The organism is Clostridium sp. HCS.1 (genome assembly GCF_047900555.1).
Classification (GTDB): domain Bacteria; phylum Bacillota; class Clostridia; order Clostridiales; family Clostridiaceae; genus Clostridium.
The window spans coordinates 999,729-1,057,399 of record NZ_CP170704.1 but is presented as its reverse complement, the minus strand read 5'-3'; the positions used below and the strand labels follow the sequence as shown (position 1 = coordinate 1,057,399).

Sequence of the window (57,671 nt, the reverse complement as noted above, 5' to 3'; positions counted from 1 at the left end):
AAATATCAATAAGCTTTTTACTTTCTACTTCAGTTAAACCAAGCTTTTTGGTTACTTGTAATAATCTTTCATATAATTCCTCTACTTCAATTGCTCCTCTTAAATAATTGCTTATATCATTACTAATTTCTAATATTATTTGAAGAGCTTCTATTCTGTCCTCATTATTTAATTCATTATTTTCTATTAATCTGTATAATACATATCCACATACAGAACATAGTTCAACATAATCAATAACAATATTGTCAGATATTTTGCTTAACATATATTCTATTTCTACAGATGAATATTTGTTATAGATATCATTATTTATATTAAAGTGAACTGATGCATTTATAAATTCATCCTTAAGATCACTAGTAACTTTTTTATTTAAGTAGTCTAAAATTATATTATATATAATAGTGTCCATCTCTGTCTCCCCCTACTTTAATCCTCTACCTATAATTTATCACAATATTCAAAACTTTTAAATTATATTTGAGAAATAAAAAAATATATTTTTTATTTCTATTTAATGCACTACTAAAATATGAAAAAATTCAGAATTTTTTCTAGATTTTATTTACTTTATAAAATTAAAGGACTATAATTAATATATAAAAGTAATTAATTTAATATCGCGGGATGGAGCAGTTGGTAGCTCGTCGGGCTCATAACCCGAAGGTCGTAGGTTCAAGTCCTTCTCCCGCAACCAAAAAAAAGCCATATTTTTAATATGGCTTTTTTATTATTATACTCTTTTTAAGTATTTCGCTGTAATTGTATTTGAACTCTCCACCATCTCCTTTGGAGTTCCTTCAAATACAACTTCACCTCCATTTGTTCCACCATCTGGTCCTATATCTATAATATAATCTCCTTGTTTCATAACATCTAAATTATGTTCTATTACAATAACGGTATTTCCTTTATTTACAAAACTATCTAATAGCTTCATTATCTTTTTTATATCGGCAGCATGTAACCCTGTAGTTGGTTCATCAAGAATATATATATTTCCTTTTTTATCCATATATTTTGCTAGTTTTAAACGTTGCCTTTCCCCTCCTGATAAGGTTGATAGTGGTTGTCCTAATGATAAATATGATAGTCCAACTTCATTTAAAGCTTTTATATGTTTATAAATTTTTCTATTATCCTTAAAGAAATCCATTGCTTCTTCAGCAGTCATATTTAAAATTTCAATTATATTTTTTCCATTATACTTATATGATATTGATTCTTCATTAAATCTCTTTTCATTACATTTTTCACAGACAGTTGTTACTGGATCCATAAATACTAATTCAGTTACTATTACTCCTTTTCCCTTACATTCATGGCATGCCCCATCACTATTAAAAGAAAATAGTCCTGGTTTTACATTATTTATCTTTGCCATTTCCTTTCTTATTTCGTCAAAGAAGCCTAAAAATGTTGCTGGAGTTGAACGTCCTGTTGCTGTTATTGGAGATTGGTCTACAAGAATAACCCTATCCTCATATTCCTTTGCAAATACATCTCTAATTAATGAGCTTTTACCTGAACCTGCAACACCAGTTATTACTGTTAAAACATTTAATGGAATATTAACTGATACATTTTTTAAATTATGAATACTTGCATTTTTTATCGGTAAATATTCCCTTGGAATCCTTGGATTTTTCTTTATTTCTATGTTTTCCTTCATTGCTTTTCCTGTTAAAGTATTAGAAACTAACAAATCTTCATAGCTTCCTTGGAATAATATTTCTCCACCATTTTTCCCTGCTAATGGTCCTACATCTATTATTTCATCTGCAATGCTAATAATATCTTTATCATGCTCCACAACAAGGACAGTGTTTCCCTTATCTCTAAGGCTTTGTAATAGTTTAATCATACGATATACATCTCTTGGATGCATTCCAGTACTTGGTTCGTCAAAAATATATGTCATTCCAGTTAAAGAACTTCCCATATATCTAACTAGTTTTAATCTTTGTGCCTCACCGCCAGACAATGATGATGACTCTCTGCTCATACTTAAATAAGGAAGTCCTATGTCTATCATTCTTGTTAATGAAGCCTCTAAAGATTCTATTATTGTAGCAACTCTATCATCCTTAATATCTCTTAAAAACTTTCTTAATTGAATAAATTCCATATCACAGACTTCAGCAATATTAACACCATTTATTTTGCACTTTAAAACATCCTCATTTAATCTTTTTCCATTACATATTGGACATTCTTTTTGAGATATTAACTTTTCTAAACGTTTTGTAGAATACTCCCCCATACTAGAAGTATCTCTTTTTAAAACAAGTCTTGATAAATGATTATATAGTCCTTCTACCTTCTTATTTACTCTTTCTCCATCCTTTTCATAGGAACCATAAAGTAATAAATTTCTTTCCTTCTCTGAATAATCTTTTAATTTTTTATCTGGATCAAACAACTTAGATTCTACATATTGTTTAAAGTACCAATTACCTGGATGGAAAGCTGGCAAATCAACCATATCTTCATTCCATGATTTTTCTTCATCTAGTATTTTATAAACATCTAATTCCATTACATTTCCAAGGCCTGAACAATTCATACACATTCCCTTTGGATCATTAAAGGAAAAGTAAGAAGCAGTGCCTACATAGGGTGTTCCAATTCTAGAATATAGCAAACGAACTGCTGAATATAAATCGCTTATTGTTCCAACTGTTGATCTTGCATTTCCTCCTAATCTTGATTGATCAATAATAACTGATGCTGATAAGTTATCTATGTAATCAACCTTTGGTTTCTCATATTTAGGAAGTCTTCCTCTAACAAAAGCATTATAAGTTTCATTCATTTGACGTTGACTTTCTGCAGCAATAGTATCAAAAACTATACTTGATTTTCCAGAACCTGATACCCCTGTAAATACTACTATTTTTTCTTTTGGTATCTCTAGGGATATATTTTTCAAATTGTTTTGATGTAACCCCTTAATTATTATGTTATTTCTCATTTCTCTCTCCTTTTAAAATATTTTACTTATTTATATCAATATAATCTTCTTTTAACATTCCGTATAAATAATAATCACAATAAGTATTTACCATTTTCCCATTACGGATAAGCCCCTCACGTTTAAAACCTACTTTTTCAAGAGTTTTATATGATGGGATATTTAATATATGCACATCTGACCATAATCTCTGTAATTCTGTTTTTTCAAAGCAGAACTCAACAATAGAGGATAATGCTTCTGCCATAAGCCCCTTTCCCTGATATTCAGGTGACAACCTAAAAGCCACCTTTGCCATCTTATCATTTTCAATTAAATATACCCATAGTTCACCAATAACCTTATTATCCTCTTTATGCACAATTCCTAAGTGAAAGCTTTTTGTTTTTCTTTCTTTTTTCTCAAATATAAGTTCAGGATTTAAATCACTTTTACTTGGTCTTTTTCCCCAGTACTTATATATTGATTTATTTGGTAGCCATTCTTTTAAATCATTAACATCAGTAGGCTTTAATACTCTAAGCATAAGCCTTTTTGTTTCAAGAACTGGTTTCTCATTAATATAATCTTTTAACCTCATATTAATTCTCCCCTTATAAATTTAGTATCTTCTATACCTATAATTATACAAGGTGCTTTTTATACTTCAACCTATTCATATATAGCCATTGGACTATATGATATTATTTTAAATACAATATACAATCACTACTTTAATAGTATATATTGGATAATATCCCAAATAGTGATAATATTGTATTAAGGATATTATTTATAAAAAATGAGGTGAATAAATTGAAAACTCTTATTGTTTATTCAAGTAAGTATGGTTGTACTGAAAAATGTGCAGATTTTTTAGCTAAGGAACTTAAGGATAAACCAGATATTATAAATTTAAAAAACTATAAGGATGTAAATTTATCCTTATACAATAAAGTTATTATTGGTGGATCAATATATATTGGTAAAATCCAAAAGGAAGTATCAGATTTTTGTTCAAAATACTTAGGAGAACTAAAAGAAAAAGAGGTTGGTTTATTTATTTGTGGAATGCAAGAAGGTGATTCAATTAATACGGAAATTAATCAAAACTTCCCAAAAGAGTTAATAGAAATGGCAACTGTAATAAAACATTTTGGAGGAGAATTTGATTTTAGTAAAATGAGTTTTTTTGAAAAATTGATAGTTAAAATCGTAGCAAAAACCTCTTCTAATAAATCAAATATATTAAATGATAATATTAAAAGCTTTGCTAAAACAATGAATTCTATTTAAAAGTAATAAGATCATCTGAATTTTTAATAATATAATTCAGATGATCACTTTTTTATTATAATTCATGATAAGTAGGTTTCATATTTTCAAAGGTACAATAATATTGAAATCCTAATTTCTTCAATTCTAATTTAGTTTCTTCTATATATGCACCTAAATCTTCCTTCACGTGACTATCACTACCTATTGTAATAATTTTTCCACCTAATTCCTTATAAATTTTTAATATTTCTCGTGATGGTGTTAGATCATCAAGTCCATATCTATTGGAAGAAGTGTTTACTTCTATACCTTTACCATCCTGAATAATACATTTAAGAATTTGAATTACCTTATCCCTGTTATTAGAAAATTCAAAGCCATCATTTTCATCATATCTTCTCATTAAATCCATATGTCCAATAACACTATAATCATGATAATTTTGTACTAAATTATACATTTCTTCATAGTATAAATCATAATATTCTTTTTCTGTCTTTCCTTTTTGAAATTCTCTAGTCCAGAATTCTTGGTTATTAATTTGATGAATAGATAAAATGACGAAGTCCATAGGATATAAATCAAATGTTCTTTTAAAATCTTTAATTGTATGTATTTGCATGCCAAATTCCAGGCCTTTTTTGATTTTAATTTCATTATAATATTTTTCTTGCAATCTTTCTATTTCCTTAAAATATAAAGGATAATTCACATTAGAAATAGGTCTATTTTCATCATACTTAATATTTTTATAGTTGTCCCAATCTAATTTAATTCCATAATCCACATGGTCAGTAAAACAAATTTCTTTTATCCCTATTTTTATTGCATCTTTGATGACATCTTCCATTACATATTTAGAATCATCACTAAAATTTGTATGAACATGATAATCGCAAATCATAAATATACTCCTTTTCTTTGCTAGTATGTTTTCCTCTTTTTTAGACCTATTTTCTATTTTAAATACTATAAATATTTAATCCAATAATAAATAACATACAACCAACTCATTAATCCATGAACAATAGCCCACGGAATAGACTTCCATGCTGTATAAGAAATAACCATTGCTAAGCAAGACCCAAAAGAAATCCCATTTTTAACTGTGGTTTTTACAGTTTTGTTATAATTATTAGATTCATTATTTTTACAACCCATTATTACGCCCCCTATATAATAAATATTTTTCAGTCTGTTATAAATTTATAATATATTACAATATTATTATATTCTTAAATTATAAATGTTAGAATTTATCTATTTCTTATAAACATCAATAATAACCCTTTTCATATCTCAAGTTCATTATATAAACTTATTTATGAATAATTCTAAGTATTTCTTATATAATCATCAATGTAATATGGCAGCATTTCCTCAATGCTACTTCCATCTAAAGAAAACCAAGTAATTTTATCAATAACATCATATAAACTCTTACCATTAAATACTTTATCATTTAGAATATTTTCTAAGTTATCATATTCATATGTTTGTAAGCCATCTGGTACTAATCCATACCAGTATAATTCCCTACCTATATTATTATCTGGCATTTTTCCAAGCCAACAATCTTTATATTCTATATCATTATCAATACAAAAGTTTATTTCAATACATGAATTACATTTTACTACATCCCTATTTAATATTATTATTAAATCCTGCAAATTAAGTTTGGCCATTGTTGTCCCCCCTTAAAATATATTTTCTGTGTCTATTAGAATATTCTACAATTAGATATAATATCTTTTAAATTTAGAGATATGATTGTAATAACTTCTTCAATTCATTATTTTCTCCATATTTAATTACATAATCAAAAACATTACTTCTATTAACAACTTTTCTTATAAACTCTACATCCATTTTTGGAATAACATCTTTCAGTTCTCTCTTAGTAATAGAATTCATATATTTTAATATTTCAGTATCCTTTTGCTTTCTTTTTGCATCTTCTTTCGGATATCCTACTCCAATGGGATCACTAAATAATTTTTCTAATGTACATTGTAAATTAATTTCAGCAGCCCATCCAAAGTTCAATCCAAGAGGTATTGAAATTGCATTACCATTGTTAATTCTTCCAAATAAATATGCATCAGATGGATTTTCAACATACCCACATATTATTGATGGTAAACTATTGCATGCAAGCATCATACCTTGTCCAGATGAACATCTAGTTACTACAAAATCCACAGCTTTACTTTCTAATAAAATTCTTATTAACATTGCAGTTTCAATATATGAGTACTCAACCTCTTCATCTTGAAATACTCCAAAATTAATAACTTCATAATCTTTATCTTTTAATATATTCATTAATGAATTATAAATTAATTCATTTTTATCCTTTTGTGAAGTTCCTTGAACAACTGCTACCTTCATAAATTTCCCTCTTCACTTTAATCATAACTTTACCCAATCTAACCAATGCTAATTTAAAAATCACATTAAATTTGTTTAAAAAACTTTCCCTTATAAAAATTCTCATTTCCAAGCTTCTTTGCTGTAAGCCTAAATATAACACAACCATCTGGGCATACAATATCCTTGCTATATTTGTCATTACCTCCGATGTTCTCTAAATCTCCGCCACTTCTAACCGCCTCCATAATTGGAAACATAATCATCATTACTTTAGAACAAATCCCTTGTCCATCTTTATTTACAGGGCAGCCATAAGTACAAGTATACTTATCTCCAACTTCCTCACCATTTCTGCAATAATGTTCTGTATGGTCACTTCTCAGAAATCCTATTACCTCAATATTAAATTCATATTCCTCATCATACCATTTTTTCATGATACACCTCCAAATTCTAATTTATAAAAATTCTTGCCTAATACATATTAAAAAAATCATAATTCCAGTTAGTATAAGCCATTTTATCTTTATCTTTTTAATATTCTTCATTATATTCTTCAACTCTTCCTTTAAAAATAGCTTCATCAATATCATTAAACAATATATATTCATTAGCCCTTAAGTTATATCCTGAATTTTTAAATATCCTGTCAAATTTTAATTCTTCATCTATAGTTACGGTTCTATTTTCTTTTGCATCCATTATTATTTCTTTATTTAATGTTATATAGTCTTTTTTTATATCATCCTTTGCTAAATATGGTGTCTTTATTTTTATATAAAACTTTTGTGTAGAATTACTACAATTTTTTATATTTATATTTCCATTTACAGTTACTTTATCTTCATTACCATTAAAACTTACCACGCTATTTTCCCTATCAAAATATATTGAATTTAAATCTTTAGAAAATCCCTTGTAAAATTTAATACAATAACCCCACATTGCTGGAAAAATCACTATTATTAATATTAAAGTTACAACAATTCTTTTGAATCTTGTCTTTATAAAAGATTTTTCTTTAACTTCATTAAGATATTTTAAAGAATAATATATTCCTAATATAATTATTAATCCAGAATAGTATATTGTCCAACTATCTCCTTTAATGGGTTTAAATATTTTATTTATAAATAAGCTGGGATCATTATTACTATTTCCCATTAATAAAAAGATTACTATTAATGCTAAATAACAAATCACTGTTTGCTGTTTCTTAGATAGCTTTTTCATTATTACCTCCCAGTTATATATGTTTCCACTTATATAAGTCACTATTATTTTTAATAATCTCTAGTGAATATTTCAGTATCTCCTAATATAATAATTTCTTCATTATCTGAAATTACTCCACCACTATTTGTAATTGCATATATTTTTTCTTTTTTCTCTTTAAGTACCTTCTTTATGTGTGTATTTTGTACATCTGTTCCTTCATAATGAACTTCAATACCAAAATTATTAATTATATTTAATCCTAAATTGTATGAAAAAGTACTATAATCTCCATCTGGAGTAATATGATACTCTGCTATTTGAATCATAGCTCCTGCACTGCTTCCAATAATAACACCTTTAAAATTTTCAATATCATTAGTTAAATCAAACTCAATTAAACGTGCCATCATTTTCTCTGGAAATCCTCCAGTAAAAAATATAATATTACTATTCTTAATTATCTCTTTAGCATTTTCTTTACTATCTTTAAAATAATTTACCCATTTTATATTTTCCTCTTCAATTCCAAAACTCTTAAAGGGTCTAACAACATCTTCATACCATTTACCCTTTTTACTATATAAATTTTGAAAATCTTCATCATTACTTATTTCATTACCAAAAGAAAAGGGAATTATAACAACCTTATCCTCTGAATTTATATATTTTCCTACTATATCCTTAGCCCAAGCTTCATGAAAATTATATAAACTAAATAACATATTAACCATAAAACTTTCTCCTTTTATTTCCTTGTAATATATAATTATTATAACATTTTTTACCATAAAAATTATATTTAATCTTCATATTCTATATATTTATCTGCCTATTAATAAAAGTAGTAAGATATTATATTGTGATGACTTGAAATGAAGCAACGGAATAAACAACATAAATTTAAAAAGACACCGCCTAAACTTGGCCCTGTCAAGTAGACAATAGGAAAAAGACTCTTTATGCGGCATGAGACTTATATTGAATAGGACTCATGCCATATTTTAGTTGTATTCGTTCATTGTTATAAAACCAAATATATTCATTGATTTCATTTATTATATTTTCCGCTCCTTGTGTTTTACTTAAGTATATTAATTCTGATTTTAAATGACCGAAGAATATTTCAATAGGAGCATTATCCCAACAGTTTCCACGACGAGACATGGACTGAGTAATACAATGCCTTTTTAAATCATCGCAATAAGCTTTTCTTGTATATTGAAATCCTTGATCTGTATGCAATATACATCCTTCTTTCAATTGTAGATCATATAGCTGCTCTAATGTATCATTAACTAGTTTTACATCATTTCGAGTACTCATGTTATAAGCAATAATTTGATTATTATATAAATCTTTTACTGCACTTAAATATAAAAATCGACGACTAGATTTATCTAGAGGAATATATGTTATATCCATGCATAACTTCGTTAACGGTCTAATTGCTGCAAAGTCTCTATTCAATATATTCTTCGCTACTGATGCAGGTTTAAACTTATGCTTATATACTTTTTTACGTATAACAGCTTTTATATTCATTTCATTCATTAGTCTATATACACGCTTATGATTGATTTCAATTCCTAATATATTATTAAGATAAATGCATATTCTCTTTCTTCCATAAGTTCCTCTGTATTTATTATGTATATCTAGTATATGGCTCTTAATTATTCTATCTTGGATATCCTTTTCTGTAACTATATCCTTACGTTTAAGCCACTTATAATAGGAGCTACGCGCTACTTTTGCCAATAGGCAAAGGCGAGAAATACAATATCGCTCTGATAATAAAAATATAATTTTGTAGATATTAATTCGCTTTATTCTTTTATCAGAGCTTGCAATTTTTTTAGGAATTCATTCTCCATTCTTAAATACTCAACTTCTTCTTCTATTGATGAAAATTTAGTCTTTGGTCGCCCTTTCCGTGAGCCATTAGCTTGAATTTTAGATTTTTTACCTCTATTTTCAATATCGAAAGCTTTATCACCTTCAGCTTGATATTTTTTTACCCAATCATAAACCCTCTTTTTTTCACTTAAACCTAATTCCTTTGCAATTGTATTTGCTCCTATATGTTTATTTAAATACATATCAACTGCTTTTAATTTAGTTTCTTTTGTATATTTTTTTTGAACCTTACTCATAAAAAATCCCCTCCATAGTAAACAAATATTTAACCTAATTATAAAGGTCTTTTTATATTTGTCTACCATAAGGGGATTATACTAGCCAGGTGTCTTTTTTCCTTTAGCATGGAATTGGGACATATCCTATTGCGATGACTTGGAGTTTACGACGGAATAAGCAATAGTATATGTCCCAATTCTACCTTGTGAATAAATAATCTATCTTTGATAATTTTATTATTTCATTTCCACTTATATTTTTAATTTCATCTTCTAAGTATTTCATAAAACTTATATCTTCACTATAAATCAAATTCTTTTGTTCAGCTTTTTTTTCACTTACTGCCATAGTCATAATAGCAACTAAGACGCTTATAAACCTTTCTTCAGTACTACTTGCAGATGCAACACCTACAGAAATTAGTCCACTTAGCATAGCTTCAACATCTAATGATTTATTTTCCTCATTTATATTTCTATTTATAAAAAATTCACTAAATCCATCAGTTAAATAATAATCATCACTTTTAATTACTAAAATAGTATTATTCATTTTTGAAAACTTTCTTAAACTAATTCTAAAGGAATTATCTTCTCTTAATTTATTATTAAACTTATTTTCTTCAATTAAAGTTTTATCTTCTAATACTAGAACCTTAAATTCTTCAACCCTTCCTGTAACAACATTGATATTATATCTATTTATAAATCTTAATGCCATTTCCCTTATTGTAAAAGAAATGTTTGCTCCTAGTATATCCAAAACTATAGGTATTCCTTTTCTTCTTGCAATTCTTATTGATTTTTCTATTGCTTCAATTTTATCTTCATTTAAATCCTCAAGATATATTAATAAGGAGTTCGCTTTAGAAGTTAATTCTAAATATTCTTTTAATGAATTAGCAAATATAGGCTTACCATTATAGCTTATAATACCTTTTTTTAACTTTTCTGAAGAACTATTAATACAGTGTATAAGAGGTTGCTTTATTCTCTGCAAGTTTAAGCTCTCGTCTAATGCTCTTATACCAATTTGCATTATTGTTTCCTCTCTTACATCCTGAAATATGAAATATATTGATGTCAATATAAATAGTATTAATACATATTATTCGACAGTATTTTTATATGTGCCTTATTTTTCTCAATAGTCATTTCATAAATATTGGTATATAATGATAATTAAATATTTTAATACAAAGGAGATTATTATGAATTGGATTGATGAAATTAAAGAATACACCCCATATACTGAACAAGAAGCTGCTGATAAAGAAGCTATTTTATATGCTATAAATAATTTTGATAATTTACTTACTAGAGAAAATCCATTAGCTCACATAACTAGCTCTGGATATATAGTAAATAAAGATAAGACTAAAGTTCTTATGATTTACCATAACATATATAATTCTTGGTCATGGACTGGTGGTCATGCAGATGGTGACGAAGATTTATTATATGTAGCCATTAAAGAAGCTAAGGAAGAAACAGGAGTAAAACATATTAAGGCTTTAGATGAGAAAATATTTTCTTTAGATGTACTTCCTGTACCTGCTCATATTAAAAAAGGTAAAAACATAGCTTCACATCTCCACTTGTCAGTAGCTTATCTTTTAGAAGCAGATGAAAATGATGATCTTATTATTAAAGAAGATGAAAATAGCGGAGTAAAATGGATTCCAATAGATGAGGTTTCTAAATACTCCACTGAAGAAGATATGATAGTACTTTACGAAAAATTCAATAAAAAGATAAAAGAAATGTACTAAAAAAGAAGATAAATATTATGTTCCTTGTGACCTCACAAGCTCCAAGTCACCGTCATATAATATTTATCTCCTTCTACACTGAAGGTAATAATTCTTCATTTCATTCAGAATTATGAAATGAATTATAAAATTCAATTTAAGTGGTAATATTTGTATTAATATTACCATTTTTACATTATAATATTTATATTAAATACATTTATCAAGGAGTATTGTGTATGAAATTTAAAGATCTTCTCTTTATCCCAATTTATATAATTATATTTTATATGGCATTTATAAGTAAAAATCATTTATTAACTATTATTGGTATTAGCATCATACTTATAGGTTTCATATATACTCTTATTTCTAGCACATTAAAATGGAGCAAAAACAAAAAAGAAATTAATAGTGAATATACTAAATTAAAAGTTGAAAGCTCTCTAATTGAGCTACTTGCACTATTTAATATATATTTAAAAATGAAAAGACAGTATAAAAGTAGAGCTTTTTATCTAGAATATTTTCATAATGAAAAAGTTATAATAAATAATTTCAAAGATTTTATAAATACTTTTGATATAATTGGAAAAATATTAATTTATCTTATAATTGTATTCTCAATAGTATTTATTATTTCAATTATAAAAAAGATAATATGTAGAGGAAGGATTTCCTGTGATAAAGTTTTACTTAGTGATGGTGAATTAATAAATCTAAAATATATTAAAGATATTAAAATCGAAAATAGCTTTTGGGAATTTTCAAAGAAAATTTCCTTTGAATTAGATAAAGTGAGTAAAATCATTTATATTAAAAATACTCCCTTTACCAAAATTGAAGAAAGCTTAAACGCTCTAGTTAACGATAAATAAAAAAACTCAGGCCCCTGAGTTTTTTATTTCCTTAATTCTTACTTATTTACTATTACTTCTTACTTACTTTCTATAACTTAATAGTGTTTCCACTTCTATTCATCAAATCAATAATTTGATACATATTTCCTATTTCTCCAACCTTAAGCTCATCCTTTAAATTATAAAAATCTAAGCAAGCACCACAGCTTATTATGTTTACTCCCTTTTCCTTCATTGAATTTAAACTATCTAATACATCTGAACCTGTACAAGTTAGTTTAACTCCTCCATTTATAAACATTAGGTTTTCTGGAAGAATTTCTGATTCAGCTAGGGTATTTATATATACCTTCATTAAGGTTTCTCCTAATCTATCATCACCATTTCCTAAAAGATTAGTAGCTACTAATATAGTTGGTGCTGAAGGAACAGAAATATTATCTACTGCTTCTCCAGTTACTTGAGGTACTTGTACACCACTAATATCTCCTTTTGAAAGTTGAATCTTATATAATCCTTCTTCTTCAATAAAGCTGCTATTTAAATTTATTCCTTTTGCAAGTCTTAATATATTGTTTTTAGCTACTTCATTATCTACTATTACTAAAGCTTCTTTTGAATCTTCTAAATCAAAATACTTTTTTGTTTTTATTACTGGCATAGGGCAAGCTAATCCTTTGCAATCAATAATATTCATAATACCACCTCTATTTAAATTCTTTATATTAATTATCCCAAACTCTTTTTACTTCATTTTTATGTTTTAAGGAACCATTGTTTTTTATAAGTAAAATTTCACTAAGTATCCCTAAAGCAATTTCTTCTGGTAAACTAGATGCAATATCTAAGCCCATTGGAGCATATACTTTTCTTAAATCTTCTTCAGGAATTCCCTCTTCAATTAAATCTTTCATTATTCCTTTAACCTTTTTTAAACTTCCTATCATTCCTGTATAGAAAGTATTTGCCTTAATAACTGACCTTAAGGCTTCTTTATCAGTTAAATGTCCCCTAGTTACTATTACAACATAATCTTCTTTATTAAAATTAAAGCTATTAAGATTTTCTTCTATATTTCCTATTATAAGTTCATCTGCTGATTTAAGTCTTTCTTCATCTTTATACTCTAATCTATCATCAAATATAACTGTATAAAAATTTAATAATTTTGCTATATTATTAAGTTTTTCTCCTATATGGCCTCCTCCAACAATAATAAGTCTATTCTTAGGAGTAAAGACCTTTATATATCCCTTTACAGCTCCACCACAGGCCATTCCTAGTCCTGATTCATTCAAGACATAATCAAAGGATATGCTTTCATTCTTAGTTATTGCTTCCTTTGCTTTTTCTATTATAGTTAATTCAACCTTTCCTCCTCCAACTGAACCTAATATTCTTCCATTACTAAAAACAGCCATTGAAGATCCCTTTTTTCTTGGAGATGAACCACTATCATCAGTTAGTATTGCAAGTGCAGCACTTTCCCCATTTTTTATTGCCTCATAAATCTCGAATAAAATTTGCTCATCCATTTTATTTACCCTCTCATAAATTCTTAATATTTTTCATAATCAAAAGAGCCTCTAAAACTCCTCCACCAATATTTCTAGCTTTATCTGATATAGTTGTGTAATTTTCAACTTCTTTAAGTCTAGGATCTACATCTCCTATTTTTAATCCCTTATATACCATTGTCCCATCTTTAATTAATCCTCTTAATAGCCCACTAATAGGTGATTTAACTTCAGTTTCACCAATATAAGCTAGGACATCATTCTTATTTACAATATCTCCGATTTTACTTACATTTTTTATTAATCCATCAGCTTCACTATAAATTACTCTTTCCTTTGAGTAACCTCCAATTTCGCCTGGAACTCCAGTATTAGGCATAGCATATCCTTCAAAAATTAATCGTCCTAAATTATGTCCTCTCATGGTTTCAATAACAATATCTACATCTACCCCTGCATTAAAGCCTGGTCCTAGAGCTATAGTTATTGGTGCCATAGACTTATTTGTTCCTAAATTTTTCTTTGCTAGTATAGCATCTATAACTGCTAAAGGCTTAATTTCATCTATTATTTTTCCTTCTGGATCAATTAATATTGGTATAAAATCATTATTATGAGCTTCTCTTATTTCTTCTATATTATTAACCTTTATAGCTATAATTCCTTCTACTGATGTTTCTCCATTATAAATTGCATCACTAAAAGCTACATTTCTTCTTATAGCTGTTGGCTTATCCACTTCTAGTATTATCAACTTAAAACCACTTCTATATAACTTTTGTATACTTCCAGAGGCTATATCGCCTCCCCCTCTTACAACAACATATTCCATTCTCATATACCTTAACATTTTTATTACAGCTTAATAGAATCTAAATATTTATCTTTTAAACTTCCATATATAATTTTATTTATAAGTCTTAACTCATTATTTTTCTCTATTATTTTATTAATTAATAAATTTAAGACATTTTCATTAACTATATCAGCTGCATTTAAAAACAGTATCCTCTCTCCCTTTGAATTTTTAAATAACCCATTTTCACCAAATATAATACTTATTAATATATCAAAACTAACCTTTTCATTTAATTTGCTATTAGTTAAATATATAAATTCTTTTAGTCTATGAATATTTTCATCATTTATTGTCATCCCAAAAGCATTTAAGCTCAAAACTCCTATAGTTTTATTAGTATTTTCATAAATAACTGGTTCATACTCATTCCAAGCCTTTAAAGATTTATTCTTTGAGCCATCAGATTCTATTAAAATATACTTAAAGCTATCCTTTAAATAATTTAACTCCTCTAAGTCTAACCCTACTAATTTATTTTCATTATTTACATAATTACCATAAACATATATTCCATTTTCATAAGTAGCTTGTAGGTATTCATAACCATCTTTTCTTAATGCTAAATGTTTAATTTCTTCTTCCTTTGGTTTATAGATTTTAGTTGTAGTGGTAACTAAAACCTTATGATTTTTTAATTCATTTGCTAATTGAAACATTAGTGTAGTTTTACCACCTGCACCTACTATTGAAACTATATCCTTTTCTTTAAGCTCTAATAATTCATAAATCAACACAAAATTTCTCCTAAATTATATTTATAGGCTTATTGTCTTCATTTACTTCAATTACTCTTCCAATAATTTCTGCTTTAATTTCACTTCTGCTATTAATATTATTCAATAACTCTTCTGCCTTATTTTCTTCTACTGATATTAATAAACCACCAGAAGTTTGTGGATCAAAAAATGTTAATCGTGTTGCATCATCAATATTATCCATAAATTTTACCCATTTTTCAAAATGCTTTTCATTTGTATATGCACCACTTGGTAAACAATATTCTTTAACTAATTCTTTTACCTTTTTCATAACAGGAATCTTTGTGCTATCTATTTCTAAAGCTACTCCACTTCCTGCTGCCATTTCATAAGAATGTCCAATAAATCCAAAGCCAGTAATATCAGTACAAGAATTTACACCTATCTTTTGCATTTCTTCTGATGCAATTTTATTTAAAGTTGACATTACCTTTTCTGCTTCTTTAAATTCTTCATCTGTAATAAAATCTATTTTTAGTGCTGTAGTTAATACTCCAGAACCTAAAGGCTTTGTTAATATAAGCTTATCTCCTACCTTTGCACCAGAATTAGATATAATCTTATTTGGATTTATTATTCCTGTTACAGATACTCCATACTTTATTTCTTCATCAGTAATAGTATGTCCACCTGCAATAGTGGCTCCAGCTTCTCTAATTTTATCAGCTCCACCCTTTAATATTTCTGATAGTATATCTGCTCCAATAGTTGCTGAAAAACATGATAAGTTTAAAGCAGTTAAAGGTTTTCCACCCATGGCATAAACATCACTTAAAGCATTAGCTGCTGCAATTTGTCCATAAGTATAAGGATCATTAGAAACTGGTGTAAAGAAATCTACAGTTTGCACTAAAGCTAAATCATCTGATATTTTATATACTCCTGCATCATCTGATTTATCAAAGCCTACTAATAAATTAGGATCTCTTTCATCTTCTTTAACTTCTATATGTTTTAATACTTTAGCTAAATCATCTGGAGTAAATTTTCCTGCACATCCACATCTAGTTGATAATTGCATAAGTTTCTTTTTATTATTTTCCATTTTATCACCTAATTTGTATTACCCTTCATTAATTTACTTAACACTTAAATTATAACACTATTCTTAGTAAAATATAGAAAAAATATAATGCAGTTGTTCCGTCGCAAGCTCCAAGTCACACTAGCATTATATTTTTTCCTCTATTAATACTGTTTTACATTAATACTGATGGTAATAATTCCTCTTAAAATCGGAATTATGAAATGTTTTATTCTTAGAAATCAACATTTTTATCCAATACATATATAAACTTTTCACCATTTTCAACTGTTTTTTTCATGTGAGGATTTTCATATCCTATTAATTCTAAAACTAAAATTTTATATTCACCATTCTTATTTATATGATACTTATATACTGCATCTCCGGCCTGTATTTTACTTCCTAATACCTTCATTTCAGAAATACCATTTTTTCCATCACTTCTGAAGGTTTCCATAGTTCCTTTTGAAATTTCTATATAATCATTTGAATTTATTTGTTTTGATATATTGGAATCAGTATTTATATCATTACCAGTATATAAATACCATTTCCCATATAACTTTGTATGTGAAGTGAAAATAACCATACCAAGTATTAAGCAACAAATTAATAATGTAATTCCAATTTTTTTAATTCTATTCATATATCTCTCCTTATATACTCAAATTTTAATTTGCCTTATAATTTAAAATTGTGTAATAAAATCATTTGTTACTTAAACAAATGTTTTTTATTTGTATCATATTCTCTATGTTCATTTGAAACTTCTTTTAACCATTCATCTATTTTCTCTTTATAAAAATATTGTTTTTCATTTACTATAAAATATGGAAACATAATTCCTGAAAAACTACCTGTTGTATCTAACTCAATTTCTTCTGTATCTATTATTCCTTGAACTTCTTCCTCTGTCATTCTAATATATTCAGCCACTTGGGATATAGTAAAAACATTACTATTAATAACAGAGTCTTGTTTTTGTATATTAGTTGATTTTTGTATTGAATATCCTAACCAAATTGAACTTAACATTATACATAATGTTAGTGTAACTATCGATATTAACAGTGATTTATTATCTTGCAAAATACATACCCCTTTTATAATTTATAATATGAGTTGGCTTGATTGCGATGTTGAGTTAAAAAAATAGCATATAAATAAGCATTTACAAGTGGTTTAAACTTGGTTAAAGTTAAATATATGCATCTCAATATCGCAATCAATTACTAGAACGAAGTCGCTAAAAGCTACCGCCCCGTATGGGGATTCAAAAATTCACGACCATGTTTTAAATTTATAATTTATATAATTGACTTAATATTCTGCTGTTCCTATTTGGAAAATTAAGGTTATATCTTATTTTAGTATATAGCATCCCCCTCCCCATAATCAAGTACTTATTTACTTTTACTTTTATTTATGGTGGGGAAGTACTTCTGGGCATGATTTTCTCTATTTTTATTAAATTTCCATTCTCACATTTACTACACTTACCTATATTTATTCCTGTTAATTTAAAAAATAGCTCCGCTGACGATAGATTCTCAAAATCTTTTGGTTTAATCCTAAAGATCTCTATGCAGCGCTTAAATTTTAGTTTTTTATTTCTATTTCCTAGAATACCATAATGTCTTATTTTTATAAATCTATCAGGTAATACATGCATTGAAAATCTTCTAATAAATTCTTCTGGTTTTAAGGTCATTACTTTTTCTTTATTTTTATCTCTATAATCTCTCCACTTAAATATAACTTTTTCTTTATCAACTTTAATAATTCTATTATCCGATATTGCTACTCTATGAGTGTATCTACCTAAATATTGCAATACATATTCTGCACTACTGAAAGGTGCTTTACTATAAACAATCCATTCTTTTTTGTATAAATTGTCTTTAAATACATTAAAGACTTCTTTAAATTGAAATTCCTTAATACTACTTGGAAATTTCAGCTTATTATTTTTATAAAGTTCATTTAGGTAAAATAAATATTTACCTCTAAATTTTCTTGAAAGCACCTTCACAGGAATAAAGAATTTCTTTTTTGATTTTATCCATTTACTGTTGTCAGTGCTTAATCCACCACCAGGAACTATGCAGTGTATATGTGGATGATACATTAAGTTTTGACCCCAAGTGTGCAAAATAGTTGTAAAACCGATATTTGCATTTAAGTATTTTTTATTCTTTGCTAATTCTAGCAAAGTTTCGGAAACAGCAGTAAAAAGAATAGAGTACATTTCTTTTTGATTAAATAAAGTTAAAGAATTTAATTGTTCTGGTATAGTAAAAACAATATGAAAATAGTGAGTTGGCAATAAAGATTTACTTCTTTCATAAATCCATATTTCTTTAGCATAAGCCTGACATTTAGGACAATGACGGTTTCTACATGAATTATATGAAATCTTTTTTTCTCCACACTCATCACACTCATATACATGGCCGCCAAGCGCAGCAGTTCTACAATCTTTAATAGAATATAATGCTTTTAGAATATTAGGTGGTAACTTTTTTGATTTAGTATAGGATTCCCCGTGTAATTCCATAATATGTTGAAGTGAATTCATGAAACTACTCCAATGTATCTAATGGACTCTTTATATTTAATGTTTTATAATCTCTTACATGTAAATATATTGAGGTTGTTTTCATATTTGAATGTCCCATTAATGCTTGAATAGTTACTAAATCAACACCATCATTCATTAGATGGGTAGCGAAAGAATGTCTTAAAGTATGCGGAGTAGCTTTTTTACTTATCCCTGCATTTTCCACAGCTTTTTCAATAGCACTTTGAACTCCACGACTAGTTAACTTTTTCTTTGTTTGTCTTGATATAAATAAGTAATCATCAGGAGAGTAATTTTTATATCCAAACTTCTTCCAATACAGCCTTAATAACTCTAAGTTTTTCTCTGATAATAAAGTATATCTTTCTTTGTTTCTTTTACCATTTCTAACTCTAATTTTCATTTCAGCACTTATAATATCAGAGATTCTTAAGTTTATAACTTCGCTAACGCGTAAGCCGGCAGAATACATAGTTGAAAATATTACTTTATGCTTTAAATAAGTGGTGGATTCCAATAAATGTTTTAACTCTTCCTTAGTTAAATATTGGGGTAAGGTTTTATCATATCTAAGTTTAGGAATTCTTAAATCACTCCATGATCTTTCAAGTGTTACGACATAAAAGAATTTTAGAGTACTATTAATATAATTTACAGTTCCTCTGCATAATTTTCTATCATTAATGCAATAATTTAGATATTGTATAATTTCTGTTTCACCCAATGTTTCGGGTGCTTGATTATAGTATCTAGAAAATCTGTTCATAGCACAAACCATATTTTTGATAGTATCTTTGCTACGACCACGAAGTTCTAGATCCTTAATCATTTTTTCAATTTTTTTATACATTTTATCACTCCTTAAAAAGTGCATAAAATGTGAGAAGTGAAGCTTCCTTGAGAAAGAAACTTCACTTCTTATTTTTTCCATATATAATTAAGTTTAATCACTAACCCCAGCCGTCGCTTTTAGCGATTTAGTTCTAAAATACTATTACTCACTTCCTATAAAATAATTAATTCGTAATAGTTTAAGATTATTCGTTACTTTTCATAGTATAAACACCATTTGGATTATTTAATATACACTTTTCAATTTTATCTATTTCTGTAATTGCATCTTCCATTGTTGGATACATACCTAATAAAACTCTATTGGAGGAAGAAAATATGCTATCTGCCGCAAATCGCCCCCATAAAATTACTTTGTTTTTTTGTCTCCATAAAGAAATGCCATTTCAACTGTAATTTCAAATTTAATTACATCAACCAATTCTTTTTTATTTTGAGTTCTAATCCACATAAAAATATCTCCCCTAATTTTTATCATATATTTGCATATTATAATACAATTGCCTAGTAATTTACATTCTTATTATACATTAATATTGGAATATAATTCCATAATTAATATAAATAATATACCCTGCTTTTAAAAAAATAATTAATTATAAAAATTCAAATAAAAAATATTCTTAACTATAATTTTAAGGTAGTAATCTGGAGCAAATTACTACCTTAATTCTTCATTTTTTCATTCTTTCATTTTTTCATTTAATGTTATCTTTGATAACATTACTTGTTTCCCCTTTCTTCTTCAGTTATATTTCTTATGGATTCTAATTCTGAACAAGTAGCTTCGCAATTATTGTCTTTGTGCAAACTATCCATGCCAAAATTTAAATTTAAGAACATTAATTCCACTTCTTCTTCTTTTAATATCCTTAATATTTCTATATTAATTTCTTCCTTTAAAGCTTCGTATTTTACATATGCTATTTCATTAGTATAAAAATATATAAAAATTCCATAACCATAGGTAGATAATTCATTAAAGCTTACAATTATCAATTCATTATCTATCTTTTCATGATTATTTAGTAATTCCTTTATTTTATCTAAAGAGCTTTTTATTTTTTCAACAGGTGTTTCAAATCTTATTGTAAATTTAAAATGTATTCTTCTTAATTTTCTTTGACTCCAATTTATAATATTTTCATTAGCAAGTTTTGAATTTGGAATTGTTGCAACTGCCATAGAGAAGGTTCTAATTTTTGTACTTCTAAAAGTTATTTCTTCTACTATTCCTTCTATATTAGAGGTTTGTATCCAATCTCCTATTGCAAAGGGCCTATCCAATACTATTATTACCCCTCCAAAAAGATTTGAAAATGCGTCTTGAGCCATTAATGCAAAAGCTATACCACTTATTCCAAGTCCAGTTATAAATCCTGTAAATCCAAATTCTTTTGCAATAATACTTATTCCAATAATAACTATTCCTAATCTTATTATTATGGATATAAATGGAAAAACTATATTGTTTTTTTTCATCCTTTTATAAAGCAAGGAGTTTTCTAAAGTAAGATTATAAAAAAAATAGAATATTACTATTATTATACATATTTTATTTAATTTATCACTTTTAAAAGAATTAATATTTATTCCATCAAAATCTATTATTCTTAATGAAATATATACGCTATAAAAATTTATATATAATTTAATAGGTTTTTCTAAGGCCCTAACAAAACTATCATCAGCATAATTCTTTGTCTTTTTAACTAATCTAATTGAATAGTCAAATATTCTAGTTATTATAAATTTATTAATAATTAAAGCTCCTATAATAACTAGTACTGCCAATATATATTTACTTATACTAACCTTTAATAAAGCTTTAATAATAACCTCTATTTGTTCCATATTTACTCCTAGAGAATTTTTTAGTTTTTTATTATATCTTATCCATTTTATTTAATATTATTATCTATAAAAAAGGATATAGATATTATATTCTTTGCGACCTCGTAGACTCCAAGTCGCCAGAACATAATATCTATATCCTAGAATACTGAAGGAAAGGAATTTATAAAAAATTATTAACGGGGTAATATTTTTATAAATTCCTAAAAAATAAAAAAAGAGCTGTCGCAACAGCTCATAATTAAAAATGTATATTTATTTTATAAACTCCACATAGAATTTATTTCTTAAATTAACTTTATAATTATTAAGTATTATGCGACAGCAATTTTTTGGTTATTTTAATTCAAAAGAATCACAGTCAGTACATTGTACTTGAGTTGGATTTTGTTCATGAGTTCCAACTTGAATCATTTCTAATGTACAGTATTTTTCTTGGTTATTATTATACTTACATTGTTGTACTGAACATTTTATGCTCGGATTTTTATCCATTAAAATCACCACCTTACTAAGTTAGTATTTGTTTTTAAACACATACTATTCATAAGATATTTATTTACTTAATGGTAATTTTATGATTTATTAAAATTCTTGTGCTATACTCTTACATTCACCTATGCAAGTATTAACTATGTTATCAACATCCATTCCTATAACATCAAGATTTTCAGCTGCTATACTCTTAATATCTTTAACTCCAAAGAATGAAAGTATAGTTCTTAAATATCTTTCTCCCATTTCAAATTGTGCTCCCATTTCACTTGAATAGTCTCCGCCTCTAGCAGAAACTATTAAAGCTTTTGTAGCATTACATGTTCCTACTGGACCTTGTGCTGTATATTTAAATGTTATACCTGAAACACTTGCATAATCAAAATATGCCTTAACTATAGCTGGTACACCTAAATTCCACATTGGTGTTGCTATAACAATCTTATCAGCTTCTGCTATTTGATATGCATACTTTAATATTGGATGATTTCTACTTTCTTCTGTTTTTTCACCAAAAACAGAAGCTAAGTCTTCCGCTCTTAAGAAATCTATATTTTCCTTATATAAATCTAAAGTTGTTACTTCATCTTCAGGATTTAATCTCTTATATTCTTCAATGAATCCATCTGCTACTTTAAATGTTCTTGATTGACCTTCTGGCTTTATATTTGCTTTTATATATAATACTTTATTCATTTTATCCTCCATATAAACACTTCTGTAATGTTTACCTATTTGTTATAATATAAGTAAATCATAGTTTACAATTTATCAATTTACAAGTAGACACTTTTTTTATACATAGTATACAAATTGATACTAATTATCAATTACTCTAAATTATTCATAAGGAGATATTATATGGAAAAATTTTCAGATAAACATGAAGATTGCTATTTAAATAATAATAACAATAATAATGATAATGATATACATGAAACTTGCCCAATGATTTTAGTTCATAAACTTATTTCAGGGAAATGGAAAATTCTAATACTTTGGTATCTTGTAAATGGGCCATTAAGATTTGGTGATATAAAAAGAAGCCTACCTAATGTTACACAAAAAATGCTAACAAATCAACTTAGAAGTTTAGAATCAGACAACCTAATTTATAGAAAGGTATATCCAGTAATTCCGCCTAAAGTTGAATATGGATTAACTGAAATAGGTATGAAGATCATGCCTGTTTTAGAAGCTATGCATGCTTATGGTGAAGAATACTTAAAAGAAATGAAGAATGAATAATGTAAAATGTAGAATTTAGGAGATAATTCAGCCTAGCTGAATTAAAAAATGGAAAAATTAGAGAATTAGTGTATTAATAAATCACGGGTGCTGTCCAAATTGTGAGACAGTAGCCTTTTTTTATTATGCTTAAAAATTTACAATAATATAAGTACTTCTATTAAAAAATAATAACCATTTATAATAGTAATTAAAATTTATAATAATCTATAAATTTATGGAAATTATGTTATAATTAAACATATATTATAAATTCCTTAGCAATTGTATTATAAAACGAGTTAGTTTGCTTTTAAACTGCTTGATAAATAGGAATTTATAGAGATGTAAATTCTTATTTTTCAGTGTACGAAAAAATGAAAGGGGGCGATTGGCATGAAGAGAATAAGCCGTGATAAAACAAAAATGATATATGAGGATAACAATACGAAATAAACCGCAGCCATAAGAGCTAGCAGAAAGGTTACCATGCTAAAATTAAAATATTTGTTTGAAAATAATGAACTGGCAAAAGAATGCCTAAAATTCTATTTCTATGATGAGGATAGTGTGGATGAAATGTTAAAGTGGTTTCGAATTTCATCCAACGCAGTTTATCCCTTTTGTACTGAGGATAAGTCCAATGTCTGCTTTTTGAGATTATCTCCCGTAGAAGAAAAAAATCATGTGGATGTTGAATCCGAAATTCGGTTTATTGATTGGCTTTGTATAAACGGATACCCTGCCATGAAACCATACCCGATGAAGGACGGTAGATTATCATCTATCATCAACACAGAATGGGGAACTTATAATGTATCATGCTTCGAGGCGGTTCCCGGAGAAAATCTTGAAGACACCGAAGGAAATCTTGATCTTTCATTTGGATACGGAAAAGCATTAGGGGAGTTGCACCTTCTGTCCGAAAAATATCCTTATGCAAAAGAGCGAAGAAGCTACGAGGAATTACTGGCAGAAATTGAGGATCGGCTAGAAAGGTACCAAGCGCCTGAAACAGTGAAATCACATTTCAGGAAAGTTTCCAACCGTCTGAATAGCTTGGTAAAGGATGATAAAACCTTTGGCTTGATACATTATGATTTTGAACCTGATAATGTATTGTTTGAAGAGAAATCCAGTAAGTTCGGAGTTATTGATTTTGATGATGCCATAAGATGCTGGTACGCTCTTGACGTGGTCAGAGCACTTGACGCTATGGATGATGTGGTTTCTGAAAAAATGGTGGAGGAAGCCGTATGCTCATTTATGAAAGGATATAGAAGTATTAAAAACTTTTCGGATGATCAGTGGTATACTATGTCTCTCATGCGAGAATTAGTGCATCTGCAGGAGTATTCCACAATTTTATATGTCCTGTCAGAAAGTGTTGATGATTAGCCAGACTGGATGATTTCATTAACAGGTAGGTTAAAGGAAAAACTTGTAAGTATTGAGCAAAATATTGAGTGTTATAGATAGAAATGAAAATTGATATTTTATTTACACCATAGAACTGGACAAACTTCCAATTTAATTATTAGAGTTTTAGGAAACAATCTTATTATATTAAGAATTAATATCAGGAGGTTAGATTAGTGTATAAAGAAGGGGTTTTAAATTTAGTTCCTATTTTATATTTTATTCTTCCTATAATTTTAGGGTTAGTTACTGGTTTTTTTATTAAAAAACTTACTTTACCCAAAATAATAATATATTCACTACTGGCATCTATTTCTATAAGCATAGTTTATCTTACAATTATATTTTTTATTTTCAATTCAACTGAATCTGAATTTCAATTACTTACAATTTTATTTATATGGAATTCATTTTTAATTTTCATTTCAAATATAATTTATTTATGTTTTTATAAGCTATATACTTATATCAAAAAAGTTTAAATTAATTTTTAGTGTATCAATAACTAAAGCCTAGCAAATTTTGCTGGGCTTTTCAATTTAGTATATTATACAAGTATGTAACATATTCTTTATAATTTTATGCTCTATGTTTCTGAAGTAGACCTACCTTGCCTATTACTTATTCATTTATTAGCTCTTATCTATTACTTAAAACTAGTTGTCTCCAAAGACTTTTTTTCTAAGTTCTAAGCCAGCTTTTGTTACTGCAACTCCTCCAAGAGCTGTTTCTCTTAATGTAGGTGGTAAGCTTTTTCCTACCTTATACATCGCAGATAAGGCATCATCAAAAGGTATTTTAGATTCCACTCCTGCCATAACTAAATCTGCTGTGCATAATGCACTTATGGCTCCTGATGAATTTCTTTTTGCACATGGAATCTCAACTAAACCAGCTACTGGATCACATACAAGTCCTAATATATTTTTAAATACTATTGCCCCTGCATCTAAAGACATTTTAGGTGTTCCACCCATCATTTCAACAACTGCTGCTGATGCCATTGCTGCTGCAGAACCACATTCTGCTTGACATCCACCTTCTGCTCCTGCAAAGGTAGCATTTCTTCCGATTATCATACCTACTGCTGCTGATGCAAATAAAGCCATTACTAATTCATCATCAGTTTTTTCAAGTTTTTCCCCAGCTGTTAATATTACTGCTGGAAGTATTCCACAGGAGCCAGCTGTTGGACAAGCTACTATTCTCCCCATAGATGCATTAACTTCTGAAGATGATAAAGCCATTGCCATAGCTAAAACCATAGTCTCTCCAGTTAATGTTTTTCCCTTTTTTAAATATTGTTGAAGCTTATATGCATCTCCACCTATAAGCCCACTAACAGAATAAACTTCCTTTTCTCTTGCTTCTGTTGCTCCACTTCTCATGGCTTCTAATGTTTTATGCATTTTCTTTAAAACTTCTTCTCTTGATACTTCTCTATCTTCCATTTCTCTTCTAATAGCATATTCACTTAAAGAAATAGAGTTTTCTTCACATATTTTAATAAGCTCTTCTCCGGATCTTGCTATGTCCAAACTACTCACCATCCTCTATTTTGTTAATAAGTATAACTTTTTCTATTCCTTCTACTTTTTTAATTTCTTCAATTAAATCATTAGATATCTTGCTATCTACTTCAAAAGTCATAGTTGCATTTTTCCCTTTTTGACTTCTGCCTAAAGTTAAGAAGGCTATATTAACATCGCTATCATATAAAATATTAGTAACCTTAGCTACAGTTCCTGGGATATCCTTATGAGAAGTTATTATAGTAGAATATGTTCCAGTAAACTTAACTTCATTTCCGTTAATCTCAACTATTTCTATATTCCCTCCACCAATAGATGAACCTATAACTTCGGATTCCTTTCCATTCTTAAGCTTCATTAAAAATTTAACTGTATTAGGGTGATAATCTCCTAAATCTACATCTTTAAAAGTAATCTTTATTCCTTTTTCCTTTGCAATTTCAAGAGAATCTCTAAGCCTTTCATCTGAAGGCTCCATTCCCATTATTCCAGCAACTAAGGCTCTATCTGTTCCATGACCCTTATAGGTTTTCCCGAAAGATCCATGTAATAAAAATGTAACTTCCACTACTTCATCACCAGCTATAGTTCTGGCTACTTTTCCCAATCTTGCAGCCCCTGCAGTATGTGATGATGAAGGCCCAATCATAATTGGGCCTAATATATCAAAAACACCCATGTTACTCATGATTTTTCTCCTTTAGTATAAATTAATTTTAATACCCCCATTATATAAGGATATTTATAAAATATCTATATTATTTAAAAAGTTTAATTAAGCTTGTATTGTATATTTTAATTAAATAAGGACTTTTTCTAAAATACATATTATATTTTTTTCTATTCTTTTCAAATTCAATAATAGTTATATTATCATTTGACTTTATAAGATTAATTTTATCTATTTCCTCTTTTTTATACTTAATAGTATTTTTATATTTAATAATTTCTAGTTGATTTGTACTAATATTATATACACAACTTGATAATAACCTATTTGCATAAATAAATGATGCTATAATAACTATTGATAAAATTATTAATAAAACTATTTTAGTACTACTTTTTTGCCTTGAAATATTATTAATAATACTAGGTAAAAAACAAACATATAATAAAGTACTAAAATTTCCTCTTGAATTAATATAATCAAACAATATTTCTTCTTTACTAAGTTCTAACCGTAAAGCTTCTAATTTATTTCTTTCACTAAATAATAAAGCTACTATATTCAATGAATAAACTTTCCCACTATAAGTTAAAACTCCAAGTATATATTCATCATAAAAAACGCTTCTTATTTCTTCTCGGTTTATAGTTATTTTTTTAAATTTTCTTTTGTAAACTAATTTTTCTTCATCTAAAAGTATAATATCCTTATGATAATCATCTTTTAAAATCATAAATTCTCCATTTACTATTTTTTAATTATTTTATTTGCACTTTTATTTTAACATATTTGTATTTAATTCCCAATTAGTTATTATTACTAATAAAATAAAAAGCTACTATTTATAAAAATTAATTTCTAAATAGTAGCTTCATTGTTTAAACTTTATTTATTTTTAGTATTTATAAAAATCACTGCCACCAATAAATTCTCTTAAAATACTGTTAGTAGGAACTAAATCCTTATCTATTTCCTTAAAGAATCCTAAAAATGCCTTAAGACGACTTGCTAGTAAATAAACTTTACTATCAGGTTGTATCTTCTCTAATTCTTCTAAAGCATATTTCTTTAATACACATAACTCATAAACTAAAGTTGAATTAAACATAACATCTGCTTCCTCTTGGAAAATAAAAATATTTTTCCCTTCTCCTCTTCTAATGGATGGCCACATTTTTAAAGTTTCTTCTGCACCATATCCTCTTGATAAATAATCTCTTACTATTCTTCTCACTCTTCTTATATCAGTAGTTGCAATTCTATTATGATTATCAAGATTCAATTGTGTTAAAGCTGATATATATATCTTAAACTTTTGCTTATCTAAAATTGATTCTGTTAACATTGGATTTAAACCATGGATTCCTTCAATTAAAATTATTCCATTGTTAGGTAGTTTAAGCTTTTTCCCTAACCATTCTCTTTCTCCTAGTTTAAAATTAAAGCTTGGAATTTCTACTTCTTCACCTTTTAATAAACTACTTAAATGAGAATTAAATAACTCTAAATCTAATGAATAGATACTTTCAAAATCATATTCACCATTTTCATCCTTAGGTGTATGCTCTCTATCTACAAAATAGTCATCTAATGATATAGGAATTGGAATATATCCGTTTACTCTTAATTGTATAGATAATCTATTTGCAAAGGTAGTCTTTCCTGAAGAACTTGGTCCCGCAATTAATACCACCTTAGTTTCTTTTCTTTCATTTATCATATCTGCAATTTGAGCTATTTTTTTTTCATGAAGTGCTTCAGATACCATAATTAAGTCTCTAAGTTCATGATTTTCTACTTTATCATTTAAAGAACCAACTTCACCAACACCAATAATATTTAACCATTTTTCACTTTCCATAAAAATTTGAGAAAGCTTTCTATTTTCTTTAAACTCTGGAACCACCTCTAAATCTTCTCTCTTTGGAGACATTAATATAAAACCTGGATCATAATATATTAAATCAAAAGCTTTTATTACTCCTGTAGAAAATGCCATTTGCCCATAGAAATAATCATATCTACCATCTAATTCATATAAACTTACATTTTCAAAAGAGACATGCTTAAGTAAAGATACCTTATCTTCCATTCCATATCCTTTAAATATTTCTATAGCTTCTTCTCTCTTCTTTTTAATTTTATGAATAGGAATATCTCTATTTATAAGTTCTAACATTCTTTCTTTAATTCTTTTTAAATCCTCTTCATTTAAAGCTTCTTCCTTATGAATTTCTCCAAACACTCCTTCTCCTATGCTATGTTCTATAGTTATAGCTGAATTAGGAAATAAATCTAAAGCTGCTTTAATAAAAATAAAATTTAATGTTCTATTATATATTTTATATCCTATTGAACTTTTTACATCACAAAAATGTACAAGTTCTATGCTTCCATCCTCTGCTATAGGTTTAAAAAGCTCATAGTATTCTCCATTTAATCTACATAAGGCAATATCATAAGGATTAATTTTTAAGATATCATTTAAAAATTCTTTATAGGTAATTCCCTTATCTATTTCATATTGCTTTTCCATATAGTTTATTTTGATTTTGCTCATGTTTACCTCCGTAATACCCTTTTAAGTTGCCATTTTAAAATCTCTTATCTAATATTATATACTCATTAAGTAAAATTACTACATACTTATTTGCAGAAGTATAAAAATTATTATAAAACAAATAATACTTATGCGAGGTGTTAAAATGTTTATTGTATTGTTAAGAACAGTGTTTCTTTATGCCTTAGTTATTCTAGTTATAAGGCTAATGGGAAAAAGACAAATTGGAGAACTACAACCTTATGAATTTGTAATTACTATTATGATTTCAGATCTAGCAGCTCTACCAATGCAAGATACTAGATTACCTTTAATTTTAGGTGTTATACCAATAGTAACTTTATTATTTATAAAAACTATTTTGTCTTTATTACAACTTAAAAGTCAAAAAGCAAGAAAAATCCTTGAAGGAGAACCCTGTATTTTGATTGCTAAAGGTAAGATAAGATATGAAGCATTAAAAAAACAACAAATTAATTTAGATGAACTTATGGAAGAAATTCGCCTTGCAGGGTATTTTGATTTAAGTGAAATAGAGTATGGAATATTAGAAAATAACGGAAAGATGTCTTTTCTTACATCTAATAATAGTTCTTCCTCTAGTAATTCAAGTAGTTCTAACAGTTCAAGTAAGCAAAAGCCAAAATTACCTATAATCTATGTACTAGATGGAGAATTAAATAGAAATTCTTTAACTTCTTCTACTAAAGGCGATGAATGGATAATAAATGAATTAAAAAAACATAAGGTTAATTCAATTAAAGATGTGTTAATTGCAATGACTGATACAAATGGTAAATTTATATATCAACTTCATAAATATAAGGGAGGAAATTAATGAAAAATACTTATATATCTATTTTCCTTTTTATAACCTTAGTTGTAGGATTGTTTTTCTTAAATAATAAGTTCGTAAGTTTATGTAATGAAGTTATTATAAGATGTGATAATATTGAAGAGTTTTTAAATTCTTATGATGAAGATAATGCTTATGATTATTCTGTAGCTTTAATTGACTTAATAATTGATGAAGCTGATGTCCCTGCTATATATTTAAATCATGTGGATTATGATATGTTAAAAAATGATGCTTTGAAGTTATCTCTTTATATTAGAGGGGAAGATAGGGCTGAATCTTTAGCAACTCTTCATTCTCTCCGTTCAACAGCAGAACACTTACGAGATCTACAAACTCCAAATATAAAAAACTTGTTGTAATGAATAAATAACATAGTGCTTGTTCCGTCGCAGGCTCCAAGTCACCGCACTATGTTATTTATTCATTCTAAAAACTGAAGGAAATAATTCTTCGTTCCTCAGAATTATGAACATATCATGTTAACTTAAATATTCATTTACCTTGATATTAAGTTATAAGTATTGTGACCTTGCAAGCTCCAAGTCACCACAATACTATCTCTCTCTTTCATTAGATTTATATAAAGTGAAGGTAATAATTTCTCCTTCCTCGGAATTATGAACTTATCTTGAACTTTTGGTACTATTTATATCTATAAAAACGGTTATTTTGATTATATGTAAATCCAAACTTTTTATAGAAGTTATCGAGTCCACTTGTAGCAATCAACCCAATAATTGCACCTTCTATACAATTATTATTAATATAATTCATTATTTTTTCCATAATTAATGTTCCAATTTTTTGTTTTTGGTATGATGGATTTACCATTATATCCTGTATATAAAAAACTGTACCTCCATCTCCAATAATTCTTCCAAACCCTACTATATTACCTTTCTCTTCTGCACAAACACAATAAATTGAATTATTTAAACCTTTTTTAATTTTCTCATGTTCTAATATATTCCATCCAATAGAATTTCTTAATTTAATGTATTCTTCAACCGTTGGTTCTTTTTCAATTATAACAACCTTACTCATCTTATAACTTCCAACCTTTCACATTATGAATCTATATGTTTTACAAATATTAGCTAACTATTACACATTTTATAAATATAATATTATTTACTCTTAAAAGAGGACATCTTCTTAATTTTAATTCTATATTAATTTTAATATTCTTAAGTATAGGTGGAATACTATAATAATAATTGGATGGTGATTAATTGTGAAAAAGTTATTATTTATTTGTCTACTACTTAGTAATTTAATTATTTCTTTCCCACTCTCTACCTTTGCTATTGAACCAATTAATAATGCTAAACAAGGTCTACATTCAGAATATACTCCTAGTGAAGGTTCTGTTGAAGAGCTATACAAAGATATTATAGTAACACTTCTTGAGCCTGTAATTAGCAATGAAGTTACATCTCACTATGGAAGACCACTTCAATATGATTTATTTAGTATAGATTTTCTAAGCATAGAAAGACCTAATTATAGATCATTCACATTTGTAATAAAACTTCAAATTAGCCCCTTTGTTGGTGCCTATAATACAATAGGTATTGATGAAATCATTATAAGGATAAGTCCAGGAGAAACTAAAGTTGAAGAATTTAAACATATAAAAAGCTTTCCTATTCCCCCTTGGTTAAAAGGCTATTACAAAGACTTAAAATATTATTAATACCACTATTTAGACTATATACTCTTTATAAAAATTATCTCTAAGGGCTCATTAGGTAATAATAAACTTCCAGCGTCCTTATATCCTAATTTCCTATAAAAATGCTGTGCTTCTTCATTAGATAAGGTGGATGTCATAAGAAACTCATAACCCTTTTTCTTCATTTCATTTTCCCAAAATAAAACTAATTCTTTGCCAATGCCCTTATTTCTATAGTTTTCATTTATATAAAGCATATTCATAAAAGGAGTATTGTCCCAAAAATAACTATACCTTAGCCAGCCTATAATTTTGTTATCTTCATCACTTGCTATTATAATTTCTTTTTCCTTTAATTTATTTTCTATTAATTCCTTAGATACATGTCCATCATTATCAAGCATAAATTGAAAGTTTACTTCACTTCCATATTCAATCTTCATTATTAACACTCTCACTTCTTAATAATCAATTTTATAAGTATGTCCCTTTTAATAATTTCATTATTTTAAAAGCATTACTATAATAAATATTAATGCTATCATTACAGGTGGTATAAAGAAAAATAAAAGTATTAGTCTACCAATTTTACTTGCAAAATTAATAGTACTACCCATACCATTTCTTCTCTCAACAGATTCAGATGGATCATCTGGGTTATAATAAAATATCCCTAACTTCCAATACTTAGAATCATTATTTTTATTCATAGACTTCACCTCTATAATAAATACTAACTACCTTTTATTTTTAATATCTCTTATTTCATCTATTTTACTTTCAAGTCTATTTAATCTAGTATACAATTCTTTAATATACAGTGCCTGCTTTTCTTCCTGTTCCTTTAATTTATTAGGTATATAATATACAATGTTAAATATTATAAATATAACTAATAAAATTAATATTATTGCAAAAATATTTATATCCATTTCAACTTTCCTTTCTATTATATCTTTCATTCACATCTTCTTAATTGTAATTTTACCCTAATCTACGAAAGCAGTTATTTCATTAGGAATTTCAAAACCTTCCCGTGCTTTTATTTATTGCCTACATAATCAAGATAACAATACCTATTACTATCAAGATAACTCCTATAACATTTCTTATAAATCCTAAGAAATTATCTAATTCTGAAAAGTTATGTTTTATTATATATTCCTTATGCCAATTAGTTTTTTGCAAAAATATACATATTAATCCTACACTGATAAATAAAAATCCATACCACATATAATTCTCCTAAACAATTAAATTTTATATTTTCTAAATGATAAACATCCTATTGTTACTGCTAAAAAATCAATTACTGTTCTTAAAATTAAATCTAATATGTTAGCATCAAAAACTAAAGGCATGAAAAAATTAAATAATGTTAAATTCAATCCAAATAGCAAACAACCAAGAATTAATGCTCTTTTTATAAAATTTTCTTGCTTAACATATTTATTAATCCAAATTAACGTACAAGCAATTACAAAGCCTGTTAATATACACCAACCTAGTGTTTCTATTTTTTTAGAACTAAATGATGAGTAAATGCCAAAGATAAGGTATTGAATAAGTCTTCCTACAATAAAAGATAATATTATACTTATTAATGGAATGATGTTATATCTACTTTTATTATTCTTAATTGAAGGCTTATTTTCTCCTAACATAAGACCTAACATTATCCCCATAACCACCAAAGCTAAACCATCAGCAGCTGGATAGGTTATTCTGTCAATTGGTGAAACATGTGGCAATGGCTCTAAAAGATAAACAATCCATATAAAACAGCAAAATAATCCATATTTAAGACCTTGTATAACTTTATTACCTGATAACTGATTAACTATTAGTAAAAAAATCATAGATATAAATGAATAAGCGAAAAAACCATATATTGAAAATACCAATGGAAGAGTTCCATTTTCAACAAAAATACTAGGCAACAAAACATTTTGACTTCCTGGCGGAATTAAGACTTGTCCTATAATTCTAAATATAGTAGTGATAGCACCTATTATAAAAATTTTAAATATTGTTTTCATCATACTACCCTCACAATATAATAATTTATTTATGCATAATCTTAATGATAAATTTCTATTTTTTAAATACCAATTAATAATTGTAAATATTAACCACATAATAATTATAGCATAATCACATTTAAAAATTCTTATTTTTATACTTTTTATTCATTATTATTGAATATTATTATACTCTTTTCTGTATAATTTCGTTAATTATATCCTTATTCAAACAAATATACTACATAATTATAAGTATATTTTTATATTTAATAGGATTATTCACTAAATATACATTATTTTTGCATAAATATTAAAATAGTTGTTGCATATTTATACCTTAGAGCGTATAATTATTAACATAGTTTAAAAAGTGGTTTTTACTTACTACTAAAAAGAGGGGGCTATTAAATATGAAAAAATACAATAAAGTTGTGCTAGCTTATTCTGGAGGCCTTGATACTTCAATTATCATTTCTTGGCTTAAAGAAAACTATGGTTGTGAAGTAATTGCTGTAGTTGGAAATGTTGGACAAAAGGATGAGCTTGTTGGCTTAGAAGAAAAGGCAATTAAAACAGGAGCATCTAAATGCTATATTGAAGATTTAACTAGGGAATTCGTAGAAGATTATATCTTCCCTACTATTCAAGCTAATGCAATTTATGAAGGGAAATATTTACTTGGTACTTCTTTTGCAAGACCTATAATCGGAAAAAGACTTGTAGAAATAGCTTTAGCTGAAGGTGCTGATGCTATATGCCATGGTTGTACTGGAAAAGGAAATGATCAAGTTAGATTTGAATTAGCTGTTAAAGCTTTTGCGCCTGATATGGATATTATAGCTCCTTGGAGAATCTGGGATATTAAATCTAGAGAAGAAGAAATTAAATATGCTTTAGATAGAGAAATACCTATATCTATAAGCTATGAAACTAATTATAGCAAGGATAAAAACCTATGGCACTTAAGTCATGAAGGTTTAGATTTAGAAGATCCTGCTAATGAGCCTAATTATGAAAAAATATTAGAACTATCTAATACCTTAGAAAAAGCACCTAACACACCAACTTATATTACTTTAATATTTAATAAAGGTATTCCAGTTGCTTTAGATGGTGAAGAATTAGATGGTGCTACATTAATAGAAAAACTTAATAAAATTGGTGGAGAAAATGCCATAGGAATAATGGATATGGTTGAAAATAGATTGGTTGGAATGAAATCAAGAGGTGTATATGAAACACCTGGTGGAGCTATTCTTTACAAAGCTCATAAAGATTTAGAAGAACTTTGCTTAGATAAAGAAACTTCTCATTATAAAGAAGTTATATCTTTAAAATTTGCAGATTTAGTATATAACGGTCAATGGTTTACTCCACTTAGAGAAGCATTATCTGCTTTTATAGATAAAACTCAAGAAACTGTAACTGGAGAAGTTAAATTAAAATTATATAAAGGTAATATTGTTAATGCTGGTATGACATCCCCTTATTCATTATATAGTGAAGAATATGCTACTTTTGGAGAAGATGCTGTTTATAATCAAAAAGATTCTGCTGGATTTATAAATTTATTTGGACTACCTATTACAGTAAGATCAAAAATGCTTGAATCTTTAAAGAAAGCTGGTAAATAATTATGAAGCTTTGGGGTGGACGTTTTGAAAAGGGAGTTAATTCTTTAGTTAATGATTTTAATTCTTCAATAAGAACTGACTCTAGAATGTATAAAGAAGATATTTTAGGTAGTTTAGCCCATGTAAAAATGCTTGGTAAACAAAATATAATTCCAAAAGAAGATAGCGAAAAAATAGTAGCAGGCTTAGAAACAATATTAAGTAGATTAGAAAACGGAGTAATAAAAATAGATGAGGCTTCAGAAGATATTCATAGTTTTATTGAAGAAACTTTAACTTACTACATTGGTGATGAAGGAAAAAAACTTCATACAGCTAGAAGTAGAAATGATCAAGTTACTTTAGATACAAAATTATATTTAAAGAGAGCTTTGATATCTTTATCAAAAGATATTATTAATCTTCAAGAAGTTATATATAAGAAGGCAAATGACAATATAGATACCATAATGCCAGGATATACTCATATGCAAAAGGCCCAACCAATAACCTTTGCCCATCATCTTTTAGCTTATGCAGAAATGTTTAAAAGAGATATTAGCAGAATTTTTGATTGTTATAAAAGATTAGATGAAATGCCTTTAGGAAGTGGTGCTCTTGCAACCTCTACCTACAATTTAGATAGACATATGATTGCAAAGGACCTAGGTTTTGCTCAAATTACAGTAAATAGCTTAGATTCAGTATCTGATAGAGATTATGCTATTGAAGCACTTTCACTTTTATCTATGATAATGATGCATTTATCAAGATTTTCTGAAGAAATTATTCTTTGGGCTACTAATGAATTTAGCTTTATTGAATTATCAGATGAATATAGTACAGGCAGTAGTATAATGCCTCAAAAGAAAAATCCAGATGTAGCTGAATTAGTTAGAGGAAAAACTGGAAGAGTTTATGGAGATTTAATTACACTTCTTACAGTTATGAAAGGCTTACCCCTAGCCTATAACAAGGATATGCAAGAGGATAAAGAAGCCTTATTTGATGCCTTAGATACAGCAAGTCTTTCACTTAAGACCTTTGCTGGAATGTTAGACACATTACAAGTAAAGAAGGAAAACATGAGAAAGGGAGCCTCTCTAGGCTTCACTAATGCTACTGATGTGGCAGATTATCTAGTAAAAAAAGGATTAGCCTTTAGAACAGCTCATGAAATAGTTGGTGCTATAGTTCTCCATTGTATAAAAGAAAATATATCAATTGATGATCTTAATTTAGAAGAACTTAAAACCTTCTCTCCTATCTTTGAAAATGATATATATGACTCAATAGATTTAGTAAATTGTGTGGAAGAAAGAAAAGTCTTTGGAGGACCTAGTTCTTCTTCAGTAAAAACACAATTAGAATTACTATTAGAATCAATAAATAAAACTAAGGAGGCAGTAAAATGCTTAAAGTAGGAATAATCGGTGCAACAGGATATGTAGGTGCTGAATTATTAAGACTTTTATTAAATCATACAAAAGTGAAAATAGAAGCCATTAGTTCCGTTAGTTATGAAGGAGAAGAATTTTCATCTATATATAAAAACTTTTACGGAGTAACTAATTTAATATGTGAAAAACAAGAAGATGTAATAAATAAATGTGATATTATTTTTGCTGCTCTTCCCCATGGTTTAAGTGAAGAAATAGCAGAATTACTTAATAAAGAAAATAAGATTTTAATAGATCTAGGGGCAGATTTTAGACTAGAAAGTGAAGATGATTATAAAAAATGGTACGGAAAAGATTATAAATATAAAAATCTTCATAAAGAAAGTATATATGCATTACCAGAATTTAATAGAGATAAAATTAAGGAATACAAAATAATAGCTAATCCAGGTTGCTATCCAACATCTATAGAACTTGCCTTAATGCCTCTGCTTAGAAATTCCTTAATTGATGTTAATAATATAATTTGCGACTCAAAATCAGGGGCAACTGGTGCTGGTAGAGGTCTTACTTTAAAATCACACTATCCAGAACTAAATGAGAACTTTTCCCCATATGGTATAGGAGCTCATAGACACACTCCTGAAATAGAACAATGTCTATCAGCAATTGCAGAAGAAAAAGTTCAAGTAACCTTTACTCCTCACCTACTGCCAATTAATAGAGGTATTCTTTCAACAATCTATTGTAGTCCAAATAAAAACCTAAAAGGTAAACTAAACTTAGAAGAAATTCATGAAATATATACAGACTTTTATAAAAATGAATTCTTTGTAAATGTATTGCCACTAGGAGATACAGCTTCTATTAAAGATGTTAAATATACAAATAACTGTAATATTTCACTACATCTAAACCATAGAGGAGATGGTCTAATAATAGTAAGCACAATAGATAATATGGTTAAGGGTGCAGCAGGACAAGCTATTCAAAACATGAACATCATAATGGGATTTAAAGAGAGCGAAGGACTTGCCTTAGTGTCACCAGGACACTAAGGAATGAAACAAATTAATGCATAATGCATAATGCACAATGCATAATTAATGTAAAAACTCCTACAGAGTTTTAAAAAATATTTAAATTCAAAATGAATTTAAATATTTTTCATAATTCAGCTTGCCTGAATTATTTCAATAATTATGCATTATCAATTATATAAAGTGCACAATGCATAATTAAGGAATGAAATAAGAGTAGCTTCTTGGTAAAAAGAAGAATAATCGTAAACTAATGAAGCTTCTACTCTATTTTCATAAAATATAAATTAAACAATTAGGAATTAATTTTCCTATAAATTTTAATACTTAAAAAAGCTAAAATATTTATAAGCTTTTTTTAGATGTTTTTATAAGAGAAAATAATATTTTATTAATTTCAATGCATTGATTTATTAAATTTTCTATATCAGTTGTATTATAACTATTACTTTTTCTTAATAGCTCTAACCAATATTCAGTTTCATTAGCCTCTTTAAGAGCAATATACATTTTGTTTATAAAATCTCTTTTACTTTGAGCATGTTGCGCTTCTCTTACATTGGCACCAATTGAAGTCGCTGATCTTAAAAATTGATTTAGAAGTATATACTCATTGTATTTAATTGATTTTCTATAATAATTAATTGATGAAAGAGAAAACTGAAAACTTTTCTCTAAAATAACATTATTCAAAGAAATCACCCAGTTAAATTCTTAACATCAATTATTAATATTATTCAAATAAACTAATTCATTCACTATACATTTTACATTCTTTCATTTGTTAACGCAAAATTTAAATTAACAAATAAATTCCATTGGAATTTAAGAATTTTCATAACTCAGCTTGTCTGAGTTATAACAACAATTATGCATTATTAATTGTGCATTATGCATTGTCTATGTGCATTATCAATTATGCATTATCTATTAAAAACGGGGGTGTTTTATTTTGAATTTTTTATCTAACTTAGGTATTACTGCACCACAGGGTTTTCTTGCATCAGGGATTCATTGTGGTCTTAAGAAAAATAATTTAAAGCTAGATTTAGCTCTTATATATTCAACAGTTCCAGCTAGTGCTGCTGGAGTTTATACAAAAAATAAGGTTAAAGGAGCTCCACTTTATATAACAAAGGAGCATTTATCTAATAAGAAAGCACAAGCAATAATTATAAATAGTGGAAATGCAAATACTTGTAATGGTGAAAATGGATTAATAACAGCTAAGAGGATGACTGAACTTCAAGGGAAGGCTCTTAAACTAAAAACTAGTGATGTTTTAGTTGCTTCTACTGGAGTTATTGGTGTTCCTTTAAATATAGATGCTATTAAAGATGGAATTCCTATGTTAACTGATAGGTTATCTAAAGAAGGTTTTGATGATGCAGCTACTGCAATTATGACTACAGACACTTATAAAAAACAATTAGCCTTTGAATTTACTATAGATAATAAAATAATAACTATTGGGGCAATGGCTAAGGGCTCTGGAATGATTGAACCAAATATGGGTACTATGCTTTCTTTCATTACTACAGATTTAAATATTTCTGGAGAAATGTTAAATGAAGCTTTAAAAGAAAGTGTTAAGTTAAGCTATAACAGAGTAAGCGTAGATGGTGATACAAGTACAAATGATATGGTATTAGTTTTAGCAAATGGCCTTGCTAATAATGATGAAATTAAAGAAAAGAATAAAAATTACTATGTATTCTTAGAAGTTCTAAATAAATTAAATGTTATTTTAGCTAAGATGATTGCAAAGGATGGCGAAGGTGCTACTAAACTTATAGAGTGTGTTGTTAGTAATTGTAAAACTGAAAAAGATGCTGAAATACTTTCAAAAGCTGTTATAAATTCTCCTTTAGTTAAAACTGCAATCTTTGGAAGTGATGCTAATTGGGGCAGAATTTTATGTGCTCTTGGTTATTCAGGAATAAATATTGATCCTGATAAAGTTAATATATCTTTTAAAAGTTCTATTGGCGAAATAGATATTTGCAAAGATGGTATGGGACTTCCCTTTGATGAAGTTAAAGCAAAGGAAATCTTACTTCAAGATGAGATACAAATTTTAATTAATATGAATAGTGGTAAACATTCATCTATAGCTTGGGGATGTGACTTAAGTTATGAATATGTAAAAATAAATGGAGATTATAGAAGTTAAAGGATGGTATGAAAATGAACTATAAAGAACATGCAAAAGTATTAACTCAAGCTCTTCCATATATACAATCACTAGCAGGAAAAATAGTAATAATCAAATATGGTGGAAATGCAATGACAAGTGATGAACTTAGACAAAGTGTTGCCACAGATATTGTACTTCTTCAATGTGTTGGAATAAAGCCTGTAATAGTACATGGTGGCGGTCCAGATATTTCTAAGTTCTTAAATAAAATAGGACAAGAAAGTAAATTTATAAATGGCCTTAGATATACAGATAAAGATACTATGGAAATAGTTCAAATGGTATTAGGAGGAAAGGTAAATAAAAATATTGTTTCTCTTATTGAAAGTGTTGGTGGAAAAGCCATTGGCCTTTCAGGAATAGATGGGTCATTTATAAAAGCCAAAAAATTAGAAAGTGCTGTTGACTTAGGTTTTGTTGGGGAAATAACATCCATTGATACAAAAATTATAAATAATGCTATAGATTCTGGCTATATTCCTGTTATAGGATCAGTTGCTATTAGTGAAGATTGCTCTCAAACCTATAATATAAATGCTGATATTTGTGCAGCAAAGCTAGCAGCTGCTTTAAAAGCAGAAAAGTTGTTACTTTTAACTAACGTTCCAGGCCTTATGCGAGATACTACAGATCAATCTACCTTAATTTCAACTTTAAGACTACATGAAGTAAAAAAACTTCAAGCCGATAAAATAATTCAAGGTGGAATGATTCCTAAAATAAACTGCTGTGTAGAAGCCATTAGAATGGGAGTAAAAACATCTCATATAATAGACGGAACATTAGCACATTCAATCCTACTAGAACTTCTATCAAAAGAAGGAATAGGAACAATGATATATTAGTGTGCTACCGCACACTAATGAAGAATGAAGAATGTAAAATGTAAAATTAAGGTTAAAACTCCTTCGGAGTTTTATTTCTCTTTTGTATTCACAAAATGGAAATGAAAAAAACCATTAAATTCCTCTGGAATTTATAATTTTCATAATTCAGTTTGCTGAATTATTTCAATAATTCTACATTCTTCATTCTACATTTTACATTTAAATAAGGGGGTTTTAAATTATGACAAACAGTTTACCTTTAATGTCTACTTATTCTTATCTTCCCGTAAATTTAGTTAAGGGTGATGGAGTTTATCTTTTTGATGATAAAGGAAATAAATATATAGATTTTACTAGTGGAATTGGGGTTAACAGTCTTGGTTATGGAAATTCTAATTGGATTAAGGCCATAACTGATACTGCTAGTAATTTACAGCATATCTCTAATATATTTTTAAATGAAAATACTTTAAAGCTTGCTGAAGAATTAACTAATAAAACTAAAATGAGCAAGGTTTTCTTATGTAATTCTGGTGCTGAAGCTAATGAAGGGGCTATAAAGCTTGCTAGAAAGTATAGCTTTGATAAATATGGCTTAAATAGAAATAAAATTTTAACTCTAAATAACTCTTTTCATGGAAGAACATTAGCAGCTTTAACAGCTACAGGTCAAGATAAATTCCATAATTACTACTTCCCTTTTCCTGAAGGCTTTGATTATTTTGAACCTAATAATATTTCAGATTTTAAAGATAAATTATCTAATGATGTTTGTGCCGTTATGATGGAATCTATTCAAGGTGAAGGTGGTGTAAATCCTCTTTCTAATGACTTTGTTAATGAGGTTTATGAAATTTGTAGAGAAAAAGATATTGTATTAATTTTTGATGAAGTACAATGTGGAATTGGAAGAACAGGAAAAATCTTTGGCTATGAATATTTTGAAGTAGAACCTGATATAGTAACTGTTGCAAAGGGGCTTGGGTCTGGTCTTCCTATTGGAGGATTTCTATGTAGTGAAAAACTATCTGAGGTGTTTCATCCAGGAGACCATGGGACAACCTTTGGAGGAAATCCAGTAGCATGTTCAGGTGCCTTAGTTGTTTTAGATACTGTATGCAATAAAGAGAAATTAAAAGAAATCCAAGAAAATGGAGAATACCTAATGGACTTACTTAAAAATATAAAATCTCCATTAATTAAAGATGTACGTGGAAAAGGACTAATGATAGGGATAGAAGTTACTGAATCCCCATCTGAAATACAAAAGAAAGCCTTAGAAAAAGGCTTACTAGTTCTAACTGCTGGTAAAAATGTAATTAGACTTCTTCCACCACTAATAATAACAAAAGCAGATATAGAAAAAGGCGTAGAAATATTAGAAAAAACCATAATATCAATGGATAATGCGTAATGCATAATGCATAATTATGGTGAAAACTCCTTCGGAGTTTTAGAAAATGAAAGAATGAAGATTCTCTTTTGCATTCGCAAAATCAAAATGAAAGAATGAAAGAACGTTTTGCTTACGCAAAATGCATAATGCGTAATACACAATGCATAATTAATGAATAAACTCTTACAGAGTTTATAAAATTTCATAACTCAGCTTGTCTGAGTTATTTCAACAATTATGCATTATTAATTATCAATTATCAATTAAATTAGGGGGTATTTATGAATAAAGATTTATTAAAAATAGAGGACTTATCTAAGGATGAGATTTTAGATATATTGAATTTAGCTGATCAGCTAAAGTATGAATTAAAGCATGGAATTGAACACCCACATCTTAAGGGGAAAACTCTTGGAATGATATTTGAGAAATCTTCTACAAGAACCAGGGTGTCCTTTGAAGTTGGAATGTATCAGTTAGGTGGTTACCCATTATTTTTAAGTTCTAATGATTTACAAATAGGCCGTGGGGAGCCTATTCAAGATACAGCTAGGGTTTTATCAAGATATCTTAATGGTATTATGATTAGAACCTTTGCCCAAGAAGAAGTTAACTCTTTAGCTGAATGTTCTAGCATTCCCATAATTAATGGATTAACTGATGATGAACATCCTTGCCAAGTTTTAGCTGATTTGATGACTATAAGAGAAAGTAAAAATCTTTTTGATGATTTAAAGGTAGCTTATATAGGTGATGGAAATAATATGGCTCAATCTTTATTAATAGCTTGCTTAACTGTAGGAATGAATATTACTTTAGCTATTCCAGATAAATATATGATTAAAGATAGTTATATAAAAAAAGGAATTGAAATTGCTAAAGCAAATAATTTGAATTTTTCTATAGTAAATAATCCAAATGAAGCAGCAATTGATGCAGATATTATTATAACTGATGTATGGGCTAGTATGGGAAAGGAAGAAGAAGCTGAAGAAAGAATGAAGGCCTTTCAGGGATATCAAGTTAATACTGAACTTATGAAGCTTGCAAAGGATGATGCAATAGTACTTCATTGTTTGCCTGCTCATAGAGAAGAAGAAATTACTGAAGAAATATTAGAGCTTCATTCAAATACTATATTTGAAGAAGCAGAAAATAGACTTCATGTTCAAAAAGCTATATTAGTTACATTGCTTAAGTAACCTTACTTAAATATATACGCTATTATCTAAATTTAGAGCTGTGATTTCAGCTCTTTTTCTTTTAATATTTTACTCTTAAATAAATCATTTTTTATACATATAATTCTAAATTAAAAAATATAATATGTTAAATGTATTTTATATTCTTAATAAAATTTCCCTAACTTGCTAATTATAATTATTTATTGTAGTATATAAAATATAATCTAGTATCTTAAAATTTATTGGAGGTGGGATTTTTTGAACAAAAGAAGTTTGATATCTGTTATTGCTACTATTGCTTTTACTTTTAATATTTCAGGGGTGGCACATGCAGAGCCAAATACTTCAGCAGCACAAACAATCCAAGAAACAAAAATTAAATATGAACAATTGGATGCTGATACATTAAAGCTAAATTCTGAAATTGCAAAGCTTAATAATGATATTGAAAGTATTAATTTAAAGTTAGAAAAAAACAATGCTGAAATTAAGGACACTGAAATTCAAATTGAAAATATAAATAAAAAAATAGAAGATGCAAAGATTGAAATTGAAAAAAAAGAAGCAACAATGGATAAAAGATTGCGATCTATGTATAAAAGCAATATTTCTACTGATATGATTGCTTACTTAGTAACATCAGAAAATATATTTGATTTCTTCTATAGAATTGATGCTATGAAAAAGCTTATTTCTATTGATAAAGAAATAATAACTGAAATTAACGATAAAAAGAATGATTTAATTGAAAATGCTGAAATAGTTAAAGAAAAGAAGGAAAATTTAAATAATCTTAAAGTTGCAATTGAAAATGATTTAAATGAAGTTAATAAGAAAAAAGAAGAACAAGAAATTGTTTTAGCAGATCTTAATTCTAAAAAGGATGAATTAATGAAAGTAATTGAAGAAAATGAAGTTAATTTATTATCTCATTCCCTTTCTATTGTAAACTCTGGTTCATCATCTGTTTCTGAACTTAAGAGTGCACTTAATAATTTAAATTATATACTTCCTCAACTTAATAGTGATTATGCAATTAGCTTAGCACAGGAAGGTATTGCATCAGTTAATAATCAAATTGCTGCTATAGAATCTGACAACCTTGAAAAAAATGTAAGTTATGTATCTAGAGGAAATTCAGATGAAAGTTCAAATGGAAGTTCAGCTGGAACTTCTTTATCTACTCTTTCTGTCACTGCCACTGCTTATACAGGTGGTAGCTATACAGCTATGGGGCTAAAGCCTACTAGAGATCCTAATGGATTAAGTACTATTTCTGTAGATCCTAGTGTTATACCTTTAGGATCTAAAGTTTACGTAGAAGGTTATGGATATGCTATTGCCTCAGATACTGGTAGTGCAATTAAGGGTAATAAAATAGACCTTTATATGAACTCTCTTCAAGATTGTTATGCCTTTGGAAGAAGAACTGTTACACTTCATATAGTTGCTTATCCAAATCAATGGTAAATATAATAAAAAATAATTAAAAGAATATAAAATTATAAAGGATGTAGCTAAGGGGGGTTTTATTAATTTCAATAATTAATAAAACAACACTACATCCTTTTATATATAAGTATTGAGAGCTAATTAATTTTTAAAACTTCCATTGTTTCCTTTGCAATCATTAATTCTTCATTGGTTGGAATAGCATATACTTTCACTTTTGAGTTTTTAGTACTTATTTCAACTATCTTTCCTTTTATATTATTCCACTCATCATCAATTTCTATACCTAAAAACTCCATTCCCTCTAAGCATGCTTTTCTTGTTGTACTAGAATTTTCTCCAATACCAGCTGTAAATATAATTGCATCTACTCCACCCATATGTGCTGCATAAGCTGCTATTTGTCCTCTTATTCTATAGTAAAAAACATCTAAGGCTAATTTTGCTCTTTTATTTCCTTCTAAGGCTGCCTTTTCTAAATCTCTAAAATCAGAACTAACTCCTGATATTCCTAATACTCCTGACTTTTTATTAAGAGATTCACTAGCCTCTTCTGGTGTATATCCACATTCTTCAATTAAAAATGTTGAAATAGATGGGTCAATATTACCTGACCTTGTTCCCATAGCTATTCCTGCAAGAGGAGTAAATCCCATAGAAGTATCTATTGATTTCCCATCTTTTATTGCACATATACTAGCACCATTTCCTAAATGACAGCTTATTATTTTCATAGTACTAATATCTTTGTTTAATACTTCTCCAAGTTTTTCAGATACGTATTTATGAGATGTACCATGGAACCCATATTTCCTTATGCCATACTCCTTATATAAACTATATTCTATAGGATATATATAAGCTACCTCTGGCATAGTTTGATGAAATGCAGTATCAAAAACTGCTATCATTGGAGTCTTTGGCATTAATTCCATACATACTTTAATCCCTATTATATTAGGTGGATTATGAATAGGAGCAAGTTTGATATACTCTTCTAAATGACTTAATACTTCATCATCTATAATAACTGAATTGGAATATCTCTCTCCTCCATGAACTACTCTATGGCCCACTGCATAAATTTCATCTATATTATCAATGACTCCGTAGTTTTTATCTAATAATGTATCTATAACTAAATTAATAGCTTCTTTATGATTTTTAAAATTCCCTTCTACTACGTATTTATCTTGTGTAGGGTTTTTATGAATTAATACTGCTCCTTCTAATCCAATTCTTTCAACTAATCCTTGACACATAACATCATAAGTATTCATGTCTATTAGTTGATATTTTAATGAGGAACTTCCACAATTTATTACAAGTACCTTCATTTATGAATCTCCTTATTAATTATTTTGTGCTTGTACAGCTGTTAATGCTACTACGTTTACTATATCATCCACAGAACAACCTCTTGATAAATCATTAATAGGTTTATCAAAGCCTTGGCATATAGGTCCTACTGCTTCTGCATTAGCAAATCTTTGCACAAGTTTATATCCTATGTTACCTGATTGTAAATCTGGGAAAACTAATATATTTGCTTTTCCTGCTACTACACTATTGGGTGCCTTTTGTTTTGCAACACTTTCAACAATTGCTGCATCTAATTGCATTTCTCCATCTATAAGTAAATCAGGTCTTAATTCTTTAGCTAATTCTGTAGCCCTTCTAACTTTTTCTACCATTTCATGATCAGCTGAACCCATAGTAGAAAAACTAAGCATAGCAATTCTAGGTTCAATGTTGCATACTTTTTTTGCTGTATCTGCAGTAGTAATTGCTATTTCTGCTAACTCCTTGTAGTTAGGATTAGGGTTTACAGCACAATCTGCAAATAAAAGCATTCCCTCTTCTCCATAGCAAGTACTTTGTAATCCCATTATAAAAAAGCTTGATACTACAGATGCTCCTTTAGTAGTTTTTATTATTTGAAGTCCTGGTCTTAGTAAATCTCCTGTTGTATGAACTGCTCCAGATACTAATCCATCTGCATCATTGCACTTTACCATTAAAGTTCCAAAATACATTGGATCTTTAGCTATTAATCTTGCCTTTTCTATAGTTACTCCCTTATTTTTTCTTATTTCATAAAATTTATCAATATATCTATCTATATTAGTAAAATTATTTGGATCAATTATCTCAATATCATCACAATTTAATTCTAAATTATTTATCTCTTGTAAAATTCTTTCTTTATCTCCTACTAATATAGGATGAGCCAAATTTAAATCTTTAATTTTTCTAGCTGCTTCTATAGTTCTTCCATCTTCCCCCTCTGGAAGTACTATTCTTTTTATATCATTTCTAGCTAAATCCCAAATTCTATTTAATAGATCCATTGCTCTTTCCCCTTTGCATTAAGTACTATTTTGGTGGCATTACCATTGCTTTACCTTTAACTACAACTTCTCCTCTTTGATTTATACAAATAGTTTCAAGAGTTATTCTATTCTTTTCTTCTATTCTTTCAATAACTTCTACAGTAGCTGTTATTGTATCTCCAAATCTTACTGGAGCTGTAAATTTTAATTCTTGTGAAAGATATATTGTTCCTGGTCCTGGAAGTTGCATTCCTAAAACTGTTGATATATAACTTGCTGATAACATTCCATGAGCTATTCTTCCCTTGAACATTGTATCTTTTGAATACTCTTCATTAAAATGTGCTGGGTTTAAATCCCCACTTACCCCACCAAATAACACTACATCTGCTTCTGATATTGTTCTACTATAGCTTGATTTATCACCTAAATTTATTTCTTTTATAGTTTTACCTATCATATTATATCTCCCCTATATTTATTATTTTCTTTCTATTAGTAAAGAGGTTCCCATACCTCCACCTATACAAAGTGTAGCCAATCCCTTTTTAGCATCTCTTCTATTCATTTCATATAATAATGTAACTAATATTCTTGCTCCTGAAGCCCCAATAGGATGTCCCAATGCAATAGCTCCACCATTAACATTTACTTTCTTTTCATTTAATCCTAAATCTCTTACAACTGAAATAGCTTGAGCTGCAAAAGCTTCATTTGCTTCTATTAAATCTAAATCTTCTACTGTCCAATTTGCTCTCTTTAAAGCATTTTTAGTAGCTGGAACTGGGCCATATCCCATTATGGATGGATCAACACCAGCTGAACCATAAGCCTTAATTGTTGCAAGTGGCTTAAGACCTAATGAATCTGCTTTTTCTTTACTCATAACTATTACCATTGCTGCTCCGTCATTTATTCCAGAAGCATTACCTGCTGTTACTGTTCCATCTTTTTTGAAAGCTGATTTTAACTTACCTAATTTTTCAATATTAATATTTTCTTTTATATATTCATCTTTATCAAAAATTAAAGCTTCACCTTTTCTTTGTGGTATCTCAACCTTTACTATTTCATCAGTAAATTTTCCTGCTCTTTTTGCTTCTGCTGCTTTATTTTGACTATTCAAAGCAAATTTATCTTGCTCTTCTCTAGTTATTCCCCATTGTTCTGCTATATTTTCTGCTGTTATTCCCATGTGATATTTATTAAAGGCATCAGTTAAGCCATCTTCAATCATAGAATCAATTAATTTTCCCTCACCCATTCTTTGTCCAAATCTTGCTGTTTTAATTAAATAAGGTGCATTTGACATACTTTCAGTTCCACCACATAATATTACATCAGCATCTCCAAGGATTATTTCTTGAGCCGCTAAACTAATTGTTCTTAAGCCTGAACCACAAAGTTTGTTTAATGTCATACTTGGAACCTCTACTGGTATTCCTGATTTTATTGAAATTTGTCTTGCTATATTTTGACCAAGTCCACTTCCAAGAACATTTCCAATTAAAACTTCATTAATTTCCTTAGAATCTATATTTGCTCTTCTAATTGCTTCCTTAGCAGCAATTACTCCTAAATCTACAGCTGATAAACTTGATAATCCTCCACCAAAGCTTCCTATTGGAGTTCTTACAGCAGATACTATTACTACTTCTCTCATACTATCCTCCTATAATCTCATTCCACCATTAACTGATAAATTATGTCCTGTTATATATGATGATTCATCACTAGCTAGGAATAATACTGCATTTGCAATTTCCTCTGGCTCTCCAAGTCTTCCAAGCATAGTTTTTGCTCTCATATTATCTAATACCTTTTCAGGTACAGTTTTCATCATATCTGTATTTATATATCCTGGTGCTACAGAATTTACTCTTATATTTGCTCCTTTTCTTGCAAATTCCTTAGCCCATGTTTTTGTCATTCCAATTACACCAGCTTTAGTAGCAGCATAGTTTGTTTGTCCAACATTACCGTATTCACCAACTATAGATGCAATATTAATTATTGAACCTGTTCCTTGTTCCATCATATGAGGCCCAACTAATTGAGCTATATTAAATAAACCTTTTAAATTAACATTTATAACTAAGTCCCACATTTCTTCTGTCATTTTTTGAATTAATGCATCTCTTGTAATTCCTGCATTATTAACTAAAATATCAATTTTACCAAACTTTTCTGTTACCATATCAAAAAATACTTTTATTCCATTTCTATCTGTAACATTTACTTCATATCCATATATATTATTACTTTCATAAGGTAACTTATTCATATCAACTGCTATTACCTTAGCTCCTTCTCTAGCAAAAGTTTCTGCAATACATCTTCCAATTCCTTGAGATGCTCCTGTAACTATAGCAACCTTATTTTCTAATCTTAACATTTTCATTCTCCTCTCAAATTTGTAAGTACTTACTTACATTGGTTTTAAAAAAAATTAATCTTTCCCATTTGGAATAAGATTAATTATTATTCGTTCTATATCTTATATAAAGAAACGAATTGTTTAGTATGTTCTTCAACTAATTCTTCCCACTTTATGTTACTAACTGTATAATCTCCTAGTATTTCTATAGTAAATGCACCTAATAAACTATTTATAAGTGTTACTGCCATTATATAAGGCTCACCTTTTATTTTGTTATTTTCCTTTAATACTTCAAAGTAATCTTTTAAAATACTTATTATTTTTCTAGAAAGCTTAAGCTTTACAAAGTCCTTCTCGTTATCTGATAACTTCATTTGAACCTTATATAATTTTGTATTTTGAATTAATAATTTATATATTCTATTTGTAATTACAAACATAGCCTCTTCAAAATTTAAATCCTCTGTATTTTTTAATATAGAATCTATTTTTGAATCAAGAACATAATATTCAGTAGTAACTTGAAATAAGTTACTTTTAGATCCAAAGTGTCTAAATATTGTTAATTCATTAACATCTGCTTCCTCTGCAATTTGCTTAGTCGTTGTAGGATAATACCCCTGCTCCGAAAATAATTTTAATGCTACCTTCATTATTTTTTTACTTGTGTCATTATTATACTTCATATTATTATCTCCTTTTATTCCCATTTAGAGCAAGTGACTCCTTACATTTTATATTAATAATATTATACTATTTTGGTAAAATTCACAATAGATAAATAACCTTTTAGTATAGATAAAAATTCTATTGGTTTTTCATACATAGATGCATGTCCTGAATCTTTAATCATAATATAAGTTGAGTTTTTTATTTTTTCCTTAATATATTCTTGCTCATTTGCAGGTGTAACAAAGTCATATTCACTGCTTACAACTAAGGTATTTGTGTTTATTTTATCAATCTTACCTCTTATATCATAGCCTTCTGCGCTTTCTATTAACCTTATCATAGCCTTTAAGAAATCTTCATTAAATACTTTGTATAAAAAATCTTTTCTTTTATTCATCCACTCTATATTTTTAGCATAAAAGCTTGGTGAATATATTATAGGTATAGTTACATTATAAAAAGCTTCTTTATTGTTGGCTTCTGCAGCATTAATCCATCCCCTACCTATATCTTGTAACCAAGGATTTGTATAACTTGTTGTATTAAATAATATAAGTTTATTTAAAAGTTCTTCATATTTTAAAGCAAATTGCAAGGCAACTTCGCCACCATAGGAAATACCAAAAAGATTTATTTTCTCTAGCTTTAATTCATCTATAACAGTCTTAACTACTTCTACTTGGATATCTTGTTTATAACTTTCATCCATCTTATCAGATTTTCCTTGATCTAAAAAATCTAAAAGTATAAGCTTATTATTTTTAGAAAGCTCTTCTACAAATGCTTGCCAGCTTCCATGAGACATCATTATTCCATTTAAAATTACTAATGGAGTTCCTTCTCCATAAACTTCATAATAAATTTTTTTATTTTTATAATTTGTATATGGCATATTAACACCTCTATTTCTAATAAATTAAACCAAGTTCTTTTGCTTTAAATAATAATTCTTCTCTAAATTTAGGATGAGCTATGGTAATTAATCTTTCTACTCTTTCCTTAACAGTAGTTCCTCTAAGCTCTGCCACTCCGTATTCTGTAACAACTATATCTACATCATTTCTTGATAAACTAACAGCTGCACCTGGTTTTAAAAATGGAACTATTTTAGAAATTTCTTCTTTTTCACCAGTTTCTTTATTTCTTACCATTGCTGTAGAATATAAAGCTATAAAAGAACGTCCATTTTTTGATATTTGTGCACCAATTGCTGTATCAGCTTGTCCACCAGTTCCACTAAATTGCATTGAGCCTATTGACTCAGAAGCACATTGTCCTGTTAGGTCTATTTCTATGGTAGTATTAATTGATACTTGATTATCATTTTTGCTTATTACATATGGATCATTTGTCCAATGTCCATCCATTATCATAATTGATGGGTTATCATCTAAAAATTCATAAAGTTCCTTTGTCCCAAGGGCAAAAGCTGCAACATGTTTTCCCTTATAAAAATTCTTTTTCTTTCCTGTAACCACCCCAGACTTCACTAACTTCATCATACCAGTAGTAAACATCTCTGTATGAATTCCTAAATCTTTTTTATCAACTAGTGATGCTGCAACTGCATTTGGTATTCCACCTATTCCAAGTTGTATACAATCACCATCATTAATTCTTTCTGCTATGAATTTTCCTATAGTTAAATCTTTTTCATTAGGTTCAACATCTGGTAATTCAGGAACTTCATAATCAGTTTCAATAACATAATCTACATCCCTTATGTGTACTTCTACATCTCCAAAGGTTCTTGGATAATTTTTATTAATTTCCAGTATTACTAAATCAGCTTCTTCCATCATTCTTTTTTCATATACATTACTTATGGATAAAGATAGATATCCATGCTTATCTGGCATAGTAGCTGTTCCCATATAAATATTAGTCTTTTTATGACTCATTCTTTTTATGGCTGCTAAATGAAGATGATTTGGTATAAAAGATATATTACCATTTTTTTGTCCTTTTCTCATAGCTGCTGTATAAAACCAACCATCCATATTAAAGGAATGCCTATACTTCTCATTAGTAAAGTATTCTGCCATTTCCATTGGTAAACAGGTAGTAACTGTAACATCCGTTACTTTATTTGCTATCCTATGAAGATTAGTTAGAATTCTTTTTGGTTCTGCTGAACCTAAGCCAGAAACTATTACATCACCACTATTAATTAAGTTTAAAGCTTCATCAACAGTTATATATTTTGCGTTAATTAATTCTTTTGATTTAACTGTCTCTAACATATTAAACCTCCCATTAATTTTGTGCTGCTGTAAAAATGTAGAATGTAAAATGTAGAATTATTCATGTAATTTGTTCCAAATTACTAAAAATTTATTTATTTTCAAAACTCCTTAAGGAGTTTTCACATTCATTTTACATTCTTTAATTCTTTCATTTTTTAATTTCTTAATTTATTAATTCTTAATTATTCATTTTACATTTTGTAGCAGCACATTAATTTTTATTATTTTCCTAATATAGAATCTATATTCTTAAATCCAATAAAAGGTACCCAACCTGTTGGGCTTGTTAAATCCATTTTAGCTAATGACATTTCTTGAGTTCCAAGTCTCTTTCCATTAGCAAAATCTATCATTCCACCAAATGGATTTTCAATTGGTTCTTTTTCCATAGCAGCTATATATTTTTCCCAAGTTATTTCTCCTTCAACTCTTTCTAAACCTTTTACGAAAAAGTCTGCAGCTATCCAACCTGTCATAGCATAAGCATTTGCTGCGAATTCTGCTGGAACAGTCTTTGCATATTCTGCAACTGCTGGTTTAGTAACATCTACCCAAGCATTTCCATAAATCTCAAATTTATCAGCAACATCAGCTTTAACTAAATCAACCATAGTTTTATCAACATTTACATAAGTAGTAATAGCAGGCTTAGTATTTCCTTGTTTAGCTAATTCTTTAGCTATTTGTGGGAAAGTACCTTGAATTCCAGCAATAATAACAGTATCTACATTTGCATTTTTAATCTTTGTTACTGCTGATGAAACATCTTCTGCACCTGGAGCTACTTGCTCACTTATAACTTCAATTCCGCCAATATTTTTTGCTTCTGTTTCAATACCCTTAACTAAGTCTTTACCAGCATCATCATTAGTGTAGATAACACCAATTTTATTTGCATTAAACTCCCCTTTTGCCCAAGCTGTCATAATACGTCCTTCCATTGGATATACTGGTTGAACTGGGAATATATTATCCCCTTCTCCCTTAGTTGCATTTTCGTTATATAATATTCCTGTTCCAGTTGCAAAATAAACTGCTGGTATTCCTATTTCTTTAAGATCATCTAATGTAGCTCCTACTACTGGAGTACCAAAATGACCAACTATAGCAAATACTTTATCATCATTTACCAACTTATCTAATGCAGCCTTTCCTTTTTCAGGATTGAACTCATCATCAGTATGAACAAATTCAATTTTTCTTCCATTTACTCCGCCCTTTTCATTTACCATTTTAAAATATGCTTCTATACCAGCATTGAATGGAACTCCTATTGGAGCAAAAGCTCCTGATGTAGCAGCACTATTACCTACTTTTATTGTAGTTTCTGTAACTCCTTGTGCTGCCTCTTCTTTTTTCCCACAGCCTGTAAAAGCCATAGCTAATGTAAGTGAAGCTAAAAGTAATGCAGTTTTCTTTCTCATAAATTTTCCCTCCAAATTTTATTTTGTATTAATATGTTAATTTTTTATTGGAAACATTTTTAACCCCCAAGATAAGCTTCTAATAATCTCTTATCTTGAATTAATTCACTTGCCTTACCTTCCATGCTAATTTCTCCTACTTCAAGGACATATGCATAGTCAGCAATTTTTAATGTTTGAAGAGCATTTTGTTCTATTATTAATACTGTTGTTCCTTCTGAGTTAATTTCTTTTACTATTTCAAATATTGCTTTTACTATAAGTGGTGCAAGTCCCAATGATGGTTCATCTAAAAGTAAAACCTTAGGACTTCCCATTAAGGCTCTTGCTATAGCTAACATTTGTTGCTCTCCACCGCTTAAAGTTCCTGCTAATTGCTTTTTTCTTTCAAGTAAAATAGGAAAATACTTGCAAACTCTTTCGAAATTCTTAGCAATTTCTTTTTTACTTTTTACTGTAAAAGCTCCTACTCTTAAGTTTTCTTCCACTGTTATATCAGGGAATATTTGCCTTCCTTCTGGTGATTGAACTATTCCTAAAGATGTTATTTTTTCAGGTGATAAATTTGTTATATTCTTTCCACAAAAATCTATAGTTCCTTTTTCAACAGGCACAATTCCTGAAAGAGTTTTTAATGTGGTAGTTTTACCAGCACCATTGGCACCTAGTAAAGCAACTATTTCTCCTTCTCTAACTTCTATGTCTATCCCCTTTAGTGCTTTTATACTTCCATAAGAAACAGTAAGATTATCTATTTTTAAAATTGTTTTACTCATCTTACTCCGCCTTTCCTAAATAAGCTTCTTGAACTTCTTTATTAGTTTGTATTTCTTTTGGAGTACCTTCTGCAAGTTTCCTTCCAAAAGATATTGCACATATTCTATCGCATATATCCATAACTAATCTCATATCATGCTCAACTAATAAAATATTGCATTTATATTCATCTCTAATACTCTTTATAAGCTTTGATAATTCAAGAGTTTCTGTATCATTAAGACCTGCTGCTGGTTCATCTAAAATAATTAACTTAGGTTTACTCATAAGAGTTCTTCCAAGTTCAATTTTTTTAAGTATTCCATATGGTTGCCCACCTGCAAGCTCATATTTTTTATGCTCAATTCCTAAAAAACTTAGTATTTCTTCTGCTTTTTTCAGATTTTCTTCTTCTTCTGTTCTTGCCTTTTTTGTTCTAAAAGCATTTCCAAAAAGTCCAGTCTTATATGAAATATGAGCTCCTATAAGCAAATTTTCAAGTAAGCTTAGGTCCTTTATTAATTCAACATTCTGGAAGGTTCTAACTAGTCCTAAATTTATAATATTATGAGTTTCTTTTTCTACTAAATTAACCTCTTCACCATTAATACTTCTAAATACAACCTTTCCATTATTAGGCTTATAGAATTGTGTAATACAATTAAATACTGTGGTTTTTCCAGCACCATTAGGACCAATTAAACCATATATTTCTCCTTCATTAATATGAAAGCTTAAATCGTCAACTGCCTTTAATCCACCAAATGCAATGGATAAATTCTCTACTTTAAGGGTTTGTGTTAAGCTCATCTACATTCACCTTCTTCTTCTTAAAATACTTCTTTACATCATGTCCAATATAAATCAATCCATAAGGATAGAATAAAATTACAATTATTATAAGTATTCCTGTAAATATATACGCTAATCCATCTATTGAACCTATTACTGGAAGCTGTTTTAATATAAGATCTGGAACACCAAATACTATTACTGATCCTATTATTGGTCCTGATATAGTTCTAACTCCTCCAATAACTATTACCGCTAATATTTGTAGTGATAAAAGTAAATTCCAGTTAGATGGATATGAAAATCTTATAAAGTGAACATATATAACTCCACCTAAAGCTGCATAACCTGTTGCAAGTGCAAAGGCTGTAAGCTTATATTTAAGTAAGTTAATTCCCATAGCTTGTGCAGCTGCTTCACTTACTCTCATAGTTAATAATGCTCTTCCTGTTGATGAGTTAATAAAATTATCTGTAAGTATCATAACTATTACTAGTAAAATAACTATAAAAATAAAGGTAGTATCTCTGTTAAGTTCAAGTCCAAATAAAGATGGATACCCTGCATTTTTTCCAGAAAATCCTCCTGTAATTGAATCAAATTCAACAAATATCTTCTTTAGTATTTCAGATACAGCTAAGGTTGCTATTGCTAGATACATACCTGATATTCTTAGGGATACTAACCCAACAAGAACTCCAATTATAAGGGGTATTGCTACAGATATAATTAAAGATACTATAAATGGAAGTCCCATATCTTCTGTTAAATAAGCTGACATATAGGCTCCAAGTCCCATAAAACCTGCTGTTCCAAGAGATATTAATCCTGAATATCCTAAAAGTACATTTAATCCAATGGCAACTATGGCATAAAATAAAATAGTTCCAAAGGTAGTTATTGTTGAACTTTTTATAATTCCTATTTCTTGAAGTATAGGAAATAAAGATAGTACTATTCCAAACAAAATATATTTACTGTATCTTTGATTTAAAATCTTTTTCATCTATGTTCCTCCTATACCTTCTTAATTATTTTCTTTCCTATTATTCCATTTGGTCTTAATACAATAAATAATAGAATCAATGTAAACAATAGAGGATCTCCCCATGTAGATGAAACGTAGTATATTAATAAATTTCTACCTAATCCTATTAAATAAGCGCCTATAACTGGTCCATAGAAGGTTTGGAATCCTCCTAAAACACAAGCTATTAAAGCGTTTGTTTGAACATTATCCATCATAGTAACACTTACTGTAATGGCTGGTGCAAGCATTAAAGCTGCTAATGTTCCTAGTGCTGCTGCAATTGCCCAAGCTCCCATAGTTACAAGTGAGGTTGGAACCCCCATAAGTCTTGCTGTTTCTTCATTAGAAGCAGTAACTCTAACAGCTAGTCCCCATTTTGTCTTTTGCAAGAAGTAGAATAATATTCCCATTATTATTAATCCTATAGTTATATTTAGTATTGCATT

The 57,671-nt window shown here is 28.2% G+C and carries 65 protein-coding genes and 1 tRNA gene (2 of these 66 cut by a window edge); 17 read left to right on the top strand and 49 right to left on the bottom strand.

Annotated elements, in window-relative coordinates; genetic code table 11:
* On the bottom strand, positions 1 to 415 hold the 5' portion of the coding sequence (locus tag ACFYH6_RS04985; protein ID WP_316342504.1) for a hypothetical protein. Its footprint begins 11 nt before the window's first position; 415 of the gene's 426 nt are visible here — the first part of the coding sequence; its start codon is at positions 413 to 415; the stop codon falls past the left edge of the window.
* Between the two features lie 209 nt (positions 416 to 624).
* On the opposite strand from ACFYH6_RS04985, the gene ACFYH6_RS04980 reads away from it, so the two are divergent.
* Positions 625 to 700, top strand: a tRNA-Met gene (locus tag ACFYH6_RS04980).
* Positions 701 to 736: 36 nt separating this feature from the next.
* On the opposite strand, the gene ACFYH6_RS04975 is transcribed toward ACFYH6_RS04980, so the two are convergent.
* Together ACFYH6_RS04975 and ACFYH6_RS04970 are read right to left on the bottom strand one after the other, a co-directional pair.
* A complete protein-coding gene (locus ACFYH6_RS04975) occupies positions 737 to 2,977 on the bottom strand; it encodes an ATP-binding cassette domain-containing protein (RefSeq protein WP_416179019.1) in 2,241 nt (746 codons plus the stop codon).
* Positions 2,978 to 2,999: 22 nt separating this feature from the next.
* Positions 3,000 to 3,557 (bottom strand): GNAT family protein, encoded by a 558-nt coding sequence (locus ACFYH6_RS04970; RefSeq protein ID WP_316342506.1) that lies wholly within the window; start codon positions 3,555 to 3,557, stop codon positions 3,000 to 3,002.
* A 215-nt stretch (positions 3,558 to 3,772) separates the two neighbouring features.
* On the opposite strand from ACFYH6_RS04970, the gene ACFYH6_RS04965 reads away from it, so the two are divergent.
* Positions 3,773 to 4,252, top strand: a complete 480-nt coding sequence (locus ACFYH6_RS04965) for a flavodoxin domain-containing protein (RefSeq protein ID WP_316342507.1) — start codon at positions 3,773 to 3,775, stop codon at positions 4,250 to 4,252.
* Positions 4,253 to 4,307: 55 nt separating this feature from the next.
* On the opposite strand, the gene ACFYH6_RS04960 is transcribed toward ACFYH6_RS04965, so the two are convergent.
* The 10 genes from ACFYH6_RS04960 to ACFYH6_RS04915 form a co-directional block, all read right to left on the bottom strand.
* Positions 4,308 to 5,138, bottom strand: coding sequence for a histidinol-phosphatase HisJ family protein (locus tag ACFYH6_RS04960; protein WP_416179020.1), 831 nt, complete (start codon positions 5,136 to 5,138; stop codon positions 4,308 to 4,310).
* Positions 5,139 to 5,203: 65 nt separating this feature from the next.
* Positions 5,204 to 5,395 (bottom strand): hypothetical protein, encoded by a 192-nt coding sequence (locus tag ACFYH6_RS04955; protein ID WP_416179021.1) that lies wholly within the window; start codon positions 5,393 to 5,395, stop codon positions 5,204 to 5,206.
* A 173-nt stretch (positions 5,396 to 5,568) separates the two neighbouring features.
* Positions 5,569 to 5,922, bottom strand: a complete 354-nt coding sequence (locus ACFYH6_RS04950; protein ID WP_416179022.1) for a hypothetical protein — start codon at positions 5,920 to 5,922, stop codon at positions 5,569 to 5,571.
* A 73-nt stretch (positions 5,923 to 5,995) separates the two neighbouring features.
* Positions 5,996 to 6,628, bottom strand: coding sequence for an RpiB/LacA/LacB family sugar-phosphate isomerase (locus ACFYH6_RS04945; RefSeq protein ID WP_416179023.1), 633 nt, complete (start codon positions 6,626 to 6,628; stop codon positions 5,996 to 5,998).
* Between the two features lie 65 nt (positions 6,629 to 6,693).
* The gene (locus ACFYH6_RS04940; protein ID WP_416179024.1) at positions 6,694 to 7,047 is read right to left on the bottom strand and encodes a TIGR04076 family protein; all 354 of its coding nucleotides are present in this window, start codon (positions 7,045 to 7,047) and stop codon (positions 6,694 to 6,696) included.
* Between the two features lie 97 nt (positions 7,048 to 7,144).
* Positions 7,145 to 7,843 carry a hypothetical protein gene (locus ACFYH6_RS04935; protein WP_416179025.1) on the bottom strand — a complete coding sequence of 233 codons (699 nt, stop codon included), beginning with the start codon at positions 7,841 to 7,843 and terminating at the stop codon, positions 7,145 to 7,147.
* Positions 7,844 to 7,893: 50 nt separating this feature from the next.
* Positions 7,894 to 8,559, bottom strand: coding sequence for a Type 1 glutamine amidotransferase-like domain-containing protein (locus tag ACFYH6_RS04930; protein ID WP_416179026.1), 666 nt, complete (start codon positions 8,557 to 8,559; stop codon positions 7,894 to 7,896).
* Positions 8,560 to 8,785: 226 nt separating this feature from the next.
* A complete protein-coding gene (locus ACFYH6_RS04925) occupies positions 8,786 to 9,643 on the bottom strand; it encodes an IS3 family transposase (protein ID WP_416246479.1) in 858 nt (285 codons plus the stop codon).
* A gap of 11 nt (positions 9,644 to 9,654) precedes the next feature.
* Positions 9,655 to 9,981, bottom strand: a complete 327-nt coding sequence (locus tag ACFYH6_RS04920) for a transposase (protein ID WP_316345662.1) — start codon at positions 9,979 to 9,981, stop codon at positions 9,655 to 9,657.
* 181 nt (positions 9,982 to 10,162) lie between these two features.
* Complete coding sequence (locus ACFYH6_RS04915; RefSeq protein WP_416180548.1) at positions 10,163 to 11,002, bottom strand: hydroxyethylthiazole kinase; 840 nt, start codon at positions 11,000 to 11,002, stop codon at positions 10,163 to 10,165.
* A 172-nt stretch (positions 11,003 to 11,174) separates the two neighbouring features.
* On the opposite strand from ACFYH6_RS04915, the gene ACFYH6_RS04910 reads away from it, so the two are divergent.
* Together ACFYH6_RS04910 and ACFYH6_RS04905 are read left to right on the top strand one after the other, a co-directional pair.
* Positions 11,175 to 11,735 (top strand): NUDIX hydrolase, encoded by a 561-nt coding sequence (locus tag ACFYH6_RS04910; protein ID WP_416180547.1) that lies wholly within the window; start codon positions 11,175 to 11,177, stop codon positions 11,733 to 11,735.
* Between the two features lie 218 nt (positions 11,736 to 11,953).
* Positions 11,954 to 12,592: a hypothetical protein gene (locus ACFYH6_RS04905; RefSeq protein ID WP_416180546.1), complete on the top strand. Its 639-nt coding sequence runs from the start codon at positions 11,954 to 11,956 to the stop codon at positions 12,590 to 12,592.
* A 70-nt stretch (positions 12,593 to 12,662) separates the two neighbouring features.
* Here ACFYH6_RS04905 and yedF read toward each other — a convergent pair whose 3' ends face one another.
* The 12 genes from yedF to ACFYH6_RS04845 form a co-directional block, all read right to left on the bottom strand.
* Complete coding sequence (gene yedF / locus ACFYH6_RS04900) at positions 12,663 to 13,271, bottom strand: sulfurtransferase-like selenium metabolism protein YedF (protein ID WP_316342521.1); 609 nt, start codon at positions 13,269 to 13,271, stop codon at positions 12,663 to 12,665.
* Positions 13,272 to 13,299: 28 nt separating this feature from the next.
* Positions 13,300 to 14,109, bottom strand: a complete 810-nt coding sequence (locus ACFYH6_RS04895) for an XdhC family protein (protein ID WP_416180545.1) — start codon at positions 14,107 to 14,109, stop codon at positions 13,300 to 13,302.
* 13 nt (positions 14,110 to 14,122) lie between these two features.
* Entirely contained in the window at positions 14,123 to 14,941 is an 819-nt protein-coding gene (gene yqeB / locus ACFYH6_RS04890; RefSeq protein ID WP_416180544.1) for a selenium-dependent molybdenum cofactor biosynthesis protein YqeB, read from the bottom strand.
* Positions 14,942 to 14,946: 5 nt separating this feature from the next.
* Positions 14,947 to 15,684, bottom strand: coding sequence for a selenium cofactor biosynthesis protein YqeC (gene yqeC, locus ACFYH6_RS04885; protein ID WP_416180543.1), 738 nt, complete (start codon positions 15,682 to 15,684; stop codon positions 14,947 to 14,949).
* A 10-nt stretch (positions 15,685 to 15,694) separates the two neighbouring features.
* On the bottom strand, positions 15,695 to 16,753 hold the full coding sequence (gene selD / locus ACFYH6_RS04880) for a selenide, water dikinase SelD (RefSeq protein WP_416180542.1): 1,059 nt from the start codon (positions 16,751 to 16,753) through the stop codon (positions 15,695 to 15,697).
* Positions 16,754 to 16,967: 214 nt separating this feature from the next.
* Entirely contained in the window at positions 16,968 to 17,381 is a 414-nt protein-coding gene (locus ACFYH6_RS04875) for a hypothetical protein (RefSeq protein ID WP_416180541.1), read from the bottom strand.
* 68 nt (positions 17,382 to 17,449) lie between these two features.
* Positions 17,450 to 17,824, bottom strand: coding sequence for a hypothetical protein (locus tag ACFYH6_RS04870; protein WP_416180540.1), 375 nt, complete (start codon positions 17,822 to 17,824; stop codon positions 17,450 to 17,452).
* A gap of 334 nt (positions 17,825 to 18,158) precedes the next feature.
* On the bottom strand, positions 18,159 to 19,313 hold the full coding sequence (locus ACFYH6_RS04865; RefSeq protein ID WP_416180556.1) for an IS91 family transposase: 1,155 nt from the start codon (positions 19,311 to 19,313) through the stop codon (positions 18,159 to 18,161).
* Between the two features lie 4 nt (positions 19,314 to 19,317).
* Complete coding sequence (locus ACFYH6_RS04860) at positions 19,318 to 20,166, bottom strand: tyrosine-type recombinase/integrase (RefSeq protein WP_416180557.1); 849 nt, start codon at positions 20,164 to 20,166, stop codon at positions 19,318 to 19,320.
* Positions 20,167 to 20,891: 725 nt separating this feature from the next.
* Positions 20,892 to 22,022: a mechanosensitive ion channel family protein gene (locus ACFYH6_RS04855; RefSeq protein ID WP_416180326.1), complete on the bottom strand. Its 1,131-nt coding sequence runs from the start codon at positions 22,020 to 22,022 to the stop codon at positions 20,892 to 20,894.
* A gap of 336 nt (positions 22,023 to 22,358) precedes the next feature.
* Entirely contained in the window at positions 22,359 to 22,517 is a 159-nt protein-coding gene (locus ACFYH6_RS04850) for a DUF1540 domain-containing protein (RefSeq protein WP_316342532.1), read from the bottom strand.
* A gap of 90 nt (positions 22,518 to 22,607) precedes the next feature.
* A complete protein-coding gene (locus ACFYH6_RS04845) occupies positions 22,608 to 23,213 on the bottom strand; it encodes an FMN-dependent NADH-azoreductase (RefSeq protein ID WP_416180325.1) in 606 nt (201 codons plus the stop codon).
* A gap of 165 nt (positions 23,214 to 23,378) precedes the next feature.
* On the opposite strand from ACFYH6_RS04845, the gene ACFYH6_RS04840 reads away from it, so the two are divergent.
* Both ACFYH6_RS04840 and ACFYH6_RS04835 read left to right on the top strand, forming a co-directional pair.
* Positions 23,379 to 23,765 carry a winged helix-turn-helix transcriptional regulator gene (locus tag ACFYH6_RS04840; protein ID WP_416180324.1) on the top strand — a complete coding sequence of 129 codons (387 nt, stop codon included), beginning with the start codon at positions 23,379 to 23,381 and terminating at the stop codon, positions 23,763 to 23,765.
* 468 nt (positions 23,766 to 24,233) lie between these two features.
* Entirely contained in the window at positions 24,234 to 25,142 is a 909-nt protein-coding gene (locus tag ACFYH6_RS04835) for a phosphotransferase enzyme family protein (protein ID WP_416180323.1), read from the top strand.
* Between the two features lie 677 nt (positions 25,143 to 25,819).
* On the opposite strand, the gene sdaAA is transcribed toward ACFYH6_RS04835, so the two are convergent.
* The 4 genes from sdaAA to ACFYH6_RS04815 all read right to left on the bottom strand — a co-directional run bounded on the left by sdaAA (position 25,820) and on the right by ACFYH6_RS04815 (position 29,925).
* Positions 25,820 to 26,713, bottom strand: a complete 894-nt coding sequence (sdaAA, locus tag ACFYH6_RS04830; RefSeq protein ID WP_416180322.1) for an L-serine ammonia-lyase, iron-sulfur-dependent, subunit alpha — start codon at positions 26,711 to 26,713, stop codon at positions 25,820 to 25,822.
* A complete protein-coding gene (sdaAB, locus tag ACFYH6_RS04825; RefSeq protein WP_416180321.1) occupies positions 26,703 to 27,383 on the bottom strand; it encodes an L-serine ammonia-lyase, iron-sulfur-dependent subunit beta in 681 nt (226 codons plus the stop codon). Before sdaAB ends, sdaAA begins: the two co-directional genes overlap by 11 nt.
* Positions 27,384 to 27,453: 70 nt before the next feature.
* On the bottom strand, positions 27,454 to 28,098 hold the full coding sequence (locus ACFYH6_RS04820; RefSeq protein WP_416180320.1) for a hypothetical protein: 645 nt from the start codon (positions 28,096 to 28,098) through the stop codon (positions 27,454 to 27,456).
* A 162-nt stretch (positions 28,099 to 28,260) separates the two neighbouring features.
* Positions 28,261 to 29,925, bottom strand: coding sequence for a nucleoside kinase (locus tag ACFYH6_RS04815; protein WP_416180319.1), 1,665 nt, complete (start codon positions 29,923 to 29,925; stop codon positions 28,261 to 28,263).
* A gap of 145 nt (positions 29,926 to 30,070) precedes the next feature.
* Between ACFYH6_RS04815 and ACFYH6_RS04810 the strand changes: the two genes are divergently transcribed.
* Positions 30,071 to 30,763: a DUF421 domain-containing protein gene (locus ACFYH6_RS04810; RefSeq protein WP_316342541.1), complete on the top strand. Its 693-nt coding sequence runs from the start codon at positions 30,071 to 30,073 to the stop codon at positions 30,761 to 30,763.
* Positions 30,763 to 31,143 carry a DUF4363 family protein gene (locus ACFYH6_RS04805; protein WP_416180318.1) on the top strand — a complete coding sequence of 127 codons (381 nt, stop codon included), beginning with the start codon at positions 30,763 to 30,765 and terminating at the stop codon, positions 31,141 to 31,143. The genes ACFYH6_RS04810 and ACFYH6_RS04805 overlap by 1 nt, the downstream gene beginning before the upstream one ends.
* A gap of 283 nt (positions 31,144 to 31,426) precedes the next feature.
* On the opposite strand, the gene ACFYH6_RS04800 is transcribed toward ACFYH6_RS04805, so the two are convergent.
* Complete coding sequence (locus ACFYH6_RS04800) at positions 31,427 to 31,828, bottom strand: GNAT family N-acetyltransferase (RefSeq protein ID WP_416180317.1); 402 nt, start codon at positions 31,826 to 31,828, stop codon at positions 31,427 to 31,429.
* A gap of 190 nt (positions 31,829 to 32,018) precedes the next feature.
* On the opposite strand from ACFYH6_RS04800, the gene ACFYH6_RS04795 reads away from it, so the two are divergent.
* A complete protein-coding gene (locus tag ACFYH6_RS04795; protein ID WP_416180316.1) occupies positions 32,019 to 32,480 on the top strand; it encodes a DUF3888 domain-containing protein in 462 nt (153 codons plus the stop codon).
* Between the two features lie 14 nt (positions 32,481 to 32,494).
* Here the strand turns inward: ACFYH6_RS04795 and ACFYH6_RS04790 are convergent, their stop codons facing one another.
* From ACFYH6_RS04790 to ACFYH6_RS04770, 5 genes are all read right to left on the bottom strand, one after another.
* Entirely contained in the window at positions 32,495 to 32,902 is a 408-nt protein-coding gene (locus tag ACFYH6_RS04790; protein ID WP_416180315.1) for a GNAT family N-acetyltransferase, read from the bottom strand.
* A gap of 60 nt (positions 32,903 to 32,962) precedes the next feature.
* Positions 32,963 to 33,169: a DUF5808 domain-containing protein gene (locus tag ACFYH6_RS04785; protein ID WP_316342546.1), complete on the bottom strand. Its 207-nt coding sequence runs from the start codon at positions 33,167 to 33,169 to the stop codon at positions 32,963 to 32,965.
* 27 nt (positions 33,170 to 33,196) lie between these two features.
* Positions 33,197 to 33,421 (bottom strand): hypothetical protein, encoded by a 225-nt coding sequence (locus tag ACFYH6_RS04780; RefSeq protein WP_416180314.1) that lies wholly within the window; start codon positions 33,419 to 33,421, stop codon positions 33,197 to 33,199.
* Positions 33,422 to 33,512: 91 nt separating this feature from the next.
* On the bottom strand, positions 33,513 to 33,695 hold the full coding sequence (locus tag ACFYH6_RS04775; protein ID WP_416180313.1) for a hypothetical protein: 183 nt from the start codon (positions 33,693 to 33,695) through the stop codon (positions 33,513 to 33,515).
* 17 nt (positions 33,696 to 33,712) lie between these two features.
* Positions 33,713 to 34,501, bottom strand: coding sequence for a hypothetical protein (locus ACFYH6_RS04770; protein WP_416180312.1), 789 nt, complete (start codon positions 34,499 to 34,501; stop codon positions 33,713 to 33,715).
* 392 nt (positions 34,502 to 34,893) lie between these two features.
* On the opposite strand from ACFYH6_RS04770, the gene ACFYH6_RS04765 reads away from it, so the two are divergent.
* The 3 genes from ACFYH6_RS04765 to argC are packed head-to-tail and all read left to right on the top strand — an operon-like array spanning position 34,894 to position 38,554.
* Positions 34,894 to 36,117, top strand: coding sequence for an argininosuccinate synthase (locus tag ACFYH6_RS04765; RefSeq protein WP_416180311.1), 1,224 nt, complete (start codon positions 34,894 to 34,896; stop codon positions 36,115 to 36,117).
* A gap of 2 nt (positions 36,118 to 36,119) precedes the next feature.
* Positions 36,120 to 37,520, top strand: a complete 1,401-nt coding sequence (argH, locus tag ACFYH6_RS04760) for an argininosuccinate lyase (RefSeq protein WP_416180310.1) — start codon at positions 36,120 to 36,122, stop codon at positions 37,518 to 37,520.
* Complete coding sequence (gene argC, locus ACFYH6_RS04755; protein WP_416180309.1) at positions 37,508 to 38,554, top strand: N-acetyl-gamma-glutamyl-phosphate reductase; 1,047 nt, start codon at positions 37,508 to 37,510, stop codon at positions 38,552 to 38,554. Before argH ends, argC begins: the two co-directional genes overlap by 13 nt.
* A 327-nt stretch (positions 38,555 to 38,881) precedes the next feature.
* On the opposite strand, the gene ACFYH6_RS04750 is transcribed toward argC, so the two are convergent.
* Positions 38,882 to 39,229: a four helix bundle protein gene (locus ACFYH6_RS04750; protein WP_416180308.1), complete on the bottom strand. Its 348-nt coding sequence runs from the start codon at positions 39,227 to 39,229 to the stop codon at positions 38,882 to 38,884.
* 259 nt (positions 39,230 to 39,488) lie between these two features.
* Between ACFYH6_RS04750 and argJ the strand changes: the two genes are divergently transcribed.
* The 5 genes from argJ to ACFYH6_RS04725 all read left to right on the top strand — a co-directional run bounded on the left by argJ (position 39,489) and on the right by ACFYH6_RS04725 (position 45,610).
* The gene (gene argJ / locus ACFYH6_RS04745) at positions 39,489 to 40,709 is read left to right on the top strand and encodes a bifunctional glutamate N-acetyltransferase/amino-acid acetyltransferase ArgJ (protein WP_316342555.1); all 1,221 of its coding nucleotides are present in this window, start codon (positions 39,489 to 39,491) and stop codon (positions 40,707 to 40,709) included.
* A 14-nt stretch (positions 40,710 to 40,723) separates the two neighbouring features.
* The gene (gene argB / locus ACFYH6_RS04740) at positions 40,724 to 41,578 is read left to right on the top strand and encodes an acetylglutamate kinase (protein ID WP_416180307.1); all 855 of its coding nucleotides are present in this window, start codon (positions 40,724 to 40,726) and stop codon (positions 41,576 to 41,578) included.
* Positions 41,579 to 41,801: 223 nt separating this feature from the next.
* Positions 41,802 to 42,974 (top strand): aspartate aminotransferase family protein, encoded by a 1,173-nt coding sequence (locus tag ACFYH6_RS04735; protein ID WP_416180306.1) that lies wholly within the window; start codon positions 41,802 to 41,804, stop codon positions 42,972 to 42,974.
* Between the two features lie 263 nt (positions 42,975 to 43,237).
* Positions 43,238 to 44,158, top strand: coding sequence for an ornithine carbamoyltransferase (gene argF, locus ACFYH6_RS04730; RefSeq protein ID WP_416180305.1), 921 nt, complete (start codon positions 43,238 to 43,240; stop codon positions 44,156 to 44,158).
* A gap of 240 nt (positions 44,159 to 44,398) precedes the next feature.
* On the top strand, positions 44,399 to 45,610 hold the full coding sequence (locus ACFYH6_RS04725; RefSeq protein WP_416180304.1) for a 3D domain-containing protein: 1,212 nt from the start codon (positions 44,399 to 44,401) through the stop codon (positions 45,608 to 45,610).
* 119 nt (positions 45,611 to 45,729) lie between these two features.
* Here the strand turns inward: ACFYH6_RS04725 and ACFYH6_RS04720 are convergent, their stop codons facing one another.
* From ACFYH6_RS04720 to ACFYH6_RS04660, 13 genes are all read right to left on the bottom strand, one after another.
* Positions 45,730 to 46,929, bottom strand: coding sequence for an acetate/propionate family kinase (locus ACFYH6_RS04720; RefSeq protein WP_416180303.1), 1,200 nt, complete (start codon positions 46,927 to 46,929; stop codon positions 45,730 to 45,732).
* 15 nt (positions 46,930 to 46,944) lie between these two features.
* Entirely contained in the window at positions 46,945 to 47,943 is a 999-nt protein-coding gene (pta, locus tag ACFYH6_RS04715; RefSeq protein ID WP_416180302.1) for a phosphate acetyltransferase, read from the bottom strand.
* Positions 47,944 to 47,968: 25 nt separating this feature from the next.
* Positions 47,969 to 48,385, bottom strand: coding sequence for a MaoC family dehydratase (locus ACFYH6_RS04710; RefSeq protein WP_416180301.1), 417 nt, complete (start codon positions 48,383 to 48,385; stop codon positions 47,969 to 47,971).
* A 21-nt stretch (positions 48,386 to 48,406) separates the two neighbouring features.
* Positions 48,407 to 49,588 carry an acetyl-CoA C-acetyltransferase gene (locus ACFYH6_RS04705; protein ID WP_416180300.1) on the bottom strand — a complete coding sequence of 394 codons (1,182 nt, stop codon included), beginning with the start codon at positions 49,586 to 49,588 and terminating at the stop codon, positions 48,407 to 48,409.
* A gap of 9 nt (positions 49,589 to 49,597) precedes the next feature.
* The gene (locus tag ACFYH6_RS04700) at positions 49,598 to 50,320 is read right to left on the bottom strand and encodes a beta-ketoacyl-ACP reductase (protein ID WP_416180299.1); all 723 of its coding nucleotides are present in this window, start codon (positions 50,318 to 50,320) and stop codon (positions 49,598 to 49,600) included.
* 95 nt (positions 50,321 to 50,415) lie between these two features.
* A complete protein-coding gene (locus tag ACFYH6_RS04695) occupies positions 50,416 to 50,991 on the bottom strand; it encodes a TetR/AcrR family transcriptional regulator (protein WP_316344282.1) in 576 nt (191 codons plus the stop codon).
* Positions 50,992 to 51,053: 62 nt separating this feature from the next.
* Positions 51,054 to 51,869 carry an alpha/beta fold hydrolase gene (locus tag ACFYH6_RS04690; protein ID WP_416180298.1) on the bottom strand — a complete coding sequence of 272 codons (816 nt, stop codon included), beginning with the start codon at positions 51,867 to 51,869 and terminating at the stop codon, positions 51,054 to 51,056.
* A gap of 16 nt (positions 51,870 to 51,885) precedes the next feature.
* Positions 51,886 to 53,220: an acetyl-CoA hydrolase/transferase family protein gene (locus tag ACFYH6_RS04685; protein ID WP_416180297.1), complete on the bottom strand. Its 1,335-nt coding sequence runs from the start codon at positions 53,218 to 53,220 to the stop codon at positions 51,886 to 51,888.
* A gap of 224 nt (positions 53,221 to 53,444) precedes the next feature.
* The gene (locus tag ACFYH6_RS04680) at positions 53,445 to 54,647 is read right to left on the bottom strand and encodes an ABC transporter substrate-binding protein (RefSeq protein ID WP_416180296.1); all 1,203 of its coding nucleotides are present in this window, start codon (positions 54,645 to 54,647) and stop codon (positions 53,445 to 53,447) included.
* 59 nt (positions 54,648 to 54,706) lie between these two features.
* Positions 54,707 to 55,411, bottom strand: a complete 705-nt coding sequence (locus ACFYH6_RS04675; protein WP_416180327.1) for an ABC transporter ATP-binding protein — start codon at positions 55,409 to 55,411, stop codon at positions 54,707 to 54,709.
* Between the two features lie 13 nt (positions 55,412 to 55,424).
* Positions 55,425 to 56,213: an ABC transporter ATP-binding protein gene (locus tag ACFYH6_RS04670; RefSeq protein ID WP_416180295.1), complete on the bottom strand. Its 789-nt coding sequence runs from the start codon at positions 56,211 to 56,213 to the stop codon at positions 55,425 to 55,427.
* Positions 56,191 to 57,201 (bottom strand): branched-chain amino acid ABC transporter permease, encoded by a 1,011-nt coding sequence (locus ACFYH6_RS04665; protein WP_416180294.1) that lies wholly within the window; start codon positions 57,199 to 57,201, stop codon positions 56,191 to 56,193. Before ACFYH6_RS04665 ends, ACFYH6_RS04670 begins: the two co-directional genes overlap by 23 nt.
* Before the next feature lie 11 nt (positions 57,202 to 57,212).
* Positions 57,213 to 57,671: the 3' portion of a branched-chain amino acid ABC transporter permease gene (locus tag ACFYH6_RS04660; protein WP_316344288.1), read on the bottom strand. The gene runs 417 nt beyond the window's last position; the window shows 459 of its 876 coding nt (coding positions 418-876); its start codon lies beyond the right edge, outside the window — the gene reads right to left on this strand; it ends in the stop codon at positions 57,213 to 57,215.

Coding starts and splice junctions, on each gene's coding strand:
- ACFYH6_RS04975 (WP_416179019.1), bottom strand. CDS start 2,977: ATGAGAAATAACATAATAATTAAGGGGTTACATCAAAACAATTTGAAA.
- ACFYH6_RS04970 (WP_316342506.1), bottom strand. CDS start 3,557: ATGAGGTTAAAAGATTATATTAATGAGAAACCAGTTCTTGAAACAAAA.
- ACFYH6_RS04960 (WP_416179020.1), bottom strand. CDS start 5,138: ATGATTTGCGATTATCATGTTCATACAAATTTTAGTGATGATTCTAAA.
- ACFYH6_RS04955 (WP_416179021.1), bottom strand. CDS start 5,395: ATGGGTTGTAAAAATAATGAATCTAATAATTATAACAAAACTGTAAAA.
- ACFYH6_RS04950 (WP_416179022.1), bottom strand. CDS start 5,922: ATGGCCAAACTTAATTTGCAGGATTTAATAATAATATTAAATAGGGAT.
- ACFYH6_RS04945 (WP_416179023.1), bottom strand. CDS start 6,628: ATGAAGGTAGCAGTTGTTCAAGGAACTTCACAAAAGGATAAAAATGAA.
- ACFYH6_RS04940 (WP_416179024.1), bottom strand. CDS start 7,047: ATGAAAAAATGGTATGATGAGGAATATGAATTTAATATTGAGGTAATA.
- ACFYH6_RS04935 (WP_416179025.1), bottom strand. CDS start 7,843: ATGAAAAAGCTATCTAAGAAACAGCAAACAGTGATTTGTTATTTAGCA.
- ACFYH6_RS04930 (WP_416179026.1), bottom strand. CDS start 8,559: ATGGTTAATATGTTATTTAGTTTATATAATTTTCATGAAGCTTGGGCT.
- ACFYH6_RS04920 (WP_316345662.1), bottom strand. CDS start 9,981: ATGAGTAAGGTTCAAAAAAAATATACAAAAGAAACTAAATTAAAAGCA.
- ACFYH6_RS04915 (WP_416180548.1), bottom strand. CDS start 11,002: ATGCAAATTGGTATAAGAGCATTAGACGAGAGCTTAAACTTGCAGAGA.
- ACFYH6_RS04910 (WP_416180547.1), top strand. CDS start 11,175: ATGAATTGGATTGATGAAATTAAAGAATACACCCCATATACTGAACAA.
- ACFYH6_RS04905 (WP_416180546.1), top strand. CDS start 11,954: ATGAAATTTAAAGATCTTCTCTTTATCCCAATTTATATAATTATATTT.
- yedF (WP_316342521.1), bottom strand. CDS start 13,271: ATGAATATTATTGATTGCAAAGGATTAGCTTGCCCTATGCCAGTAATA.
- ACFYH6_RS04895 (WP_416180545.1), bottom strand. CDS start 14,109: ATGGATGAGCAAATTTTATTCGAGATTTATGAGGCAATAAAAAATGGG.
- yqeB (WP_416180544.1), bottom strand. CDS start 14,941: ATGTTAAGGTATATGAGAATGGAATATGTTGTTGTAAGAGGGGGAGGC.
- selD (WP_416180542.1), bottom strand. CDS start 16,753: ATGGAAAATAATAAAAAGAAACTTATGCAATTATCAACTAGATGTGGA.
- ACFYH6_RS04875 (WP_416180541.1), bottom strand. CDS start 17,381: ATGAATAGAATTAAAAAAATTGGAATTACATTATTAATTTGTTGCTTA.
- ACFYH6_RS04865 (WP_416180556.1), bottom strand. CDS start 19,313: ATGAATTCACTTCAACATATTATGGAATTACACGGGGAATCCTATACT.
- ACFYH6_RS04860 (WP_416180557.1), bottom strand. CDS start 20,166: ATGTATAAAAAAATTGAAAAAATGATTAAGGATCTAGAACTTCGTGGT.
- ACFYH6_RS04855 (WP_416180326.1), bottom strand. CDS start 22,022: ATGGAACAAATAGAGGTTATTATTAAAGCTTTATTAAAGGTTAGTATA.
- ACFYH6_RS04850 (WP_316342532.1), bottom strand. CDS start 22,517: ATGGATAAAAATCCGAGCATAAAATGTTCAGTACAACAATGTAAGTAT.
- ACFYH6_RS04845 (WP_416180325.1), bottom strand. CDS start 23,213: ATGAATAAAGTATTATATATAAAAGCAAATATAAAGCCAGAAGGTCAA.
- ACFYH6_RS04840 (WP_416180324.1), top strand. CDS start 23,379: ATGGAAAAATTTTCAGATAAACATGAAGATTGCTATTTAAATAATAAT.
- ACFYH6_RS04835 (WP_416180323.1), top strand. CDS start 24,234: ATGCTAAAATTAAAATATTTGTTTGAAAATAATGAACTGGCAAAAGAA.
- sdaAA (WP_416180322.1), bottom strand. CDS start 26,713: ATGGTGAGTAGTTTGGACATAGCAAGATCCGGAGAAGAGCTTATTAAA.
- sdaAB (WP_416180321.1), bottom strand. CDS start 27,383: ATGAGTAACATGGGTGTTTTTGATATATTAGGCCCAATTATGATTGGG.
- ACFYH6_RS04820 (WP_416180320.1), bottom strand. CDS start 28,098: ATGATTTTAAAAGATGATTATCATAAGGATATTATACTTTTAGATGAA.
- ACFYH6_RS04815 (WP_416180319.1), bottom strand. CDS start 29,925: ATGAGCAAAATCAAAATAAACTATATGGAAAAGCAATATGAAATAGAT.
- ACFYH6_RS04810 (WP_316342541.1), top strand. CDS start 30,071: ATGTTTATTGTATTGTTAAGAACAGTGTTTCTTTATGCCTTAGTTATT.
- ACFYH6_RS04805 (WP_416180318.1), top strand. CDS start 30,763: ATGAAAAATACTTATATATCTATTTTCCTTTTTATAACCTTAGTTGTA.
- ACFYH6_RS04800 (WP_416180317.1), bottom strand. CDS start 31,828: ATGAGTAAGGTTGTTATAATTGAAAAAGAACCAACGGTTGAAGAATAC.
- ACFYH6_RS04790 (WP_416180315.1), bottom strand. CDS start 32,902: ATGAAGATTGAATATGGAAGTGAAGTAAACTTTCAATTTATGCTTGAT.
- ACFYH6_RS04785 (WP_316342546.1), bottom strand. CDS start 33,169: ATGAATAAAAATAATGATTCTAAGTATTGGAAGTTAGGGATATTTTAT.
- ACFYH6_RS04780 (WP_416180314.1), bottom strand. CDS start 33,421: ATGAAAGATATAATAGAAAGGAAAGTTGAAATGGATATAAATATTTTT.
- ACFYH6_RS04775 (WP_416180313.1), bottom strand. CDS start 33,695: ATGTGGTATGGATTTTTATTTATCAGTGTAGGATTAATATGTATATTT.
- ACFYH6_RS04770 (WP_416180312.1), bottom strand. CDS start 34,501: ATGATGAAAACAATATTTAAAATTTTTATAATAGGTGCTATCACTACT.
- ACFYH6_RS04765 (WP_416180311.1), top strand. CDS start 34,894: ATGAAAAAATACAATAAAGTTGTGCTAGCTTATTCTGGAGGCCTTGAT.
- argH (WP_416180310.1), top strand. CDS start 36,120: ATGAAGCTTTGGGGTGGACGTTTTGAAAAGGGAGTTAATTCTTTAGTT.
- argC (WP_416180309.1), top strand. CDS start 37,508: ATGCTTAAAGTAGGAATAATCGGTGCAACAGGATATGTAGGTGCTGAA.
- argB (WP_416180307.1), top strand. CDS start 40,724: ATGAACTATAAAGAACATGCAAAAGTATTAACTCAAGCTCTTCCATAT.
- ACFYH6_RS04735 (WP_416180306.1), top strand. CDS start 41,802: ATGACAAACAGTTTACCTTTAATGTCTACTTATTCTTATCTTCCCGTA.
- argF (WP_416180305.1), top strand. CDS start 43,238: ATGAATAAAGATTTATTAAAAATAGAGGACTTATCTAAGGATGAGATT.
- ACFYH6_RS04720 (WP_416180303.1), bottom strand. CDS start 46,929: ATGAAGGTACTTGTAATAAATTGTGGAAGTTCCTCATTAAAATATCAA.
- pta (WP_416180302.1), bottom strand. CDS start 47,943: ATGGATCTATTAAATAGAATTTGGGATTTAGCTAGAAATGATATAAAA.
- ACFYH6_RS04710 (WP_416180301.1), bottom strand. CDS start 48,385: ATGATAGGTAAAACTATAAAAGAAATAAATTTAGGTGATAAATCAAGC.
- ACFYH6_RS04705 (WP_416180300.1), bottom strand. CDS start 49,588: ATGAGAGAAGTAGTAATAGTATCTGCTGTAAGAACTCCAATAGGAAGC.
- ACFYH6_RS04700 (WP_416180299.1), bottom strand. CDS start 50,320: ATGTTAAGATTAGAAAATAAGGTTGCTATAGTTACAGGAGCATCTCAA.
- ACFYH6_RS04695 (WP_316344282.1), bottom strand. CDS start 50,991: ATGAAGTATAATAATGACACAAGTAAAAAAATAATGAAGGTAGCATTA.
- ACFYH6_RS04690 (WP_416180298.1), bottom strand. CDS start 51,869: ATGCCATATACAAATTATAAAAATAAAAAAATTTATTATGAAGTTTAT.
- ACFYH6_RS04685 (WP_416180297.1), bottom strand. CDS start 53,220: ATGTTAGAGACAGTTAAATCAAAAGAATTAATTAACGCAAAATATATA.
- ACFYH6_RS04680 (WP_416180296.1), bottom strand. CDS start 54,647: ATGAGAAAGAAAACTGCATTACTTTTAGCTTCACTTACATTAGCTATG.
- ACFYH6_RS04670 (WP_416180295.1), bottom strand. CDS start 56,213: ATGAGCTTAACACAAACCCTTAAAGTAGAGAATTTATCCATTGCATTT.
- ACFYH6_RS04665 (WP_416180294.1), bottom strand. CDS start 57,201: ATGAAAAAGATTTTAAATCAAAGATACAGTAAATATATTTTGTTTGGA.